The sequence below is a fragment of the Trinickia sp. NRRL B-1857 genome, assembly GCF_050470685.1.
GTDB lineage: Bacteria > Pseudomonadota > Gammaproteobacteria > Burkholderiales > Burkholderiaceae > Trinickia.
On the sequence record NZ_JBFLUK010000001.1, the window covers coordinates 114041 to 170486 of the forward strand.

Below are 56446 nucleotides of genomic sequence, written 5' to 3' on the forward strand. Positions count from 1 at the left end.
GCTAGTCGTTTGGCTGGCCGATATCGGCGCATACTTTGCCGGCAAGGCGTTCGGCAAGCACAAGCTCGCGCCCGCGATCAGCCCGGGCAAGACCTGGGAAGGCGCGGTCGGCGGTTGGCTTGCCGTGGTGGTGGTCGCGCTCGCCGTCATGGCGTCGCATGCATTCGCGCCAACGCTCGTATCGGCGCTTGGCGAACGCATCGGCGTAGCGCGCACGCTACTCGTGTTGACGGTGCTGGTGGCATTCAGCATCGTCGGCGACTTATTCGAATCGATGCTCAAGCGTCAGGCGGGCGTGAAGGATTCCAGCGCGCTGTTGCCGGGACACGGCGGGGTGCTGGACCGAATCGACGCACTGCTGCCGGTGTTGCCGCTGGCCATGCTGCTCATTGGCTAGAGCGCTAAGGATTTTAGATATGAAAAAATGTCTGACACTGCTCGGTTCCACGGGCTCGATCGGCGATAGCACGCTCGACGTCGTCGCCCGTCATCCGGAGCGCTTCTCCGTTTATGCGCTGACCGCGCATCGTAACGGCGAGAAGCTCGTTGCCCAATGCTTGCGCTTCAAGCCCGAAGTCGCGGTCGTCGGCGATGCCGAGACGGCGGCGAGCGTCGAAGCGCAGCTGAAGGCCGCCGGTTGCAAGACGCAAGTTGCGTACGGTCAAGATGCACTCGTGCAAGTGGCGCAAAGCGGGCAGTGCGACACCGTCGTCGCCGCGATCGTCGGGGCGGCCGGCCTCGCTCCCACGTTGGCGGCGGCTCGCGCCGGCAAGCGCATCTTGCTGGCGAACAAGGAGGCGCTCGTGATGTCGGGCGCGATCTTCATGGATGCGGTGCGCGACCATGGCGCGACCCTGTTGCCGGTGGATAGCGAGCACAATGCGATCTTCCAATGCCTGCCGCGTGACGCCGCCGGACACGGCGGTGTGACGAAGATCATCCTGACGGCTTCGGGCGGGCCGTTCCGTACGCGCGAGCCGGCGACGCTCGTCGGCGTGACGCCGGACGAAGCGTGCAAGCATCCGAACTGGGTGATGGGCCGCAAGATTTCGGTCGATTCCGCCACGATGATGAACAAGGGTCTCGAGGTCATCGAGGCCCACTGGCTCTTCGCTTTGCCGGGCGACCGAATCGAAGTCCTGATTCATCCGCAAAGCGTGATTCATTCGCTCGTCTCGTATGCCGACGGCTCGGTCCTCGCGCAACTGGGCAACCCGGACATGCGTACGCCGATCGCGCACGCGCTCGCGTTCCCCGAGCGCGTCGATTCGGGCGTGGCGCAGCTCGATCTGGCTCAGATCGCCATGCTGCAATTCGAAAAGCCCGACTACGAGCGTTTCCCGTGCCTCGCATTGGCGATGCAAGCGTTGGCGGCGGGCGGCGTCGCCAGCGCGGCGTTGAATGCCGCGAACGAGATTGCCGTCGACGCGTTCCTCGAGCGCCGGATCGGCTTCATGGATATCGCGCGCACGGTCGGCACCGTGCTCGACGGATTGTCGAACCGCACGCCGAGCGGACTCGACGACGTACTGAGCGCCGATGCCGACGCCCGTCGCGCAGCGAGCGAATTCATCGCCGGCCGCACGTTCGTGGCACCGGCGGCCACCCGCACGGGCACCGTCGATCGCGCGGTGCAGTGAGACATCGATGAACGTGCTGATCGAAGTCGCCGCATTCGCCGTAGCGATCGGCGTACTCGTGGTCGTACACGAGTACGGGCACTACAGCGTGGCGCGGCTTTGCGGCGTGAAGGTGCTGCGTTTTTCGATCGGCTTCGGACGGCCGCTTTTGAGCTGGGTCGGGCGTAAAACCGGCACCGAATGGACGATTTCGGCGTTGCCGCTCGGCGGCTACGTGAAGATGCTCGATGAGCGCGATCCGGGGCCCGGCATTGCACCGTCGGATTTGCCCTATGCGTTCAACCGCCAGCACGTAGCCAAGCGCATCGCCATCGTTTTGGCGGGACCGCTTGCCAATTTCTTGCTGGCGATCGCGCTGTTTTCGATCGTCTTCGTCACCGGCGTCACCGAGCCCGTGGCAACGCTTGCCACGCCGCCCGCGGGCAGCGTCGCAGCGCGTGCGGGCTTCGAGGGCGGCGAAACGGTCGTGGCGATCGGCGACGAGCACGGCGCCGACATCGAGGCGGTGCGTTCGTGGTCGGATCTTCGCTGGAAGCTGCTCGATGCGGCTTTCGATCATCGCCGGATCGTGCTGCAAGCGCACGACGGACGCGGTACGTACGACTTCCAGGTCGACCTGCGCAATGTGCGCGGACACGATCTCGACGACGATTTCTTGACCAAGCTCGGCTTCGACGAAGGCGGCACGCTGACGGTCGCGGCCGTGGAGGCGGGCAGTGCGGCGCAGCGCGCCGGACTCCAAGCCGGCGATATGCTGCGCACGGCGGGCGGCGCCCCGATCGACGGCGCGCAAGCGTTCATTGCCTATGTCAAGGCACGGGCCGGGCGGGCGATCGCGCTCGGCATCGAGCGAGGTGCGCCGGCTCGGCAGCTGACGCTGACCGTCGTGCCCGATGCGCGCGAGGACGTGCAGACGGGCGCGACCTCGGGCCGCATCGGCGCCGCGCTCGAAACGCACGTGCAAACCCTGCGCGTGCGCTACAGCCTGACCGAGAGCGTCGCACGCAGCGCGCGGCGCACCTGGGACATCGCCGTATACTCGCTGCGCATGTTCGGTCGGATGCTGACCGGGCAGGCGTCGCTGAAGAATTTATCGGGCCCCGTCACGATCGCGGATTACGCAGGCAAGAGCGCGCAGCTCGGCTGGGCGCCGTTTTTGTCGTTTCTTTCGCTGGTGAGCATCAGCCTCGGCGTGTTGAACTTATTGCCGATTCCGGTATTGGACGGGGGGCATCTGTTATATTATTTGGTTGAAGCCGCGACCGGCAAAGCCGTATCGGAACGCTGGCAGCTCGTTTTGCAAAGGGCGGGTCTCGTGTGCATCGTCGTTTTGTCGGCGATAGCGCTCTTCAACGATCTGGCTCGTTTAATCCATTTCTAAAGTGTTCGGCGGTACGCGAGAGCGCGGCCGCGACGGACAGATGTAGCTAAAAACTCTGGGGATGCATGTTGTTCAAACCTCATCGCTTTGTTCCTAAGACGGTTGCCATCGCGGCGGTTGCCGCTCACGGGCTCGTCGCTCATGCGGCGACGGCGCCTTTCGTGGTGAAAGACATCCGGATCGAGGGCTTGCAACGGGTCGAGCCCGGCACGGTGTTCTCTTACCTGCCGATCAAGCGGGGCGATACGTTCACGGACGACAAAGCGTCGGAGGCGATTCGTGCACTCTACGCGACCGGCTTCTTCAGCGACGTGCGCATCGCGACCGAAGGCGACGTCGTTATCGTCAACGTCGCCGAGCGTCCGGCAATCGGTGAAATCGACTTCTCGGGCTTGCACGAGTTCGACAAGGATGCGCTCACCAAGGCGCTGAAGAGCGTCGGTTTGTCGCCGGGCCGCTATTACGACAAGTCGCTCGTCGATCGGTCCGAGCAGGAGCTCAAGCGTCAGTACCTGACGCGCGGCTTCTACGCCGCCGAGGTCACGACCACCGTCACGCCGATCGACAACAGCCGCGTCTCGATCCTGTTCGCCGTGACCGAAGGTCCGAGCGCAAAGATCCGCCAGGTCAACTTCATCGGCAACAAGGCGTTCAGCACGGGCACGCTGCGCGACGAGATGCAGTTGTCCACGCCGAATTGGTTCTCGTGGTACACGAAGAACGATCTGTATTCGAAGGACAAGCTCACGAACGATCTCGAGAACGTCCGCTCGTTCTACTTGAACCGCGGCTATCTCGAATTCAATATCGAATCGACGCAAGTCTCGATTTCGCCCGACAAGAAGGACATGTACCTGACGCTGACGGTGCATGAGGGCGAACCCTATACGATTTCGAGCATCCAGCTCGCCGGTAACCTGCTCGATCGCGAAGCCGAGTTGAAAAAGCTCGTGACGATCAAGCCGGGTCAGCGCTTTTCGGCCGAAAAGCTGCAAGCGACGACTAAGGCGATCGTCAATAAGCTCGGCGAGTACGGCTATGCGTTTGCCACGGTCAACGCACAGCCTGACATCGATCAGGTGCATCACAAGGTCGCGCTGACGCTGCAAGTGGATCCGAGCCGCCGCGTCTATGTCCGCCATATCAACGTCACGGGCAATACGCGCACGCGCGACGAAGTCATTCGCCGTGAAATGCGCCAGCTCGAAAGCTCGTGGTTCGATTCGAGCCGCCTCGCGCTCTCGAAGGACCGGATCAACCGCCTCGGCTACTTCACCGATGTGGACGTGACGACGGTGCCGGTGAGCGGTACGTCCGACCAAGTCGACGTGGATGTCAAGGTCAAGGAAAAGCCGACGGGCGCGATCACGCTCGGCGCCGGTTTCTCCTCGACGGACAAGGTGGTGCTCTCGGCGGGTATCTCGCAAGACAACGTGTTCGGCTCGGGTACGAGCCTTTCCGTGAACGTCAATACGGCGCGTTCGTACCGCACGCTGACCGTGACCCAGGTGGATCCGTACTTCACCGTGGACGGGATCAAGCGGATCACCGATGTCTACTATCGGACGACCCAGCCGCTGTACTACTCGACGAGTTCGAGCTTCCGCATCATCACGGCGGGCGGGGACTTGAAGTTCGGCATTCCGTTCTCGGAAGTCGATACGGTTTATTTCGGCGCAGGCTTCGAGCAAAACCGTCTCGATATCGACGACTCGACGCCGCAGGTCTACAAAGACTACGTCACGAACTTCGGCCGTGTCTCGAACAACGTCCCGTTGACGGTGGGCTGGTCGCGCGATGCGCGTGACAGCGCGCTCGTGCCGAGCCGCGGCTATTTCACGCAAGCGAACGCCGAATACGGTACGCCGGTCGGCGCGGCCCAGTATTACAAGGCCGATTTGCAAGCGCAGTACTACTACTCGTTCTCGCGCGGCTTCGTGCTGGGTCTGAACTTCCAGGGCGGTTACGGCAACGGGATCGGCAACAAACCGTTCCCGATCTTCAAGAACTACTTCGCGGGCGGTATCGGCTCCGTGCGCGGCTATCAGCCGAGCTCGCTCGGTCCGCGCGATTCGACGACGGGCGATCCGATCGGCGGCTCGAAGATGGTCGTCGGCAATATCGAGTTGACGTTCCCGTTGCCGGGCACCGGTTACGATCGAACGCTGCGTGTGTTCACGTTCTTTGACGGCGGTAACGTCTGGGGTACGGAGGGTTCGAGCATTGGCGCGAACGGCTTGCGCTACGGCTACGGTTTGGGTCTCGCGTGGATTTCGCCGATCGGCCCGCTCAAGGTGAGCTTGGGCTTCCCGGTTCAGAAGCACACGGGCGATCAATACCAGAAATTCCAATTCCAGATCGGGACGGCGTTCTAACGACACGTCATACCCTGTCCAGCATCGAGAGGAAGATTTTGCAAACTGGTACGTTTTTCAGACGCGCGATGGGCGTGGCGGCGCTGACGGGGGCGCTCGTGGCGGGCGTCGCGCAAGCGCAAGAGGCCCGCATCGCAGCGGTCAACTCGGATCGCATCCTGCGCGAATCGGCATCGGCCAAGGCCGCCCAGCTCAAGCTCGAGGCCGAATTCGCGAAGCGCGACAAAGATCTGCAAGACATGGCGAGCCGTCTGAAGTCGTTGTCCGACCAACTCGACAAGAACGCGGCGTCGATGTCGTCGGCCGACCGTGCCGCCAAGCAGAGCCAATTGTCGAATCTCGACACCGAATTCCAGCGCAAGCAGCGCGAGTTCCGCGAAGACTTGAATCAGCGTCGTAACGAAGAGCTGGCGGCCGTGCTCGATAAGGCGAACAAGGTGATCAAACAGATCGCCGAGCAGCAGCACTACGACCTGATCGTGCAGGAAGCCGTCTACGTGAGCCCGCGTATCGACATCACCGATCAGGTGTTGAAGGCGCTGGCCGCCTCGAGCGCGAGCGCGACGAACTGAACGACGGAGTGGTACGCGAATGGCATTGACGCTCGAGCAAATCTCGCAGCGCTTCGGCGGTGAAGTCGTCGGCGACGTGGCTTTGACGGTCGCGGGGCTGGCGCCGCTCGATCAGGCGCAGCCGAATCAATTGGCGTTTCTTGCCAATCCCAAATATTTGGCCCAAGTCGAGACGACGCAAGCCGGCGCCGTCTTGATCGCGCCGAGCGATCTGGCGAAGCTTGCATCGCGCGAGGGGCGTAATTTCATCGTCACGCCGAACCCGTACGCTTATTTCGCGCGCGTGGCGCAGTTGTTCATCGACCTGGCTGCGCCGAAAGCGCCGGCCGGCGTGCATCCGAGCGCGGTCATCGATCCGAGCGCGCAGGTCGCGCCGGACGCCGTCGTTGGACCGCACGTCGTAATCGAGGCCGGCGCCGTCGTCGGCGCGCGCGCACGGATCGATGCCAACGTGACGATCGGACGGGGCACGCGCATCGGCGAGGACTCGCATCTGTATCCGAACGTTGCGGTCTACCACGGCTGCGAGATCGGGCCGCGCGCCATCGTGCATGCGGGTGCGGTCATCGGTTCCGACGGTTTCGGCTTCGCGCCCGACTTCGAGGGCGAAGGTGACGCCCGTACGGGCAGCTGGGTCAAGATTCCGCAAGTGGGCGGGGTGACGATCGGCGCGGACGTCGAAATCGGCGCCAATACGACGATCGACCGCGGTGCGATGGCCGACACGATCATCGAGGAGTGCGTGAAGATCGACAACCTCGTGCAGATCGGCCACAACTGCAAGATCGGCGCGTACACCGTGATCGCCGGCTGTGCAGGCATCGCGGGCAGCACGACGATCGGCCGTCATTGCATGATTGGCGGCGCCGTCGGCGTTGCCGGGCACGTGACGCTCGGCGATTTTGTTATCGTGACGGCGAAGTCGGGCGTATCGAAGTCGCTGCTCAAACCGGGCATCTACACGAGCACGTTCCCAGCAGTCGGTCATGCCGAATGGAATAAGAGCGCCGCACTCGTGCGCAATCTGGATAAGATGCGCGAACGCATCAAGACACTCGAAGCAACGCTTGCCGAGCGAGGTGGCAACGCTTGAGCAGGCACTGGGGCAACGCCTGGCAAGGCGGTGCTCCGGCAGGCGGCGCATCGCGCGCCGCGATCAGCATCCGCAGTCAATCACCCGCGCGAGACCTTTGCGTGGAGCAGACACACCATGAGCACTGAAAAAATCAATCTCGACATCCATAAGATCCTCACGCTGCTGCCGCATCGCTATCCGATCCTGCTCGTGGACAGGGTGCTCGAGCTCGAGCCGCACAAGAGCATCAAGGCACTGAAGAACGTCTCGATCAACGAACCGTACTTCATGGGGCACTTTCCCCAACGGCCGGTGATGCCCGGGGTGCTGATTCTCGAGGCGCTCGCGCAGACGGCGGCTTTGCTGACGTTCGCCGAGGAGCCGCACGATCCGGAAACGACGCTGTACTACTTCGTCGGGATCGACGGCGCACGCTTCAAGCGCGTCGTCGAACCGGGCGATCAACTGATTCTCAACGTGACGTTCGAGCGCTATATGCGCGGCATTTGGAAGTTCAAGGCGCGGGCCGAAGTGGACGGCGTCACGGCCGCCGAGGCCGAGCTGATGTGCACGGTCAAGCAAACGAACGAGTGACGAGGCTGCCCCAGCGCAGCCGGTCGCGGGCGCCCATCCGGCCCGAGCCTCAACCGAAGGCGGGCCGCGGCGGCCGATACGTCGCAACTGAGCATAAAGAAGGGCGATAAGCGCATGAGCAGGATTCATCCCACAGCGGTCATCGAGTCGGGCGCGCAGCTCGGCGAGGACGTCGAGATCGGGCCGTATGCGATCGTCGGCGCGAACGTCACGATCGGCGCGCGCACGAGCGTCGGTTCGCACAGCGTGATCGAAGGGCATACGACGATCGGCGCCGACAATCGAATCGGCCACTATGCGAACGTCGGCGGCCGGCCGCAGGATATGAAGTACCAAGGCGAGCCCACGCGGCTCGAGATCGGCGAGCGCAATACGATTCGCGAATTTACGACGATCCACACGGGCACCGTGCAGGACGGCGGCGTGACGACGCTCGGCGACGACAACTGGATCATGGCGTACGTCCATATCGGCCATGATTGCCATGTCGGCAGTCACGTCATTTTGTCGAGCAACGCGCAAATGGCGGGTCACGTCATCATCGGCGATTGGGCGATCGTCGGCGGTATGTCGGGCGTGCATCAGTTCGTCAAAATCGGCGAGCACTCGATGCTCGGCGGCGCATCGGCGCTCGTGCAAGACATCCCGCCTTTCGTCATTGCGGCGGGCAACAAGGCGGAGCCGCACGGCATCAACGTCGAGGGACTGCGCCGGCGCGGTTTTTCGGCGGATGCGATCTCGGCGCTGCGCAGCGCCTACCGGCTGCTGTACAAGAACGGTTTGTCGCTCGAGGAAGCGAAGACGCAACTCGCCGATCTGGCTTCCGCGGGCGGCGACGGCGATGAGCCCGTGCGTAAGCTGATTGCCTTCATCGAAACGTCGCACCGCGGCATCATCCGCTAAGCGATGACGTTGCAATCGAATGCGTTGCGCGTCGCGATGGTGGCGGGCGAGCCGTCGGGCGATCTGCTGGCGGCCTCGCTGCTGGGCGGTCTCACGCGTGTCTTGCCGCCCGCGACGCAGTATTACGGCATCGGCGGGCCGCGTATGGCGGCCCAGGGGTTCGAGGCCCACTGGCCGATGGACAAGCTCGCCGTTCGCGGCTATGTCGAAGCCCTGCGCCATATCCCTGAAATTCTGCGTATTCGCAACGAACTGAAGCATCAATTGTTGGCGGAGCCGCCGCACGTCTTCATCGGCGTGGACGCGCCCGATTTCAATTTCGGGCTCGAGCGGGCGCTGCGCGGGGCCGGCATTCCCACGATCCACTTCGTTTGTCCCTCGATTTGGGCTTGGCGCGGCGGACGCATCAAGACGATCGTGAAGTCCGTGGACCACATGCTCTGCGTGTTTCCGTTCGAGACGGCGCTGCTTGAAAAAGCCGGCGTATCGGCCTCCTACGTGGGCCATCCGCTCGCCGACGAAATCCCGCTCGAGCCCGATGTCGCCGGTGCTCGCGCGGCGCTGGGTCTGCCCGCGACGGGGCCCATCGTCGCCGTGCTGCCGGGGAGCCGCCGCTCGGAAATCGGGCTGATCGGTCCGACGTTCTTTGCGGCGATGGCCATCATGCAGCAGCGCGAGCCGAGCCTGCGGTTCGTGATGCCGGCGGCCACGCCCGCGTTGCGCGAGTTGTTGCAGCCCCTCGTTGCCGCCCATCCCCAGCTCGCGCTTACGCTCACCGACGGCGACGCACAGCGCGCGATGACCGCGGCGGATGCCGTGCTCGTCAAAAGCGGTACCGTCACGCTCGAGGCGGCACTGCTCAAGAAGCCGATGGTGATTTCGTACAAGGTGCCTTGGTTGACGGGCCAGATCATGCGCCGGCAGGGGTACTTGCCGTACGTCGGACTGCCCAATATCTTGGCCGAGCGCTTTGTCGTCCCTGAATTGCTCCAGCATTTCGCGACGCCCGAGGCGTTGGCCGACGCGACGCTCGTCCAGTTGCACGACGACGCGAATCGGCGCACGCTCACGGAGGTGTTCACGCAGATGCATGTGACGCTGCGCAGGAACACGGCCGAGCGCGCGGCCGAGGCGGTTGCGCGCGTCATCGAAGCGAGGAAGCCGCGTCCATGACGAGTTCGCGACCCGCGCGCCGGGGCAGTGCGTCGACACAAGGCGCGCTCGAGTTCAACTCGCCGCTGGACATCGTCTGCGGCGTCGACGAGGCGGGGCGCGGGCCGTTGGCCGGACCCGTCGTCGCGGCCGCCGTCATTTTGGATCCCAAGCGGCGCATTCGCGGGCTCGACGACTCGAAAGCCCTCAGTGCGAAGAAGCGCGAGGAGCTGTACGAGAAGATCGTCGAGCGGTCGCTGAGCTATTGCGTTGCGTCGGCGAGCGTCGAGGAAATCGACCGGCTCAATATCTTGCATGCCACGATGCTCGCCATGAAGCGGGCCGTCGAAGGGCTTTCGCTGCTGCCGACGCTTGCGCGTATCGACGGCAACCGATGCCCCGAGCTTTCCGTTCGCAGCGAAGCGGTGATAGGCGGCGATGCGCTCGTGCCGGCCATCTCGGCGGCTTCGATCCTCGCCAAAGTCACGCGCGACCGGATGCTGCTCGAATTGCACGAGCGGTTTCCCGTCTACGGCTTCAATGCGCATGCCGGCTATGGCACGCCGCAGCATTTGGCGGCGCTGGCCGAGCATGGGCCATGCGAGCATCATCGCCGTTCGTTCGCGCCCGTTCGAGCGGCGTTCGCACGGCTTGGCGCGGGTGCGACGCTGCCTGGTAGTGCATCGGCCACCGTGGTTGAGGTCGAGATCGGCGACGATGCGTTCGGCGAACTCGGTATCCTCGACGACGCTTCCGAGATCGGTACGGCCGGCGCTAGCGCCGGCGCGGATCAATAATCGAGCGTATCGCGGCCAAATCGGCCCAATGCGCTTCCTTGCCGGTCGCTAGGCCGCCATTTTTCAGTCTATTTTCGTGAAAGCGATCACTTCCCGCGACAACCCGCTCTATAAGCGCCTCAAGGCGCTCGCCGCATCCACGCATCAGCAAAAGAAGGGCGGCCAAGCGTTGCTGGAGGGCTTTCACCTGGCGAGCGCCTATCTCGATGTAGCCGGCCAACCCGAGACCTGCGTCGTGACGGAAGGGGCATTGGGGCATGACGAGGCTCAGGCCATCGTCGCGCGGATCGACGCCGAGCGCGTCGTCGTACTGCCCGATGCGCTCTTCGGACAATTGTCGAACGTCGTGCATGGCGTGGGGATGCTGCTGGTCGTGCGCAAGCTGGCCGCTGCGCTACCCGAGCGTATCGAGGCGACCTGCGTCGTGCTCGATGGCGTTCAAGACGCGGGCAACGTGGGATCGATTCTGCGTAGCGCCGCGGCGGCCGGCGTGAGCCAGGTGTTTTGCGCGCCCGGTACGGCGTACGCCTGGTCGTCGAAGGTGCTGCGCTCGGGCATGGGGGCTCATTTCCTGCTCGATATCCATGAAGACGTCGAGGCGGCTACGCTGATCGAGCGCTTGGCGGTGCCCGCTGCCATCACCGATTCGCATGCGCCGCAAGCGCTCTATGACTGCGATCTGGCGGGGCCGATCGCTTGGGTGTTCGGGAACGAAGGCGCGGGCGTATCGGCGCCATGGCGCGCCGCCGTCGAGCATCGTCTGACGATTCCGCAGCCGGGCGGCATGGAATCGCTGAACGTGGCGGCCGCGGCCGCGATCTGCCTGTTCGAGCAATGCCGGCAGCAGCGCGCCGCCGGCTAGCGTCGGTCCGGCTTCAGTAAGTCGGCCGGTCGAGCTTGATTTCCTGGAGGATCGTCGTCGCGATCTCCTCGATCGACTTGTGCGTCGACGACAACCACTTAATCCCTTCCCGGCGCATCAGCGCTTCCGCCTCGTTGATTTCGTAGCGGCAATTCTCCGGGGCGGCATATTTGCTGCCCGGACGCCGCTCGTTGCGGATCTCCGATAGACGCTGCGGATCGATCGACAGCCCGAACAGCTTTTCCCGGTGCGCGATGAGCGGCGTCGGCAACTTGCCGCGCTCGAAATCCTCGGGGATCAACGGGTAGTTCGCTGCTTTCACGCCGTATTGCATGGCGAGATATAGGCTCGTCGGCGTTTTGCCGCTGCGCGAGACGCCGACGAGGATGACGTCCGCATCGGCCAGATTGCGATTCGACTGGCCGTCGTCGTGGGCCAGCGAAAAGTTGATCGCCTCGATCCGCGTCTTGTATTCGTCCGTATCGGCGTTCTGGTGCCCACGGCCGATCGCGTGGGTCGACTTCATTTCCAGTTCTTGCTCTAGCGGTTCGACGAACTGCTGGAAGATGTCGAGCACGAGCGCATTCGAGTTCTTGACGATGGCATTCGAGGCGCTGTCGACCAGCGTCGTGAAGACGATCGGCCGGCGCCCGTCGAGCTCGGCGGATTCGGAGATCTTTTCGATCGTCGCGTAGGCCTTGTCGACCGAATCGACAAACGGGACGCGTACCAGGCGGAATTTTTGGTCGAATTGGGACAGGATCGAGTGCGCGAACGTCTCGGCGGTAATCCCTGTCCCGTCGGAGACGATGAATACGGTAGGCGGCATCGGCAAAGGCGTCTGGTGCGGGACGCTGCGGGGAGAAAAACGCGATTGTCGCGCGTTTTCGCGCGCAACGGTGCCTGACGCGAGTCATTTTGTCGTCGCGGTGGCGCGCGGGGACAAGCGCCGCCGTAGAAGCAGGGTAGAATGGCGATAACCTGTTGGAGAAGCGATTGCGATCGGCTGCGGCCTGCGATCGTTTCTCCAACAGGTTGCACGTGCTGCGCGCAGGGTTCCAATGGCTCGCGCGCACCAAGCCCACACGCGCGACCGAGTATTTTTTTCACACTTAGGGGCTTGTATGACTAACGCAGCAAACGTCACGAAGGATCAGGCGTATGTAATTCCGTTCGAACAACTACGGATGACCGATGTAGAGATCGTGGGCGGCAAGAATGCGTCGCTCGGCGAAATGATCAGCCAACTGGCTGAGGCGGGGGTACGCGTGCCTACGGGTTTCGCCACGACCGCGCTCGCATTCCGCGATTTCCTCAACCACAATAATCTGACCGAACGCATTGCCGCTCGCCTCGAAACGCTGGACGTCGACGACGTCAAGGCGCTCGCGGCCGCCGGTAAGGAGATCCGTTCGTGGATCGTCGATGCGCCGATGCAGCCGCGCCTCGAGTCCGAAATCCGCGCTCAATTCGAGACGCTCCAAAGCAGCTCGCCCGAAGAGTTGTCGTTCGCCGTGCGTTCGTCGGCGACAGCCGAGGACTTGCCCGATGCTTCGTTTGCCGGGCAACAGGAAAGCTATCTCAACGTGGTCGGCATCGAGGACGTCCTCGATCGCATGAAGCACGTCTTCGCGTCGCTCTATAACGATCGCGCGATCTCCTATCGCGTCCATAAAGGCTTCACGCATGCGGAAGTGGCACTCTCCGCCGGCGTTCAGCGCATGGTGCGCTCCGACGTCGGCGCGGCCGGCGTGATGTTCACGCTCGATACGGAATCGGGCTTCAAGGACGCCGTGTTCATCACGTCGAGCTACGGCTTGGGCGAAACCGTCGTTCAGGGCGCCGTGAATCCGGACGAGTTCTACGTCTTCAAGACGACGCTCGAGCAGGGCAAGTACCCGATCATCCGCCGCTCCATCGGTTCGAAGCTCATCAAGATGGAGTTCACGAAGCCGGGCGAGCCGGGCCGCGTGAAGACGATCGACGTGTCGCACGAGCAGCGCAATCGCTTCTCGATCACCGACGAAGACGTGATCGAGCTGGCCAAATACGCCGTCATCATCGAAAAGCACTACCAGCGTCCGATGGACATCGAGTGGGGCAAGGACGGCCGCGACGGCAAGATCTTCATCTTGCAGGCGCGTCCCGAAACGGTGAAGAGCCAAGGCGCCGGTAAGGTCGAGCAGCGTTTCAAGCTGCGCGGGCAATCGCAAGTGCTCGCGACGGGCCGGGCGATCGGTCAAAAGATCGGCGCGGGCCGCGTTCGCGTGATCCACGACCCGTCGGAAATGGAACGCGTGCAACCGGGCGACGTGCTCGTGGCCGATATGACGGACCCGAACTGGGAGCCCGTGATGAAGCGCGCGTCGGCGATCGTCACGAACCGTGGCGGCCGTACCTGCCACGCGGCCATCATCGCCCGTGAACTGGGCGTGCCGGCCGTCGTCGGTTGCGGCGACGCGACCGACGTCCTCAAGGACGCCTCGCTCGTGACGGTGTCGTGCGCCGAAGGCGACGAGGGCAAGATCTACGACGGGCTGCTCGAAACGGAAGTGACGGAAGTCTCGCGCGGCGAATTGCCGCCGATTCCGGTCAAGATCATGATGAACGTCGGCAACCCGCAACTTGCGTTCGACTTTTCGCAATTGCCGAACGCCGGTGTGGGTCTCGCACGGCTCGAGTTCATCATCAACAACAACATCGGCGTCCACCCGAAGGCGATTCTGGAGTACCCGAACGTCGATCAGGACCTGAAGAAAGCCGTCGAAAGCGTGGCGCGCGGGCATGCATCGCCGCGTGCGTTCTACGTCGACAAGCTGACGGAAGGCATTGCAACGATCGCGGCGGCGTTCTATCCGCGTCCCGTGATCGTGCGTCTGTCCGACTTCAAGTCGAACGAGTACAAGAAGCTCATCGGCGGTTCGCGCTACGAGCCGGACGAAGAAAATCCGATGCTCGGCTTCCGTGGCGCGTCGCGTTACATCGCGCAGGATTTCGCGCAAGCGTTCGAGATGGAATGCATGGCGCTCAAGCGCGTGCGCGAGGACATGGGCTTGACGAACGTCGAGATCATGGTGCCGTTCGTGCGGACCGTGAAGCAAGCCGAGCGCGTGGTCGGATTGCTCGAGAAGTTCGGCCTGAAGCGCGGCGAGAAGGGCTTGCGGCTCATCATGATGTGCGAAGTGCCGTCCAACGCGATCTTGGCCGAGCAGTTCTTGCAGCACTTCGACGGCTTCTCGATCGGTTCGAACGACTTGACGCAGCTCACGCTCGGTCTCGATCGCGATTCCGGCATGGAGCTGTTGGCGGTCGATTTCGACGAGCGCGACGAAGCGGTCAAGTTCCTGCTCAAGCGTGCGATCGAAACTTGCCGCCGCATGGACAAGTACGTCGGTATCTGCGGCCAAGGCCCGTCGGATCACCCGGACTTCGCGCAGTGGCTCGCCGACGAAGGGATTGCGTCGATCTCGTTGAATCCCGATACGATCATCGATACTTGGCAAGCGTTGGCTAAATCCACGAAGTAACGGTCTCATGTTGAGGGCCCGCCCACCAAAACGGGCCCCGCTTCGTGCTATAACGCCCCGGTGTGAGCCGGGGCGTTTTTTTTCGAGGAGACCTAAATGGCGCCGAACGATTTTCTTTGGTGGATTGGTGCGGGGGCGCTGATCGTTGCCGAACTGCTGACGGGCACGTTTTACTTGCTGATGGTCGCGCTCGGCTTTCTCGCCGGCGCGCTCGTCAAGCTAAACGGCGGAAGCTTGGCCGCGCAATGCGTCTGGGCGGCGCTCGTCGCCCTGGCCGCCATCGCGGCGCTGCGCCGCTCGCGCTTCGGTCGTCGGCAGCGCCGCGATGCCTCGGCGAACCCCGACGTTCTGCTCGATGTCGGCGCGCCCGTCGAGGTGAGCGTATGGCATAACCGCCGTGCGCGCGTGCCGTATCGCGGCGCCGAGTGGGATGTCGAACTCGCCCCCGGCGAACGCGAGGATGCGCTCGCCTACGAGATTGCGGCCGTACGGGCCAATCGGCTCGTCTTGGTGGAGCGACGTCACGCCTCGCATCATTCGGTATCGACTACAAAGGAGTGAACAATGGATATGACTATTGTCGGGGTTGTGTTGCTCATCATCGTGATTGCGATGGCCGCTCAGACGATCAAGATTGTGCCGCAGCAACACGCTTGGGTGCTCGAGCGCTTCGGCCGTTATCACGCGACGCTCGTGCCCGGTTTGAACATCGTGCTGCCTTTCGTCGATCGCGTCGCCTACCGACACGTGTTGAAAGAGATTCCGCTCGACGTGCCGGGCCAGATTTGCATCACGCGCGACAATACGCAGTTGCAAGTCGACGGCGTTCTCTACTTCCAAGTGACCGATGCGATGAAGGCCTCGTACGGTTCGAGCAACTACGTGCAGGCGATTACGCAGCTTTCCCAGACTACGCTGCGCTCGGTCATCGGCCGGCTCGAACTCGACAAAACGTTCGAGGAGCGCGACCTCATCAACCACAGTGTCGTTTCGGCGCTGGACGAAGCCGCGTCGAGCTGGGGCGTGAAGGTCCTTCGCTATGAAATCAAGGATCTGACGCCGCCCAAGGAGATCTTGCATGCGATGCAGGCCCAGATCACGGCCGAGCGCGAGAAGCGTGCGTTGATCGCCGCGTCCGAGGGGCGTAAGCAAGAGCAGATCAACATCGCCTCGGGCGGGCGCGAAGCGGCGATCCAGAAATCCGAGGGGGAAAAGCAAGCGGCGATCAATCAGGCGCAAGGGCAGGCCGCGGCGATTCTGGCGGTGGCCGAAGCGAACGCGCAAGCCATTCAAAAGATCGCCCAGGCGATTCAATCGACGGGCGGCATGGACGCGGTCAACCTGAAGGTGGCCGAGCAGTACGTCAGTGCCTTCGGCAATCTCGCCAAAGCGGGCAACACGTTGATCGTGCCGGGCAATCTCTCGGATTTGGGTTCGATGGTGGCGTCGGCGCTCGCGATCGTCAATCGCGGCAAAAGCAGCGCGGTGCCGGACGGGCGGTGAGGGGGATAAGCGAACGGGCGCGGCCGATTGACGCAGATCGGCCGCGTGTCCCATCTTTTCTTCAGGTGGAGCGCATGATGCGCGCTTTCTCGCGTTCCCAGTCGCGCTTCTTTTCGGTTTCGCGTTTGTCGTGCAGCTTCTTACCCTTGGCGAGCCCGATTTCGCATTTCACGCGGCCGCCTTTGTAGTGGAAGTTCAGCGGCACGAGCGTGTAGCCGCGCTGCTCGACTTTGCCGATCAGTTTTTTGATTTCGTCGGCGTGCAAGAGCAGCTTGCGCTTGCGCACGGGATCGGGCTTGATGTGCGTCGATGCCTCGGGCAGTGGGCTGATGTGCGCGCCGATCAAGAACAGCTCGCCGTCTCGAATGACGACATAGCCTTCCTTGATCTGGCCGCGCCCGGCGCGAAGCGCCTTGACTTCCCATCCCTCTAGCACGAGCCCCGCTTCGTAGCGTTCCTCGATGAAGTAATCGAAGAAGGCCTTTCTGTTGTCGATGATGCTCATGAATATGGAAGGCGCCCAACTCGTTTAAAATCACGATTTTAGCAAAGCGGCGCCCATCGAGCCCGCCACGCTCGCCCCTTTCGCCGCGCGCAGTGCTTCTTATGGCAGATGTTCAAAAAACCGTCTTGATCCGCCACTCGGCGGAGCGAATGTTCGATCTCGTCACCGACGTGGCCGATTACCCCAATTTCCTGCCCTGGTGCGGCGGTGTCGAAATACGCCGGCAGGACGAGCACGAGATGGAGGCGCGGATCGACATCAACTTCAAGGGCATCAAGCAGCATTTCGCCACGCACAACACGCAGGAAAGGCCGACGCGGATCGACATGGATTTCGCCGACGGCCCTTTTCGCAAGTTCACGGGCTATTGGCGTTTCACCCCGCTGCGTACCGATGCCTGCAAGATCGAATTCGCGCTCCACTACGAGTTTTCGAGCGTGATCCTCGAAAAGATCATCGGCCCCGTGTTCAATCACATCGCGAACACGTTCGTCGAATCGTTCGTCAAGCGCGCCGACGAGCGCTACGGCCGGCCATGAGTGCAACGCTTTCCATCGAGGTTTGCTACGCGCGAGCCGACGCTCAGACGCTGATCGCCGTGACAATGCCGGCCGGCGCTACCGTTCGGGACGCGATCGATGCAAGCGACATTGCCCGCCAGCATCCCGAGATCGACCTTTCGGCTGCGAAGATCGGCGTCTTCGGCAAGCTTGCTTCGCTCGATACGCCGCTTGCCGATCACGATCGCGTGGAGATTTATCGGCCGCTGATCGTCGATCCGAAGCTGGCCCGTCAGCGCCGTGTGGAAAAAACGCGGCGCGCCGGCTCGATCGAAGGCCGCAAGTGGCTGCCTAAGGATTCGCGCTGAGCTGGGCGTCGATCGGTGCCGGGTGGCCGGCGCCGTCGTCGTGCCGCCGGACCGACCACGTGACGCCAGCCAGCAGCAGCGCGATCGCCGCGGCTTCCAAGGGGCGGGGCAGCCGCCAGTCGTAGATGAAGCCGTAGAGTAGGGCGAACAGCGTCTCGAAAACGATCAGTTGGCCCGACAGCGTGAGCGGCACCCGCTTCGATGCGGCGTTCCACAGGCCCGTGCCCAGCCAGGACGGGCCGATGGCAAGTCCCAGATTCAGTATCCAGAACACGGTCCAGCGGGCGTCGACGTGGACGCCCGCGTGCGCCGTGGCCGGCACCAGCATGCAACCGGCCCATCCAACGGCGCCGAAAAGGCCGGTTGCGAGCCCGAGCAATACCGACCACTCGTTGCCGTCGAAATGCGGATTGCGCCGCAGGTAGCGGGTATTTTCGACGGCGAACCAAGTCCAGCTCAGCAGTGCGCCGGCGGCGCACGCCACGCCGATGAGCTTGTCCATCACACCCGCAGCGCCGGACGACGCGCCTTCGGCCGCGAATACGTCGACGTTGATGCAGACAATGCCCGCGGCCACGAGCAGCAGCGGCCAATAAAGGCGGGCGAGCGGCACGGCGCCTGCGTCGCGGCGTCCGGCCAGCGTCACGGTGACGGGCAGTACGCCGACGATTAACGAGGTCGGGCCGATGCCCACACGATGCACGCCGGCGGTCAAGAAGATGTAGTAGATGAGATTGCCGACGAAGGCGAGCCGACCGATGGCGAAGACGTCCTCGCGCGTGAGCTTGGCCGCGAGCCGGCGCATCATGGGCAGCGCCGCCGCGATGGAGACGAGGCCGTACATCATGCAGCGTGCCGCGCCGAGCCAAAGCGGCGCGAAATCGGGCAGCAAGCGCGGCACGAGAAAGACCGTGCCCCAAATCGCGCCCGCCATCACCCCGTACATCACCCCACGCCGCATGCTCGCTCCCCTTCGACATTCATCGGAAGCGCCAAGCTTACGTCCCGTGCGCGGGTGTCGTCTTGTTCGATCCTGCAATCGTCAGCACCTCGTTTGCGGCCGCACGCGTATTCGCTTTTTCTGCGCGGGGACGCGACAGAGGGCTCGAACGCGCACCTGCGGCAAACGAAACTTTTGCGAACATGGCTCGAACCGGAAAGCGAAACACCGCGGCCGCTTCGAACAGAAAAAACGCTAACTTGCTGTTCGCACAGTGAAAAAGCAGGGTGGTATCGCGTATAATTCGCTTTTGCGCCCATAGGATTTGCCATGCGTCTGATCCAAAAAGCACTCACGTTCGATGACGTGCTCCTCGTCCCGGCGTTCTCCGACGTTCTGCCGCGCGACACCAGCCTCAAAACCCGGCTGACCCGCAATATTTCCCTGAATATGCCGCTCGTCTCCGCCGCAATGGATACGGTGACGGAAGCGCGCCTCGCGATCGCCATGGCGCAGCAAGGCGGCGTCGGCATCATCCATAAGAATCTGACGGCCCACGAACAAGCTCGCGAAGTGGCGAAGGTCAAGCGGTTCGAATCGGGGGTCGTGCGCGATCCGATCACGGTCCCGCCGCAAATGAAGGTGCGCGACGTCATCTCGTTGTCGCTGCAACACGGCATTTCGGGCTTCCCGGTGGTTGAGGGCGCGCAGTTGATGGGTATCGTCACGAACCGCGACTTGCGTTTCGAGACGCGGCTCGACGAGCCGGTCCGCACGATCATGACGCCGCGCGAGCGGTTGGTTACGGTGAAGGAAGGCACGGCGCTCGCCGAGGCAAAGGCGCTGATGCACAGTCATCGTCTGGAACGCGTGCTCGTCGTGAACGACGCATTCGAGCTGCGCGGCCTGATGACGGTCAAGGACATCACGAAGCAGACGGAACACCCGGACGCTTGCAAGGACGAGCACGGCAAGCTGCGCGTGGGCGCGGCGGTCGGTGTCGGCGCCGATAACGAAGAGCGCGTCTCGGCGCTGGCCGCGGCCGGCGTGGACGTGATCGTCGTCGATACGGCGCACGGCCACAGCAAGGGCGTGCTCGAGCGCGTGCGCTGGGTTAAGAAGAACTTCCCGCACGTCGAGGTGATCGGCGGCAACATCGCGACGGCCGACGCGGCGCGTGCGCTCGTCGAATACGGCGCGGACGGCGTGAAGGTCGGTATCGGCCCCGGTTCGATCTGCACGACGCGGATCGTGGCGGGTGTCGGCGTGCCGCAAATCACGGCCATCGCCAATGTCGCGCAAGCGCTGAAGGGCACCGGCGTGCCGGTGGTCGCCGACGGCGGCGTGCGTTTCTCGGGCGACGTCAGCAAGGCGCTGGCAGCCGGCGCGAATGCGGTCATGATGGGCAGCATGTTCGCCGGCACCGAAGAGGCGCCGGGCGACGTGTTCTTGTTCCAAGGCCGGCAGTACAAGTCGTATCGCGGCATGGGTTCGGTCGGTGCGATGAAGGACGGCGCGGCCGATCGCTACTTCCAGGACAACTCGGCGAATATCGACAAGCTCGTCCCTGAAGGTATCGAAGGGCGTGTGGCCTATAAGGGCTCGGTTGGCGCGATCCTGTTCCAACTGGTCGGCGGCGTGCGTGCGAGTATGGGGTATTGCGGCTGCCGTACGATCGACGAGCTCCATGAGAAAGCTCAGTTCGTGCAGATCACGGCTGCGGGCATGCGCGAGTCCCACGTGCATGACGTGCAGATCACGAAGGAAGCACCGAACTATCACATCGACTAACCGCCGATGAAGCCGCTGCTGCGAGCCGTTCTGATCGTCGATGCGGGGCTCTATTTGAGCTCCGGCGCGGCGTTGCTGCTGTCGCCGCTTGCCGGCGTGCAGCGCGCGCTGCAATTGACCCCGATCGAGCCTGCGATGGTCGGGCAAATGCTCGGCCTCGCATTGCTCGGGTTGGCTTGGCTCTCGCTGCGTGGCGCGCTGGACGGCGCTATGACAGTGGGCGTTGCCAAGATCGTCGGCCATGTGACTTGGCTGGCCGGTGCTCTGGTGCTGGCGTGGACGATCGGTCCGCATAAGCTGTGGTTGCCGGCGCTCGGCATCGTGCCGAATCTATTGATCGGTGGATTGCTGGTCGTCGTTGGCTTGGGCGGTGCGCGCTTCGCCGGGGCGGTGCGTCGGCGCGAAATCGGCAAAGCCGCAAAGGCTTCGAACGAGGTCGCGAAGACCAAGGAGCGGGGCAAGCCGGTACCGGCTACCGCCGTGCCGGTCGAGCCGGTGTTGCAGCCTTCGCAGCCGGTCGGCATGGCTGAGACAGGGCCTAGGACCGAGCGGGTGTTTTCGGCGTCGCCGGCTTCGGGCGTCGGCTCGGAGGATACCTCGGCTGCCGCAAGCGGTAGCGGCGATGTGCGCGCGGCGCAGCCCGCGTCCGCGCCGCGGCCACCGTTTCATGGTTGAGCGCGTTCGTTTCGCGCCTTCACCTCGACGTTGTTTTGCGCTCGCGCGCCGGTCGCGCGACGCTTCGCATTTGATCATTTATTCGCAGCGCTGTAAGTGCTGCGTCCGTCTTCATTCACTATCGATCCGTGCTCGCCATGCATGACAAGATTCTGATCCTCGACATGGGTTCGCAAGTCACTCAACTGATTGCGCGCCGTATTCGGGAAGCCCACGTTTATTCCGAGATCCATCCGTACGACGTCGACGACGCGTTTATCCGTGAATTCGCCCCGAAAGGCATCATCCTTTCCGGCGGCCCGAGTTCCGTGACCGAGGCGGATGCGCCTCGCGCGCCGCAAGCCGTATTCGAACTCGGCGTGCCGGTGCTGGGCATTTGCTACGGCATGCAAACGATGGCCGAGCAGCTTGGCGGCAAGGTCGACTTGGGGCACGTCCGGGAATTCGGCTATGCCGAGGTTCGCGCGCGCAACCATACGAGCCTGCTCGAAGGCATCGAGGATTTCAGCACGCCTGAAGGCCACGGCATGCTGAAGGTGTGGATGAGCCACGGCGATAAGGTCACGCAGATGCCGGAAGGCTTCGTGCTGATGGCATCGACCGAATCGTGCCCGATCGCGGCGATGGCCGACGAGGCACGGCACTTCTACGGGCTGCAATGGCACCCTGAGGTCACGCATACGGTGAAGGGCCGGGCCATGCTCGAGCGCTTTGTGCTACAGATCTGCGGCGCGAAGGCCGATTGGGAGATGGGGCATTACATCGACGAAGCCGTCGAGAAGATTCGCGAGCAAGTGGGTAGCGAGCACGTCATTCTCGGGTTGTCGGGCGGTGTCGATTCGTCGGTGGCTGCTGCGCTGTTGCATCGTGCGATCGGCGATCAATTGACTTGCGTGTTCGTCGATCACGGTTTGCTGCGTTTGAACGAAGCCGAGCAAGTGATGGCGACGTTCGCCGATCACCTCGGCGTGCGTGTGATTCACGTCGATGCGAGCGAGGCGTTCCTGTCGAAGCTGGCTGGGGTCACCGATCCGGAGCAAAAGCGCAAGATCATCGGCGCCGAGTTCGTGGAAGTGTTCCAGACGGAAGCGGGCAAGCTGACCGATGCGAAGTGGCTCGCACAGGGCACGATCTACCCGGACGTCATCGAATCGGCGGGCAAGGGTAAGAAGGCGACGCACACGATCAAGAGCCACCACAACGTTGGCGGCCTGCCCGATACGCTGAATCTGAAGCTGCTCGAGCCGCTGCGCGAACTGTTCAAGGATGAAGTTCGCGAGTTGGGTGTGAAGCTTGGTTTGCCGCACGAGATGGTGTATCGCCATCCGTTCCCGGGACCGGGGCTTGGCGTGCGGATTCTCGGCGAAGTGCGCCGCGATTTCGCCGACCTGTTGCGTCGCGCCGATGCGATTTTTATCGAGACGCTGCGCAATACGATCGACAAGGAAACGGGTAAGTCGTGGTACGACCTGACGAGTCAGGCGTTTGCCGTTTTCCTGCCGGTTAAGAGCGTTGGCGTGATGGGCGATGGGCGTACGTATGAGTATGTCGTGGCGCTGCGCGCCGTGCAGACGCTGGACTTCATGACCGCGCATTGGGCCCATCTGCCGCATGAACTGCTCGGGCAGGTGTCGAATCGGATCATCAATGAAGTGCGGGGGATTAACCGGGTTGTTTATGACATCTCGGGGAAACCGCCGGCGACGATTGAGTGGGAGTAGGGGGTTTTTAAAATTCCTTTTTGAATCAATAGGTTGAGGGGGGCGATAGATAACGCGCGACCGATTCTAAATTGCCGGACGCAGGTCTGTAAGCCCTTGATTAGTATGGGAATCCTTAACCTGCGTCCGCGCCTGCGGGGAGGCCGAGCAACCGCAATTTGACGGTATTTCTGACGGGATACGCGAGCAGTATGTACGGATGCTCGCTTAATACCGTCAGCGGCGTTGACGGTATTCGAGCGCTACAGCAGACGCTTGGCTTGCTGGCTTGCGAATACGGCAGGGAGCCAGGATTGCCGCGGTGTTCGGCATCCGATCCAGTCGTCGTGCGCTCTCCGCGTCCCACACATAGCGTAGTCATTACCGTATGCACGCTCGGTCGTTTGAACGGGGGAGGCTACTTTCAGCGGACTTGAAGTCGCGGGAGCTCATTGCGCAGCAGTCCCGCGACCTGGGTTGCTTCGGGCATGGCCAGCCTTCGCCGGGCGAACGTGGCTTGGGCTGCGCGATGCAGCTCGGCAGGGTCCAAGATCTCCTCGGTCAGCAATACCCCGAGATCGAAGTAATCCTTCATGCGGGTGTTGGCCATGCCCAGTTGGCACACTGCGTGAAACTTCTCGGCCACCACGGTGTACTTCGGATAGGCCCGCAGTTGTGGAGCCGGCAGATCCGTTGAGCAGCACGGGATAGTTCACGGGTTCAGGTCCTGGCGTGCCGGCATCCCCGAAACCGATATGCGCGTGAGGCGAGCGTCGTGGACACCGACCTCGCTGATGCCGGAGAGCGCCCTCAAGCTTCGACCGTCAATACAGCGCAACGAGGCGCGTCCTTCGAACGGTGGTCAGGGTTGCTTCAGTTCGGCGCGTTGCTGGCGTCGGCGTTGAGTGGGCCGGGCGATGGCGCGCTTGCCGCACACCGTGGGTCGAGCGCGATGGCGTGACGGGTGAGGAAGTCTCAGATTGCCGCTGCCATCTCCCGAGACGGCAAGACGACTGGCTGATGTGCTGTCGACCATCTCGGATGCTCTGCTGCGCAACGGCAGCGCAAACCGAAGTCGCCGAACCTGGGAGTCGGGGCAGGCTTCTTCGAGTCGCATTCGAGTTGTGCCTGGCGCTGAGATGGGTAAGTTCTAGGCGCAAGCACGCTCTTCGAGCGCAGCCCTGACCCAACCGAATCCCACGCGCTCCTGCTCCAGCCGCAAGCCGTGGCGAATCCGGTTGTCGCGGAGGTCGTCGAAGAGTTCCCGCTCTTTAGCCGTGAGTCGCGGCAGATCGCGTACAAGCTGATCGCCTTCATCTCCCCAGAACGCTTCATGTGCCATCAGCGTTGCGCGGTCCATCAAGAACGAGCCAACGTGTGGGAATCGGCAACGCAATTGATCGAGAATGGCAAAACCGTGCGTGTCGATATCGCCCCAGTAGTGGAGCGGGCAGTCCGTGAGCCATCGCGCCTGCTCTAGGGTTTCCCAACCGTAGCCCGCTCCGAAGAGCACGATCGACTGCGAAACGTCGGGAAACGCCAAAAAATTTGTTTCGTTCTCCGTAATGAACACGTGGCGGCACCGCAGCGCCAGGCGCGCGAAGCTCTCCGCGTCGAGTGCGATGTCGGGTCGCTTTAAACCGGGTAGAACGGCGAGTGCGTCATCGAGCACGCGAAATCGAATCCGAGGTGGCTTGTCGCGGAACCCGTAGCGCGCAGCGAATTGGGCGGCGCCTGTCCGGCTGCTGTCGATTGCCTCGGGGGGCAGCACGAGATCGAGCCATTGAGCGAGGATGCCGCGCCGCGCCTCGATGAATTTCGTGTCGACGCCGGCGATTTCGGCTTGGCGAAGATATACGTCCGGCTGCGGATGTGCTTGCAGCCAATCGACGACGGCCAGCAGTCGTTCCCAATCGTCGGCGAATTCGAGCGCTTGCAACGGGCGCTGCGTAAGCCAAGTGATGAGCTTTGGTTGGCGAGAACGTGTGATCTCGAGCAGTCGCTCGAACTGCGTTGCATCGCGGCGCTTGCCGGAGATAGCGAGCGCATCGTCCAGACTGTCGACCCAAGCAGCTAGTGGCAAACGCTGCGGGCCGAGAATTCGATGATTGATTTCTCGCCATTCGATGCGCACGCGCGGCGTCGCTGCAATCTCGGCGATCCATGAGCGTACCGCGTCGAAGCGTTCGGCTAGCTCTGCCGAACTCGGGCCCTTTATCACCAAACGTAGCGGGAATAGCCCCTCAGTGCCGTCCACTAGGCTTCGCAGCCATTCGCCGCGTTCCCATAGGCGCTGGAGCCGCGAGCGCAAATCGGCCGCCGTTGTCCAACTCATTGCTTGAACTCCGCCTTGCGCGCTCGGTACTCCTCGATCGACAGATTGCGCAGCTTCGACGCGCGTCCACCATCGTTCTGAACAAATCCGACGCTGGAAACGAACGGCTCGATGATGTGAATCTTCTGTAGCGGCGTGACGATCAGCAGTTGCAGGTTCATTTTCTGAAACAACGTGAGGCCGTACTGCGCCGATTCGTCGGAGCCTCGGCCAAACGCTTCGTCGATGACGACGAAGCGAAACGATCGGGAACGCACGGCGCCCCATTCGAGGCCGAACTGATAGGCGAGGCTCGCGGCAAGGATCGTATAGGCGAGCTTTTCCTTCTGGCCGCCCGATTTGCCGCCCGAGTCCGAGTAGTGCTCGTATTCGCTGTCGTCCTCGCGCCAACGCTCGCTTGCAGCGAACATGAACCAGTTGCGCACGTCCGTCACTTTGGCACCCCAGCGCCGGTCCTGCTCGGTCAACCCTTCACGGCCGCGGAAGCGGTCGATGATGCGTTTGACTTGCAGGAACTTCGCCTCCGAGTATTGACTATCGTCCGAGCCGGTGAGTTCGCCCTCGGTGCAAGCGCGCAGGTCGCCCTGAAATTCGCGGATCTCCATGTCCGGGCTGGGCTGACTTTCGAGGACGATATATCGTCCGGCGTTGTAGTCGATTTGTCGCAACGATTCGTTGATACGTTCGATGCGTTCCTTGATCGTCTCTCGTTCTCGCGCGAGCTGGGCGTGGAAGTTGGCGATCTCGTTGATCGTGTTGACGTTGAGCAGCTCTTTGAAACGGGCTTCGAAACGCGGAAGATCGTCCGCTTGCAGCCGCGCGAGCATGTCGCGGTACTCTGAGCTCGCGTCGAGACTTGCATCGAAGTCGGCCGTTTCGAGCTTGTAGGCATCCTTGAAGGCCGCCATGGCCCTCACGATTCTTTCGGCAAGTCGGCCGAGCGACTTCGTTTCATTGTCGATGCGGGCGGTCAACGCTTCCCGCACATCCCGCTCGCGGTTGTCGCACGATTCGACGGAAAGCTGGTGTTCGCCGAGGATCTCTGCTCGCAGGGCCTCGATCCGTTCGGCAAGCGCGGCAGCCACTTGCGCCGCGAGCGCGCATGTCTCGTCGCGCAACGCTTGCGCTGCCTCCCGCTTGGCCAGGATGCCGCCCAGTTCGGCGTCGGTTGCCGAGATCGCCGTTTCGTTTTCTTTCAACGCTGCTTGTGCCGTCTCCAATTGAGCCGTCAGCTCCGCGAGCGCGTCGCTTGCCGATTGCAGGCGTGTCTTTTCGTCTACCAGACGCGCGATCGCGACGGCGCAACTCGCCCAATCGATTTCTCGAAACTCGACGAACTCGCCGACTCGCGCCAGTGCTTCGAGTTGCTCTCGCACTTTGGCGTGCTCGTTGTGGGCTTTCCCGAGCTTTTCCCCGATTTCGCTCAGTCGGCCCTCGATCAGTCGGCATTGCCCCTCGAGTGCGGCTACTTTGGCGGTGTTGCTCCAACCGAGCACGTAGCGGCTGCGATCGTCAAGCGCGTGGCGGTCGTCTTTTTCGTGACGCTCGCCAGGCGCTTTCGTTTGGCCCGCACGCGTGATCGCGCGAGTTTCGCGCCGAAACTGCTCCTGGGTATCGCAGCACGCATAGTCGAAACGGCGGCCGAGTTCGCGCTCGAGCCAGTCATAGAATAGCGAATCGGGCTTGATCGCCAGCTTGCGCGCGAGCGAGTCGCGGTGCAGCTCGATAGTCTCGGCTGCACGCGAGGCACGCTCGGAGCGCACGCGGAAATAGACCAGTCGCCCCCGGAGATGAGTGCGATCGACCCACGTTGCGACGTTCGCATAATGCTCGTCGGGCACGAGCAGCGACAGGCCGAAGTTGCGTAGGACGCGCTCGGCGGCGCCTTCCCAGTCGCGCGCATCCTCGCGCACCTGAATGAGTTCGCCCGCGAACGGCAAAGCGTCTTCCTCGAGACCTAGCGCCGAACATAGACTGGAGCGCATCGCAACCTGCTCCTTCGGGATGTTGTTGCGTCGCGCTTTCAGGCTGGCGATTTCGCCCTCTAACAGGTCGCGCCGCGTTTTGCCTTCACGAAATGCCACGCTCCATTCGGTAATGGTATTTTGCTTTTGCGCTTCGTCGTCGACTACCGAACTGCGCCGCTCGGCCAGACGTTGCCGTTGGGAAACGAACGCGGCCTCATCCGTAGCGCCGGTTTCGCCAAGCAGCATAACGATGGCGGCATAGCGTTGCGCGCGTTCCTGGCGGCGCGAGCTTTCTCGCTCGTGCTCGCGGATCTCGACTTCGAGCCGGGCGATGCGATCGCCGCCTTGCTCGGCCACGGCGCGGCGTAAATCGTCCACGCGCTGGCGTGATTGGTCGCGCGTTTCTTCATGCCGCGTCTTTCGCGAGGCTGCGCGCGCGTGGTCTTCATCTAGCAATTGAAGGCGGCGCTCGATGAGGCCGAGCTTGAGCCCGGCGAAGTAGGGCTTCAAGGATTCACGGCACGCTCGCCAGCCTTCGAGCACATGTCCTTGCTCGCGGTGGCTGTCGCAGTCGTCGACAAGTGGAGATAGCAGTTCCACCTGGCGCTTGGCTTTCAGTACCGCCTCGTGCGCGCGATTCAGATCGTCGAAGTGAGCGATCAGCGCGTCGACGCGCGGTGCGACGTCGAACGGCTCGAGCATATGGCTGCGCACGAAATCGGTGAGATTGCCCACCGATTTCATCGATACCGTTTGATGAAAGAGTTCGAGCGCTTGATCGTTTTCGATCCCGAACCGCCGCCGGAACCAGGCGCTGTATTTCGGAAACGTGTCCTCGATTTCGGCACCGAGCCCGCGTAGCTTTTTGCGCAACTGTGCGATGTCGGTGCCGAAGCTCGAGAAGTCAGCTGCGATGGAGAGATCGCGTTCGGCACAGACGAAAAATCGGGCGGGTTGCGCCTGCGCGTCCTTCATCCAGAACACCTGCGCGAGCGTGACGGTGGAGTCGTATCCCGTGTTGCGGAATACACCCAAGATCACCGAATAGTTGTTATGGTCGCGCAGGCTGACGGGCTTGGCTGTCCCCGTGACCTCGTTGCGCTCTGACTTGTAGTAGCCGAGAACATACGAGCGCAGCGTACGTTCCTTGCTGTCCGCGCCTGCCGCTTTGTTGTAGGCAATGCGCTGCGCGGGGACGAGGAGGGTAGTGACGGCATCGACGAGCGTCGACTTGCCGGAACCGATGTTGCCTGTCAGCAGGCCGTTGCGGCCATCTACGCGTAGCAACCAGACCCGTTCGTCGAAGGTTCCCCAGTTGAACACTTCTAGCCGTTCGAGGCGAAAGCCCGTCAGGGTGTCGTCGGCGGCGAAATCGAGACCGAGTGTGCGCGGCTCATTCATCGCGGCTCTCCTGTTGGTCTGAGGCCGTCGAATCATGCAGATGCGTTCGATAGCCCGCGAGCCGCGCGTCGAAATCGAGCAGCCATTGAGCATCGACAAACGCCTTGAGAATCCGGCGCACCTCGAACGTCGGCGGTCCGCTCGTGGTCTTCATCCTGCGTAAAAATCCGAGTTCGACGATCTTGTTCACATGAGTATCGATTTGGTCGACCAGGCGCGCCTCGTTGGTGCTTGCGGGAAGGAAGACGCGCACAAGCTCGACGATATCCTCGCGCGCGAGGACGAGCCGTGTGTCGCCACCGCCGGCGTCCCATTCCGCTAGCTTCTTCCGTAGTAGCGCGAGTAGTAGGCTCACGGGGAATGAGAGTGGGCGCCGCACGACGAGCCGGGGGAGCTTCGCCTGGTCTCCGTCGCCGTTGGTGTCGTGTTCGGCGCGGCTCTTCACGAAGGCATAGCCTTCTGCCTCGTCCACGACGAGCTCGAGCCCAAGCACGGCGACGTAGTCACGCGCCTGCGCCTGCAATTCGAGCAGTGCGGCCCAGAGGCGCTCGTTTAAATCCCGATAAATCACGCCCTTCAGAAGCGCAATCGCAACTGTCGGCAAGTCGCTCCGGCCGAGCGATGAGGCTTGCTGTTCTTCCGTCATCTCTATCTTGTGAAAATCACGCGCGGCATCGTCGCGCGCTTGATGATTGGTGTTCCGTCGGCGTCGTTCGCCTGCCATTCGATGGTATCGGAGAGGGTCTCGTCGACAGTCGCGCGAAACGATCCGGCTTCGGCGCTCAATTGCAAATAGGCAACGAGTTCGGCGAGCCCATGCTCAAGCGGCTGCGAAGTGGTCAGTTCGGCCAGCGTCACTTGCAGCCGGTCTTGGAGGCACCGGCGGATGTGGCCTGCGAGGCGCGCGCGATCGACGACGACTTGATTGTAGAGTGCCGAGGCATCGAGGTCCGCCTCACCGGTCTCGAGGGCAATGTTGGCGATGATCGGGCGCAGCACCGGCGCGTAAAGGGGGCGCTCCATCGGCAACTCGATATCCGCGGAAGCGGTCTCGATCTCCATCACGGCGCCCGGCGGGGGCGCTTCCCTCAGCGCGAGCACTTTCGCTTCAATACCGCGCAAGATGCCCATGATACGGCGGTTTTCGAGCCATGCTTGATCGTCGAGGAAGCGCCGAAGCTGCTGCGAAAGCTGAGCGACCGTGCGCTGGGTATGCTCGCCTGCTTCGAGCCAGTCGTAATGGACCCGCCGCATGCGCGCGTCCGGACTCATTTCCGTGATCGCCGGCAGCGCTAGGACGCGTTTGAGCCGTTCGGAGAGTTCCTCTTGACGGCGGCGAGACATCAGGAAGTCCCAAAATGCCCGGAAGCTGCTGCCCTGGTCGGAATCGGCGATCGCGTCGCGTTCGCCCATGATTTCCTCGAGCAGCGCGCCTTTCGATCCTTCCCAGAGCGCGATTCGTTCGCGTACGTGCCGGTCCAATAGCCGAAAATTTTGTTCGACTTCGCGGAAGTCCGAGAGTAGATCTCGCGCCATCTGCGTGAATTGCTGAAAGCGGTCCTTGAGCCCGGCATCATCGAGCAACCGAACGTCACCGGCCTGAACGCGCGCGATTTCTTCGTCGATCTGGTTGCGCCGCGCGTGGAGCTCGGCAAGACGCTTGTTGGGGTCTGCCTCGCTACCTTCACCCATCTGCCGCAGCAGTTCGAAAAGCGTCAAGAGCCGTGATTCCGTGCCGACGAAGCTACGTTCCGTCAGTGTGCCGAGCCACGCGATCGCTTTCTCCGCGGCGGGGGTTAGGTCGAACTGTGGTTCATCGGAACCCTGGCGATAGAACTTGCGCAACCATCCTTTGTCGGGGCCGGCCCAGTCGTTCAAATACTCCAGTGCAGGCTTCGGGAAGGCGCCGTCGCCGAGTAGTTCGCGCAACGCGTAAAGTTCGTCCTCGAGTGCTTCGGCAAGGAGCGGAGCCGCCACCTCGCGCACGTTCGGCGCAACAAACACGCGGTGCAGAAAGCTGACAGCGAGCGGCGCGTGGTCGGAGCGTAAGAGGCGCCAAGCGGGATGACGCGTGCGCAGTGTGTCGAGGGTAGGGTAGTCGAGGGGCATCGGTGCAAGAAGACGGGGCGGCACCCTTGAGGAGATCGCCGGCTGTGGCTCGAAAGACGATTATCCTACCCGACTGTCGTCCCAATTTTGCGAGGCTCCGCTCTGGAACGATTCACAGGGTGTTTCTGGCAGTGTACGCACGCCTGTTGCAAGATTTTGTGCGGCATGCGGTGCGAATCGCGAAGTTTGATTTCGGCAGAGACGGCCAAACCTCGGAGTTTCGCGAAGGGTTCGTTTCGAAGCAGGCTAATGAGTCGACGGTACAGGTTCGCGGCAAGCGCGAATCGGCTTGCGTAAATCAGTTCTCGTTTTCCGGCCCACGAACCGGGTGCTCGGTCAGGATCTCGCGGCACTGCAAGATGATCGCCGGCAAGAACGTTTGGTCAAACGATTGTTTGAACTCGTGCCTCTCGAACATGTGGTCGGGCGTGATGTGAATCTCCGCGTCGATGTGCCCACTTGTCTTGGCGGTCAACGTAACAGCAAGGTTTGGCTCGATGCAATCAAGCTTCGCAACCCCGGATAGGGATTTGTAAAGGCGCTCGCATTCGTCAAGTAGCCTCGCCACCTCACCTAAGTGGAGGATGGGGCCGACTGTCGAAACAGACGAGCTTGCAGAGTCGCATCGCGCGGTTGCGTGCAACCAATTTCCATCCCAGTAATCTTGCGCCAACGGCAATTGACGATGATGGACCCAGAGTTTCAAGCCCGCGATTTGCAAGCTGGGTTGGCCCAGATTCACGTAAGGCTGCTCGGATTGTGAGTACAGTGACGACGAAGCCTGTGAGGCCGTTCGGCGGACCGTGAGGAGGGTCGACGGATTGGGCGTCAGGCGTGTGTTGCGCCGCTGGCTCGGGTACGGCTCTTCGAGGTCGTGCTGCCCCCTCGCTTCGCGACCCGCCGTGCTTTCTTTGCAGCTACGGCCTTCCTCGCCGTTTTGGCTTTGGCGGCCGCCTTGGGCACTGCTTCGGGCTTTGCTAGCGTGAGGTGCAGCCCCATCGCCCCGATCACCTTCATGATCGTCGCGAACTCGGCATTTCCCTTGTTGGAGAGCGCGCGGTACAACGCTTCGCGCGCGATGCCCGACTCGCGTGCAAGTGCCGTCATACCACGTGCCTTGGCAACATCGCCAAGTGCCGCCTGGATCTCGACCGGATCTCCGCCTTCAAACGCTTGCGCGAGATACAGACGGTAGTCGTTTTCATCCTTCAGGTACTTCGACGCATCGAACTCCATCAATTCGCTAACTTTCATATCAAAACTCCAACACTTTCGCGATGGCCTTGGCGCGCTTGATATCTGCGGCCTGCGTGGATTTGTCGCCACCGCATAAGATGATCACCAGCACGTTGCCACGCTGCGTGAAATAGACACGGTAGCCTTTGCCTATATCGATTTTCATCTCCGAGACACCGTCGCCGACCGCACGCCAGTGCCCAAGATTACCTAACCGTGCCCGGCTGAGCCTACCGGCGATCGCCGTCGCCACCTGGCGGTCCCGCACGCGGGAGAGCCAAGTGTCAAATTCGGGCGTAATGATCAGCTTCGTCACGTCCTGGATTGTAACTTATGGGTTACGGCATATCAAACGCCCGCATCGACCCAAGATTGCGGCACCGACAGGCTCAGAAAGGATCGCCTTGGAAGGAGCCTGACGGTATCGCCATTGCAGCGGTCTTGCAGTGGTCTAATCGATCCGGGACACTGAATTGGGCGAGAATGCTCGCCATGGAGAGGTGTCTGATGACCAAGCAACGCCGTACGTTTTCCGCGGAGTTCAAACAGCAGGCCGCATGTCCGGTGCTCGACCAGGGTTATAGCTATATGGAGGCGGGTCGCTCGGTTGGCGTCGGCGAGACGGTGCTGCGCCGCTGGGTACAACTGGTCGTGCAGGCGTTGGAAATGGCCTATGAACAGCGTGGCCGACCGCAAGGGTTGCTGTTCCACTCAGATCAAGGCGGCCAGTATACGAGCCGGAAATTCCGTCAGTGCCTATGGCGCTATGGGATGCGGCAGAGCATGAGTCGCCGTGGAAATCGTTGGGATAACTCCCCCGATGGAGAGGCTGTTTCGCAGTTTCAAGACGGAATGGCAGCCGTCCCTGGGTTACATGTCGGCGCAGGAAGCGCATCGGGATATCAGCTACTACCTGCGCCGGTACAACTTGATACGGCCGCATCAGTTCAATGACGGACTGGCTCCGGCCGTCGCGGAAGAAAATTTAACGCAGTGTCCGGGATGAGTTGATCACTGCAATCCGCGGGGCTCGGGGGCATCAGATGGTCGCTTGCGGTGACTTGCTGTCCCCATGCATACGACGTCGAGCCGTTGAGCTAGTTCTCGTTCACTGCGTGGAAATGTCATCTTCGCTTTACATTAACGCATATAGCGACTTATGAAGATAGCAAAATGCCAACCCCTCACGTTCCTTCAGCCGGCGTCCGACGGGCGCTGCGCAAATTGGGTGCCGATATTCACGACGCGCGTCGCCGCCGCCGGCTGACCATGGCGGTGGTGGCCGATCGAGCTTTCACATCGAGAGCGACTTTGCAGCGCGTTGAGGCTGGAGATCCGGGCGTGAGCATTGGCATCTATGCAGCCGTGCTGCTGGCGCTTGGCCTTCTAAGCGGCCTACAGGATGTTGCGGACGCTACTCATGATACGGTGGGACAGTCGTTGGCTACGGCGGCATTGCCGCAGCGTGTCCGACTCCCACGCGCCAGAGGGAAGGGCGATCATGGCTGATGTCGAGGTATATATCGATCTCGATGGCACGTCCCGACCAGTAGGGTTGCTCCTGCGCCATGCATCGCGCCGGGAAGAAACGGTCACGTTCGAATATGACGAGACCTGGCTGGCCGACGACGAGCGCTTCTCGATCGAGCCAGCGCTGGCGTTGACGCGAGGCCTTTTCCCACCGCCGGCTGACCAACCCATTTTGGGTTCGATCGGCGATTCGGCGCCGGACAGCTGGGGGCGCCGCCTCATGCAGCGTGCGGAGCGTAGGCAAGCCGAACGGGAAGGGAGACGCGTCCGTAATCGCACGGATGGCGAGCGCCTTCGAGCACGACGATCTTAGCGCTGCATTGCGGTTGTGACCGTATCGAGGACCCGCAAACTTAACCGGTTGAACTGGCTCGCCCCACGACAGGCGGCTTGCCAAAATGGCAAAGAATATCGACGAGCCTATCGCGATAAACGTTCTTCTCACTCGGCTGCTTAGGAATGCAGACGCGCAGATCGCGCTGTGCCCACTGCTCGACCAATTCGACGATGGCTAACCGACCACGGTCGGACCTTTCGATCGCGGTGCGAGGAACAATCCCGATTCCCGCACCCGATGCGACGAGGCGCGCGATAGCGCGATAGCCCGAGACCTGCACGCGAACATCGAGGCGGCCGTCGAGCGCGTTCGCATGATTCATCAGAAATGTGTGCAACGCCGCACCGGATTGCAGACTGATGAATGGTTGACCAAGGCAACTCGCAAAACTGGTTGCACCCTTTCCCGCAAGCGGATGATCGATCGGTGTGAGCAGCACCAATTGATCTTTTCGATACGGCAAAAATTCGAGCGCCGGATGTTCGCTTTCGAGTGCGACGACGCCGATCTCCGCGCGACCGTCGACGACTGCTCCGACGATATCGTGGCTCAAGCGTTCTTCCAGCGTAATTCGTACGCCCGGATAAGCTTTGAAAAAGCGCGCTAGGTCGTCCGGCAGATGCGTGCTGATCGCGTTGTTGTTCGCGAACACAGTGACATGTCCGGTCATTCCCTGACCGTAGGGAACGAGATCCGCGCGCATCTGCTCCAGTTGCGCGAGGCAGCGCTTCGCATGCTCGAGGAGCACATGGCCAGCCGCGGTCAGCGTCACGCCTCTTGCTTGGCGCTTGAAAAGCGTGACGCCGACCGCCTCCTCGAGATTCTTCATCCGCAAGCTTGCTGACGATGCCGCGAGGTGGCATCGCTCGGCACCCCGCGACACATTCCCTTCGTCAGCGATGGCGATAAACACCTGTAGGTCCGTCAGGTCGTACAGCATAGCGTTCGATAAATCCGAATATATGAACGGATATCGTACCCTGGTGGCTGGATGTCTGCCATTTTCTGCATCCTGCGACCCGTGTTTTTGTCTTTTTCGAACACTACGTTTGAAAAATCCCGCTGTATTCGCGCCGGCCGATTCTCGATACTCGACGTCATTGATTCAGGACGAAGAGGAGCGTTGGATGAACAGTCAGGCGAATGGCCCATCGCGGGCGAAGCCGCTGGAAGGTTTGCTTATCGTCTCGATCGAGCAGGCGCTCGCCGCGCCGCTCTGCACGGGGCGTCTCGCGGAAATGGGAGCGCGCGTCATCAAGATCGAGCGCGCCGAAGGCGACTTCGCGCGTGGCTACGACGACGCCGCGAACGGCGCGTCGTCGTATTTCGTCTGGACCAACCGCGGCAAGGAGTCGCTCGTCCTCGACTTCAAGAACCCGGAGGACGCGGCGCTTTTATACGCGATGCTGGCCGAAGCCGATGTGTTCGTTCAAAACCTCGCGCCCGGCGCACTCGCGCGCTCGGGTTTTGGCAGCGAGGCGCTGCGTGGGCGTTATCCGCGTCTGATTACCTGCGACATCACCGGTTACGGCACGGATAACGCAGCGAGTGGGCTCAAAGCATACGACCTGCTCGTGCAGTGCGAAAGCGGTCTTGCCGGCATCAGCGGGGCGCCGGAGGCTTGTGGCCGAATCGGCGTGTCGATTTGCGATATCGGCGCAGGCATGAATGCAACGATTGCCGTGCTTTCCGCCCTCGCGCTGCGCGAGCGAACGGGCTGCGGCTCGGGTGTATCGGTATCGCTGTTCGACGGAGTGGCGGACTGGATGTCGACTCCTTACCTTCATCACATGTACGGAAGGGGTGCACCCCAACGACTGGGCCTCAAACATCCGTCGATTGCACCGTACGGCGTGTTCGCCACGCGCGATGCGAACGAGATCGTGATCAGCATCCAGAACGAGCGCGAATGGCAGCAATTCTGCGACCGGTTCTTGCGCCGGAGAGATCTCGGTATGGACCCGCGCTTTGCCTCGAATTCCGACCGCGTGCGCAACCGTGAAGTGCTCGAAAGTCTCATTGCCGAAGCGTTCGCGGCGCTCGAGGTAGATGAAGCGCTAGCCCGTCTAACCGACGCGAACACCGCATACGGCCTGGTGCGTTCAGTTGCTCAGATGGCACAACACCCGGCATTGCGGACCTGGCCGATGACCGTCGGTGGCAAGACGTTGCAGATGATTGCACCCGCTGTCCGTGCCCCGTGGGATACAGGCCAGTTCGCGTCAGCGCCCGCGCTCGGCGAACACAGCGATCGCCTTCGGGCGGAGTTCTTTACACAACCGGCTGGAGTATCGGCATGAGTACGATCGATCTTGCGCATCTTCGCGAATGGGTAGGTAAATCGCAAACGGATCGCGACGTCCTTGCGTCGCGTCACGCGCGGCTGATGGCGGCAACGCTTGGGCTGCCGCAATCGGATTATGTTGAAGGTGCGGCGCTGCCGCCGCTTTGGCACTGGTTGTACTTTCTGGCAGGCGAGGCACCGTCCGCGCTCGGGCGTGACGGCCATCCCGCACGCGGGGGTTTTTTGCCGCCGGTCACGTTGCCGAACCGGATGTGGGCAGGAGGCCAGCTTGAATTCCACGCTCCCGCGCGTCTTGATGCGGTAGTGGAAAAGCGTTCGACCGTTATGGCGGTCGATCATAAGCGGGGACGTAGCGGCGATCTGGTGTTCGTCAAAGTGCAGCATGAGTTGCTGCATGACGGCGCAACGATCATCACCGAATACCACGACATCGTATACAAGGGCGCGACCGCGACCGGGTCCGCAGCGGCCGTTGTCGAGATGCCGGTCGCCCAGCAGAGTCGTCGGACCAAACCGGACTCGACGATGTTGTTCCGCTACTCGGCATTGACGTTCAACGGCCATCGAATCCATTACGACGCCGATTACTGTCGCGACGTCGAAGGCTATCCGAATCTCGTCATTCACGGTCCGCTAAACGCGACGCTGCTTGCCGGCTTTGCCGAGCAAGTGAGCGGACGCCCGCTCAAGCAGTTCCGATACCGCGGCTTGAAACCATCGGTTCTCGGCGACGAATTGACGATCAATGCCGCGCAAGACGGCGATCAGCTCCTACTGTGGATCGCGCTACCGGACGGCAACGTATCGATGCGCGCGGAAGCGGGGTTCTAGTTCGCGCTTGGTTGGCAACATGATTCGATTCCAATATTCAGGAGACAAACAGTGCACCCGAGTTACTCATCAAATTCAGTCACCGCGCATCATGCCGCCGATGCGCGCCGTATCGAACGCCGTGCCGCCGTTGCAAGCATCATCGGCACGACGATCGAGTGGTACGACTTCTTCATCTATGGGACCGCTGCCGCGCTCGTCTTCCCGAAGCTGTTCTTTGCGCACGGCAATGCCGAGGGCTTGATGGCATCGTTCGCGACGGTCTTCGTCGGTTTCGTGTCGCGTCCTTTGGGTGGCGCGCTGTTCGCCCACATGGGCGATCGGGTGGGGCGGAAGTCCACACTCGTCGCGACGCTGACGCTGATGGGCGTCGCGACATTGTGCGTTGGCTTGTTGCCCACTGCCGAGACCCTCGGGCCGCTCGCGGGATGGCTGCTCGTCGGGCTTCGGTTCTTGCAAGGCATCGGCGTGGGCGGGGAGTGGGGCGGGGCCGTTCTCTTGTCGATGGAGTCGCATACGGGCAATCGGCGCGGGTTGATGGCCTCGCTGCCGAACGTTGGTGTCCCGCTCGGGCTGGTGATCTCGGTCATCGTCTGGAGCGCGTGCAGCCATTGGGCTGGCGACGCGCTGCTGAATGACGCATGGCGCATTCCGTTTCTGGCGAGCGGCGTAATGCTGGCGGTCGGACTGCTCATTCGTTTCGGCGTGCCGGAGACGCGCGACTTCATCGAGGCCAATAAGGTCGCGAAACGGACGAAGGGACCGATCGCGGAGGCGATCCGAACAGAATGGCGGGCGATTCTTCTCTGTGCGCTCATTCGTCCGAGCGAGCAAACCGCGTTCTATACGCTCACGACGTTTGCCGTACTCTATGGCGCGAAGTACCTCGGACTGGGGAAGGAATTCATTCTCAATGCCGTGCTGATTGCCGCCATCGTCGCTTGCTTCGCACTGCCTTGCTTCGGTTATATCGCTGATCGAATCGGACGTTGCAAGACCTATTCGACCGGCGCGGTCTGTATGATGCTGTTCGCGTTTCCATACTTTGCGTTGCTGAACACGCGGCTTCCCGCTGCGGTGATCGTGGGGACTGTCGTCATCATGGTCATTCACGCATCGATGTACGGCTCTCAGGCGTCGTTCATCGCCGAGTCCTTTCCTGCGCATATCCGCTACAGCGGAGCTTCGCTCGGCTATCAGGGAGCGTCGATTATCGCCGGGGGACCCGCGCCGATGATCTCGCTCTGGCTATTCGAGACGTTCCATACCGTCTATGCCGTTGCTGCGTATCTCTCCTTCGTATCCTTCGTCAGTGCCGTTGCCTCGCTTTATCTCGGGCGTAGCAAGAGTGCGATGCAAGCCCGCGACTTGTCAGCACGGTAAGGGAAATGATTCAGGAACCGGTTATGTCATCCCCAGTTGCATGCTCGCCTCAGTCTTATCTTTTCGTGCCGGGAAATCGACCGGAACGCTTCTCGACTGCGCTTTCGAGCGGTGCCGATGCCGTTATCGTCGATCTCGAAGATGCGGTCGAGCCGGATGGAAAGGATGCCGCGCGCGAAACCGTCGCCGCTTGGGTATCGCGGGATCATCCGGTGCTGGTCAGGATCAATGCTCGCGGAACGCGATGGTTCGAGCGAGACGTGCGAATCGCGGCGCTCAACGGCGTGGCAGGTATCGTCGTGCCGAAGGCGGAAGGGGGGCGGGACGTCGTCGACGTTGTTGCGGCGGCGAAACGCAGAGTGCCGATATTTCCGCTAATCGAAACCGCCCAAGGGATGTGGTCGGCGATGGAGATCGCAAAGGCGCCTTGCGTATCGCGCTTGATGTTCGGCACGCTCGATTTCATTGCGGAGATGGGAACGGACGATCACGGCGAGGCTTTGAATTATTACCGTACGCAACTTGCTCTCGTTTCACGCGTGGCGGGAATTGATTCGCCTGTCGACGGCGTCACGCCGGACATTCACGACCCCGACCGCTTAGCTGCGGACGCACAAAACGGCAAGCGGCTCGGTTTCGGCGCGAAGCTGTGTATTCACCCTAAGCAGGTTGCGACGGTTCATGCGTGTTATGCCCCCAGCGAGCACGAGATAGAGTGGGCCCAGCGAGTGGTGGCTTCGGCGTCGCGAGGGGAGACAGGCGTGTCAATGCTTGACGGCAAGATGATCGACCGTCCCGTAGTCTTGCGTGCACAACGATTGCTTGCTACGGCATCGCATCGCCACGGTTAGGTTCAGCGATCCTCGCCTGCGTCGGATGACCAGGTTGATCGGGCGCTTGCCTGCTATCTTCAGTCATATTCCATATTGGCTAAGCGCGCCTCATTCGATCTCCACCACGATTTTCCCGCGTGCGGTGGCGTTCGTTATCGCGTCATAGGCGAGCTCTGCGGATCCTAGATCGAACCGGCGAGGATCGAGATTCGGCGTGAGCTTGCCGGCTTCCGCAAGGCGCGTCGCTTCGCGCAGGATCGCGCCGTGGTGCGCGCGATGCAGGCCCGTCAGAAGGGGATAAAGGGTGAACACGCCCGAGTACGTCGCTTCGCGAAACGACAGCGGAGCCAGCGAATGCGTACCCCAACCCAATGCGCTGACCACATGGCCGAAATGCTTGACGGCGGCGAACGAAGCATCGAGCGTTGGACCGCCAACGGTATCTACCACCAGGTCGAAGCCTTCACCCTGCGTCGACGATACGACGTATTGCTCGACCGACTGCACCCGGTAGTCGATCGGCGTAGCGCCGAGACGCGCAACGAGATCCTGGTCCCGTGAACTCGCTGTCGCGAACACCTGCGCACCGAGTGCGCGCGCCAGTTGTACCGAGACATGGCCGACACCGCCTGCTCCTCCTTGTATCAGCACGGTTTGCCCAGGTTGAAGATGCGCCCGGTCGACGATGCCGGAATACGATGTGATAAAGGCGAGAGGCAGGGCTGCGGCTTCGCGCATCGAAAGATTGGCAGGCTGGATCGCGAGTAGGTCGGTATCAACGACCGCGTACTGAGCTAGTGAGCCCTGAATGCCGCCGACGCCGCCTGTCATCCCGTACACTTTGTCTCCGACTTTGAATGCTGTGACGCCGGATCCAACGGCGTCGACTACGCCGGCCATATCGATGCCTAACACCAGAGGCAGCGGATGTTTTGCGTGCGCTGCGCTTCCGGCGCGTATCTTGGCGTCGAGCGGATTGAGGCCGCTCGCGGCGATGCGCACCCGCACCTGGCCATGCGCTGGCTGTGGCATTGCCATCTTCGTCAATTCGAGCGGACCGTTGTAGCGACTGAGGACTAGCGCGTGCATGGACATGATCCTTTCCTTTTCGATGGGAAAAACAAGTAGATGCGTGCAGAATGGCGCATGCTTTGGTGCATGTAAATCAACGTTATTGCACGGGATCCAAACAAAAATGAATGAGGTGGCGCTGGACTGGAGCGATGTCCGCATCTTTTTGGCGATTGCCCGCTGCGGCACGCTCGGGGCGGCCGCAAAGCACGTGGGGCAGACCCAGCCAACCATGGGCCGGCGGTTGCGCGCACTGGAGGAAGCATTAGGGCACACGCTCTTTCAGCGCACCACCGAGGGCTTCGTTCTGACGGACGAAGGCGCGGCCGTGCTGTCCTATGCCGAGAGAATGGAGGAGGAAGCGCTTGGCTTCACGCGTGCGCTGACCGGCAAGGAAACGCAGCTAACGGGGCAGTTGCGAGTTTCTTCGTCGGACTGGTTCGGCATACACATCCTGACGCCGGTGTTCGCGCGATTTCTGGCGAAACATCCCGGTATCTCGCTTGAACTCGTCACGGATTCGCGCCTCTACAACCTCGCTCGGCGCGAAGCGGATTTAGTGTTCCGTATTACCCCTTTCGACGAGCCCGACATCATCCAGCGCAAGCTCATGCGCATGGACTATGCGTTGTACGGGCATGTCGATCTCGTCCCGCCTTCGCGCGGGGATGGCGACGGCTATGGATTGATCAGCATGGACAGCGCGTTCGGCTCGCTGCCCGATGTCGAGTGGGTCAAGCGCATGCTGCCCAACGCGAAGATTGTGTTCGGCAGCAACAATCGTGGCGTACAGGCGCGCATGTGTGCCGAAGGAAGCGGCTTTGCCGTGCTGCCTTGCCCGCTTGGCGACGCCACGCCTGAACTTCGACGAATCGATCTGGGCGAAGCGCCGCCGGGGCGTGATGTCTGGCTTGGCTATCACCGTGATCTGCGTCGCGTCGCGCGGCTTCGTGCACTTCTGGATGCGACGATCGAGGCATTAGCCAATGTTTGAGTGCGGCGCGGAACCCGGCATCGGATCCGTTACAGGCCGCACTCGGTTTCCGGTCTCGCCTATCCCTCGTTCGGGTACAAGATCGCCGCGCATACAGTTGCGAAGTCTTGAGCCATAGACATCATATTGATCTACAGTAGACGGTCTTCGACTTTCGAGTGGGCGCTACAGTGACCATGAGCCAACCGGTTTCGGATCTTCAGCAATTGTTGGCGACGATGCAGCCGTCGCTGAACGATGGTGTCTATGTTTTTTCGTCCGTTCACCCGAATACGGATGTTTCGCAATTCTCACCCCTAGCGACTTTTCGCGAGCATGAAGGGCTGACTGTGATCATCGATGAACCGACGGCGGTGCTCCACGGGCTGCCGGTCCTGTTCCGTGCGGCTTGGATTACGCTGACTGTCCATTCCGATTTGCAGGCCGTGGGATTGACCGCAGCGGTGGCGGAGGCACTGACGAAGGCCGGTATCAGTTGCAACGTCGTAGCCGCAGCTTTTCACGATCACATTTTTGTACCCGTGGAGCGCGCAGCGGACGCAATTGCTGAATTGACGAATCTGCAAGCACGGGCGGCCCGGAGCATCCCGAGTTAATTAAGCACGCGCCGGGAAGCGTTATTGCGATTGATCGACTACGTTTGCATTTTTCGCGACCGTCTCGTCTGACGTCAGGCCCGTGCCTAAAGACGTCGATTTGCCCTATAGAGCGGCTGGCGTCGAGCCGATCGGTCAGCTCCTGCGCGGTTAGTGAAATGTCATCATCGTGAGACATTACGCCTCATAGCGATTCGCGAACATGACAAACACCAACCCTCTGCGCGCCTTCCTCAGGTCCGTAACGCCGCTTGAATCGCGTCAGAAAACGGCGTCGTATTTCGGCCGATCAGCAGCGACAAGTCTTTCGAAGAACTATCCAGTTCCCCTGAAGCGGCTTTCAAATCCGCGTCGATAATCACGTCGACGATCATCTTCGGCAGCCCGGCTTGAAGCAGTGCGGTCTCGTACTCCGCCGGCGGCAAGTTGTTATAGACGATGGATCGACCCGCTTGCTTCGAGACCTCCGCGGCAAATTCGGTCATCGAAAAAGCGTGGTCGCCTGCGAGTTCGTAGGTCTTGTTCGCATGACCGGGCTGCGTCAGAACGGCGACTGCGGCTGCTGCGTAATCGGCGCGCGTAGCGGACGCAAAACGCCCTTGGCCCGAACTGCCGACGATGACGCCTCTTTCGAGCGCCGAAGGCAGGGCCGCCGTCGTATTTTCCAGATACCACCCATTGCGCAGCAGTACGTACTCGAGGCCCGACGCTTTCAGATAGTCTTCGGTTGCCTTATGTTCGCCCGCGAGCGTCAGCGTAGACGTGTCGGCGCGCAACATGCTCGTATAGGCAACGGACTTCACACCGGCCTTCTTCGCGGCATCGATCACCGCCTTATGTTGTCGGAAGCGCTCGCCGGGCACGACCGCCGAAATAAGCAGCAGCTTTTCGACACCCTCGAGCGCTTGCAAAAGCGTTTCCGGACGATCGTAATCCATCGTGCGCACCTGAACCCCTAAAGCGCGCAAATCGTCGACCCGATCGGGATTTCTTACGCCGGCGACAATCCCGGTCGGCGGGACGATGTCTAGAAGCGCCTTGATCGAAAGGCGCCCGAGGTTTCCATTTGCACCGGTGACTGCAAACATCTTTTCTCCTTTGCGCTCTCAAGCGAGCAGCAAGTGAATGCGTTGAGAAACCCCGTGTGCCTCAATTCTTCGGCCTATGACGGGGTGTCCAGGCAAGCATGGTAATTCCGGCATAGATCGTCCACAATGCGGTAAATCGAGCGATCACTTATGAAGAAAAGAGAATAATTGTGGACAAGATTCTCAGCTTGAGGGCCTATGTCGCAACTGCACGGCACGGTTCGTTTTCCGCCGCCGCGCGCGAACTGAACGTCGTTCCATCGGTGGTAACAAAACGGATCAACGAACTCGAGGCGAGTATCGGTGCGCCGCTATTCGAGCGTACGACCCGATCGGTCGCTCCGACATCGCTCGCTGCGGGTCACACCTCGCGGGCGGCACAGTTGCTGGGCCAACTCGACGAACTGATCGGAGGTCCCGCTGCGCGCCCCGAGGACATCGTTGGCCGTCTGAAGGTGAAGGCGCCTACAGCGCTCGCGGCCACCCGGCTCAGGCCGGCGTTCGCGCGGTTCCAGCATATGTTCCCAAAGGTCGACCTCGAGATCGCGTTGCTCGATCGTCAGATCGATCCGGTCGAGGACGGCTACGACCTGGCGATCGGTGTCGTTCAACTGCACCCGGGCGGCGTGATCGAAGATGTGCTGTGCCCGCTTCGCCTTGTGCTGTGCGCTGCCCCCGACTATGTCGCGCGCAAGGGCATGCCGGTTCACCCGAATGAGTTGCCAAACCACGACTGCATGACGTTTTCTTCTACGCAGCCTGAATGGCGATTCGAGAAGAAGGGGACTTCGGTCCGCATGATGCTTCGCCCGAAATTCTCGTCGAACGACCTACTGCTGTTGCTGACTGCCGCGGTGCAGGGGAACGGGCTTAGCCTGCTGCCGGACTATGTCGTTAGCCGCGCATTGAAAGAGCGAGAACTCGTGCGAGTGCTGCCGGACTGGAATGTCCCGCCGAGTGAGATTCGAGCCGTTGTCCCAACCCATCGGGCGGCCGACTTCGCGCTGCGATCGCTGCTCGAGATCCTAAAGGAGGAGCTGTCGAACATCGGCCGATGAGTTTCGCGACAGTCGTAAAGCCTGCTCACGCGTCGATGCCACGTGGCGTTGGGTGGCTCCGCAGCCAGTCGATTAGGCTTTGGATCCTACTTGTGTTCAGTTTCGAATCCGGGACGAGAGCCGTCGCCCAGGTTTCTACCGGCGGGTATGCGCTCATCACAGGCAATAGCTGTTCGGCCGCTAGCGCCTGTTCGACGAGGTAGGACGGCAGCAATGCAATCCCGCTGCCGTCGATTGCGGCGCCGAGAATGCTGTAGGCGTCCGCGCTGAGGAGTCGAGGGGAAACGTCAACGGTCAGTCTTCGGTTACGGCCGCTGAAGGCCCATTTCCTTCCTGAGGATTCTAGGGCGAGCGTCCGATGCTGCTGTAGTTCGCGTGGATGCGCGGGCGGCTCGTGGGAAGATAGGTAGGACGGTGCCGCGCAAAGCACGAATTCAAGGTTGAACAGCGGGATTTCGGTGACGTTCGGAAATGTAAGGGACTGAATATCGATGGCAACGTCGAAGCCTTCCGTTTCCGGATTCACGGCTCGGTTCAACCGGGCAATTTCCATGCTGACGCCGTTGTGCTCCCGCAGAAACTGACTGAGCATCGAACCGAACGTATCGGAGAGTTCGGACGGTACTTTGACTCGAACGAATCCGGTCGTTTCCGGGTTTTCTTGTCGAAGAGACACAAGCAGGGCGTCGAAATCTTGAACGAGTGTCTGGAGCCGCGGCATGAGCTGCTGCCCGGCGTCCGTTAGCGTCACATTGCGCGTGGTTCGCTTCAATACTTGAACCTTGAGGCGCCATTCCGCGGCGTTTGCCCGCTTGATCATCACGGAGGGCGATGTACCGATGCGCCTCGCGGCCAGCGAAAAGCTCTTGTGTTCTGCGACCAAAACGAGTGCCCGGAGATCTTCGAGTAAATCCATCTTGTTCGTTGCTTTAGACGGGGCAGTGCCCGGGCCGATGACATCCGGGTAGTGTGTCGCGAGATTGCCGCCGCAGCAAGTGGGTTGCCTGGCCACGCGTGCCGGTGGATAAGACCCAGCCCATGCAGGCCTTTTGCACGAACAGCTCGAGGATGGGACGAGTGCGGACGCCGATCGGCTGCCCGCACAGCCGGCGAGGCAGGGCGGTAGTGAACGGGCCGGCACGGTCCGCTCACGGGTGGCTTATGACCTCGAGACGGATCTAAAACTTGAACGAAACCGAAGCGTGAAAGAACGACACGTCGATGTCGTTGCGCGTCTTGATGTTTTGCAGGTACCTGAGCGTGACTTGCGCACGGCCGAAGTTGTAGCCCAACAAGGGACCGACTAAGACGTGCTCGAATCGGTTGCCGTTGCCGACCACCTGACCGTACTGGTAGTCGTCGGTAAACTGTCGCGAATAATTGCCGATGACGCCGACGCTCCAGTGGCCTATCGTTTTCGTTGCCGTCAAATCCATGTAGTACGCGCTGCCCGAGCGGTAATCGGTGGTTGCATTGGTCCGGTTGAAATCGAACACGTTGTTGACGGTGAAATTCCAGCCGTTCGACAAATAGCTGACCGCGAAGCTCGGCTCGGCCGTCCAGTAGTCGTTGGCATAGCTGGTCTGCGCCGGCGCACCGTTCACGTATTGGTGATGTCCGTTGGGAAGGTAGACGCTCATCGCCGCGGAAGTGAAGAAGCCGTGACCGAGATCCCACGACAGGATCGCAGGCGTCAGAATGGTGTTGAAGAATCCCGATGTCTTCGTGGACTTGCCGCCTAGCGCGGTCGTGTCGACGTCGTGCTCCGCATACACCTGCACCAGGCCTATTCCGTATTGCGCACCAAACAGTTTCCAGCCCGGAACCCATAGCAAAGAGGGGGAGATCGCCGTGTTTTGCACTCTGAGCGGCGAGCCGTGTCCGGCACCGTCGACCAGCGTACCGCCTCGCGCGATATAGAAGTCCTGGGTCGTGTAAAAGCCGGCAGGCGGTAGGGCGCCGGCAGGCGAGCCGGTCGTGACGCCCGGTTGATAAGGACTCGCGTTTTCGGACGCCGGCGCCTCACCCGACCAGCAAGCAGCCGCGATCGCGGCGGTAATGACAACCTTGGAATGCAAACTGATGGACATGGGATGTCTCCTCCAATGCTTTAGCGGATTGCTTCTTGTAAATCTGCGTGCGCACTGACGGGCTGGGCGGGCGCGATCGATGCAATACAGCCGGCAAGGCGTGATTTATAATCGATTAGGATAACTAAGCTTTATGCGGCCAAATTCTCGCAGCCGAAGCCCACACCGCCTCAGCGCGCGCCTACTTGAAAATGACGTCGGTCTGCTGACGGCCGGCAACGTGTGCCGACTCGGGCTTGCGCACTGCGAGGCAAGCACACGTCGCAACGAGTGTGGCGAGGCCGAGGAAAGTCCATGCGTGCAGGTACCCGAACGCCTCCACCAGTTTTCCGTATAAGGTAGGCACCACGACGCCGCCGATTGCAACGATGGTCAGCATGAGCCCAGCCGCGGTAGGAATATCGGCGACTTCGATTTCGCTACGGTAGAGCCCGGGAAACCCGATCCATACGACAAAGCCCAAGATCGCCGACGCCCCGATCACAGCGGCTGCGACCATCAGGCCGGCCAGTCCGAGATGCGGAACGAGAAGAAGGGCGATGCTCTCCACGATAAAGGCGCCGGTCATCGTCGTTGTCGGACCGAAGACCTTATCGGCAAGCCAGCCGCCCAGGATGCCGCCCACCATGCCGCTGACCAGCAGCAGGGCCGCGATCGTGGCGGCGATGTCGGGCGTAAGCTGAAGATGTTCGGCTGCGAAGGCGGGTAAAAGCTGCGCGGCGGTGAAGTAACTGCCGTAGCCGCCTGAAAACGTGATGCCGAGCATCCACAGGTTCCGGTTTCCGAAAGTCCGCTTGAGCGAGGCGAGATTCAAATGATGCGCGCCGATTTGCTCGCGCTCGGCGGGCGGCGGCTCGGGAAACAGGAATAGCAGCACGATGAAGGTGGCCACACCGAAGGCCGCGCCCAGCGACAGTGCGGTGCGCCATCCGTAGTCGGCCACCAGTGGACTCCAGCCGTGCAGGCCCAACACGGCGCCGACTGTAAACGCAACACCCGTGATCAGCCCGTTGGCGGTCGCCAGTTCGTTGTTGCGGAACCAAGCCGCGGTCAGTCCGATTGCACTGCCGAGATAAATCGATCCCCCGATGCCGCATAGGAATCTGCCTACGAGCAAAACCTCATACCCGCCGGCCTGCGCCGACACCACGGCGCCGCCCGTTTCTATGGCGATGCCGAGCAACATCGCGAAACGCAGACCGAAGGCTTCCGCAATCATGCCGCCGGGAATGTGGGCGACGCCGTATCCGGCGATGAAGAGTCCAACGATCATGCCGATCTGGGCGGGCGTCAGATGCATTTCCGTCGCGACGCCCGAAAACGTGGGCACGACGTCGAACCAGTTCAACGTGAATTGAACGAACGAAAAGAAGATGACGGCAAGGGCCGTCCAGCGGCTATTCACGATTTGTCTCCTTCATTGTCTTTCCTGCTTTTTGCCGATCTACCGACCGCGGATACATTCGGCGCACGGCGTCGACGGCCGGCATCCGACAATTTCTTTCGGTATTTACTTAGCATTCCTAAATTAATGGAATGAGCCGCGGGACGACGGAACAAGCCTTCGATGCAAAGCGGTCTTGGCACCGGCACCCCGGGGAAGCGAGGCGCGCCGCGTCGAACCGATCTAGACGGGATGCGCGTTGATCAAGATGGCCGCCAACAGGCAAGGCTCGTCTGTCCGCACGCTCCAGCTGTGTACGGTTCCGCGCTGCACGAAGACGTCGCCGGGCTTGAGCAGCACCTCGCCGGTATCCAAGATCGCGTAGATCTCGCCTTTCACCACGATCAGATAATCGATGGTGTCGGTCTTATGCATCAACGGATCCCCGGACGCTTTCCGATGCGCGGTCGGCGCGCCGATCGATCCGAAGGCTTTCTCCACATCCGTGGTGCCGCGCCAGGCGCCGTCAGGGGGGAACTCGACCATCCGAAAGATCGAGCCGTTCGCGGGCGGCTCCAGCCGCACGGGGCGGGCGGCGGCGTCGTCGTCCGAACGATTGTCGACAGGAGACGTATCGGTTTCCCATAGGTCGGTCAGCGCAAGACCGGGCATCGATTCCATCTCCTTGACGCTGGTCGCGTAACCGTCGAACAGCACTGTGGAACGGCCTTGAGCATCGTGTCCGCTGACCACGCGGCGAATTTTTAGAACCATGTGTTTATCCTCGTTTGGCTGATTAGCCGGCCGTGCGCGGCCGAACTTCGATTGAGCAGGACGGACAAGCTCACCGTCGGACTCAATGAGGCTGATTCTGCGCCGTTTGAACAAGTGTTCAATTAGGTTTACCACTTAACATATATAATTGGTCAATCGACATGATGCGCGCTAAAGTGCATCGGTCTGCATCGAACACAGATCAGGAGCAAGACATGCAGAAACCAGGCAACGCGGAAGTCCCGGCAACCGAGCGCGGCAGTACGCGTGAGCGCATCGTTGCGGCGGCCGAGGCGCTCTTCGCGCGGCTCAGTTTTGATGGGGTGTCGTTGCGCAACATCGCCCAGCAATCGGGCGTGCCCGTCGGTCTGGTCAGCTATCACTTCGGCGGCAAGCTGGGGGTGTATCAGGCGATCTTCGAAGCGCGCGTGCCGGCGATTGTCGAGCAGCGCAAGGCGGGCCTCGCGCTGGCCGTGATGGAAGAGGACCCCGACCGCCGGCTCGAATTGATTCTGAAGGCGCTGCTGCTGCCCATGCTGAAGCTGCGATCCACCGAGGGTGGCGAACACTTCGGGATCATCATGGCGCGCGAGGTCAACGATCCCTGCTCGTCCGAGCGCGGGATCATCCAGCAGATGTTCGATCCGATCGCCAAGGCGTTCATCGATCAACTGCGCATCACGTTGCCCGAGCGCACCGAGGCGGAAATCCACTGGGCCTATCAATCCGTGATCGGAATCATGGTCTATGTGATGGTGGACGTGGGCCGCATCAGTCGCTTGAGCGAAGGGAAAGCCGATCCTGACGATGTAGACGGAACCCTGCGTCACCTGTTGGCGATTTTGCTCGACGGGTTACGCAGGCGATAAACGCTATTTACTTAGGGAAACGGAATGAAGCTGGTGACATACCGCCGCGGCGAACGCGGCTTCAGAGCCGGTGCGCTGGTTGACGATGGCGCAAGCATTATCGATTTGAGCGCGGCCAGCGCGCACGCCGACGCTCGCGGCGTCGCCGATCCCCGCTTCGACAGCGTCCTTGCGATGATAGGCGGCGCCGATGCGGCGCTTGAGCGGGCCTATGAGCTTGTCCGGAGCGCGCCGGCCAGCGCCCGGGTGCCGCGTGCCGAAGCGATATTGGACGCCCCGGTTCAACCGCCGGTACAGATGCGCGATTGCCTATGCTTCGAAGGCCATTTGATTCAGGCTTTCCGTAATGCCAGGAAGTTGCGTGCGCAACAATTTCCCGATCCCGAAGCGAAGTTCGCCGAGATGGAGCGCGAGGGTGTGTTGGCCGTCCCCAAGACGTTCTACGAGCAGCCGATCTACTACAAGGCGAACCGGTTGGCCGTCATCGGCACCGATCACGACGTTCGCTGGCCCTCCTACAGCAACTTTTTGGACTTCGAGCTGGAGTTCGGGTTTTTCGTCGGCAAGCGCGCCACGGACGTGTCCAAAGAACAAGCGCGCAACTATATCTACGGCTATACGATCTTCAACGACGTGACGGCCCGCGACGCGCAGACCGCCGAAATGGGCGGACAACTCGGGCCCGCGAAGGGCAAGGATTTCGATACCGCGAATCCGATGGGCCCGTGCCTCGTCACTGCCGACGAACTCACCGACCCCTATAACCTTTCCATGATCGCGCGCGTGAACGGCGAGGAGTGGACGCGCGCCAGATCGAGCACGATGTACTGGTCGTTCGAGGACGTCATCGCTCATATCTCGCGCAGCGAGACGTTGTATCCCGGCGAATTCATCGGCTCCGGCACGGTCGAGGGCGGGTGCGGGCTGGAACTGATGCGCTTCCTCGCACCCGGCGATACGGTGGAATTGGAGGTCGAGGGAATCGGCGTATTGCGCAATCGCATCGTGCGTTAGGCGAGCTGCGCGTGCGCGGCCGCATGGGCCGCGCACGCGCATCACTTTCTGCGTTCGAGAACGCTGACGTAATTGGCGACGGCCGAGCCGCCCATATTGAACACGCCGGCGAGTTCGGCTTTCGCGAGCTGCATGTCGCCGGCTTCACCGCAAAGCTGCATCGCCGACAACACGTGCATCGAAACCCCCGTGGCGCCGATCGGATGGCCCTTTGCTTTGAGGCCGCCGGAGACGTTGACGGGGAGTGCGCCGTCCCTCGCGACGAGGCCTTCGTCGATAACCGAAGCGCCTTGGCCCGGGAGTGCGAGGCCCATCGCTTCGTAGCTCAGCAACTCGGCAATCGTGAAGCAGTCGTGCACCTCCGCAAACGATAGATCGTCGAGCTCGACTCCGGCGCGCTGAAGCGCAAGCGTCCAAGCTCGCCGCGGTCCTTCGAACGCCACGGGATCGCGCCGCGACATGGGCAGAAAATCGTTGACGTGCGCAGTGCCGCGAAAACCGACTCCGCGCGCGAATTCCGCCAGCAGGGAATCGTCCGCAAGCACCAATGCGGCCGCGCCGTCCGATACAAGCGAGCAATCGGTCTTGCGCAACGGCCCCGCAATTAGCGGGTTTTTGTCCGACACGGTGTTGCAGAACTCGAAGCCGAGATCCTTGCGCATATGCGCCCAAGGGTTCAAGGTTCCGTTGGCGTGGTTCTTGGCCGCGATCCTCGCCAGCGCTGCGCGCTTATCGCCGTATCGTTCGAAGTACGCCGTGGCGATTCGGCCGAAGATGCCCGCAAAACCTTGATCGATTGCGGATTCCTCTTTGACGTACGAACAGTTGCCGAGTATTCGTGTGGCCTCTTTGCCGGGCACCGACGACATCTTTTCCGCGCCGACCACGAGCGCGATCTTTGCCGCGCCTGAGCGGATTGCGTCGATCGCGCCATATATCGCCGCCGAGCCCGACGCACAGGCATTTTCGACGCGGACGGCGGGCTTCCATCGCAGCGCGTCGTCGGCTTGCAGCGTCAGCGACGCACAGAATACGTCCGGAATAAAGCCGCCGTTCAAATTGCCTAGCCAAATACCGTCGACCCGCTCCGCCGAAATTGAGGCATGATCGATTGCTTGTCGCACCACGCTCGTGATCAGCGACTCGAGATCGAGTCCGTCGAATTTGCCGAACGGAGCGTGTGCCCAGCCCACGATAGAAACGCCCATTTTTCATTCGTCCATGGATGATGAAATCCGTTCAAACTTACCTGCGCGCGTCTATGACGGACAGTCGCAAAATTACGCTAGGTGCAAACCCTAACGAGTCGACGATGGATATAGGCAATCCCGACGCTTTACACGACCTGACGCTCGCTTTTCGGATGGCGCCGGTGGGGCTTATGTTGTCTCGGCAACGCATCATCCATCGGTACAACACCGCGTTCTCGGCGATGTTCGGTTACGACGAGCAAGAACTCGCCGGTCAGTCGTTAGAGCAGCTATATCCCTCGCACGAGGAGTTCGAGCACGTGGGCGATCGCGCATCGCGGATCATGCGCGAGCAGGGCAATTACGGCGACGAGCGCATCATGCGCCACAAGTCGGGACGGCCATTCTGGTGTCATGTTTCGGGCCGGGCCTTGAACAAGGAAGCGCCGTTCGCGGAGGCGGTCTGGGTGTTCGAAGACCTCTCTGCGCGCTGGCCGGTCACGACAGAACTCACGCCGCGTGAGCGGGAAATCGCACAGTTGCTCGTGGCCGGAAAGTCGAGCAAGACGATGGGGCGCGAACTCGGGATCAGCCCAAGGACGGTCGAGGCGCATCGCGCCCGGTTGATGAAAAAGATGAATGTGACTTCCGTCAGCCACCTCGTTGCGCGGCTTATCGGGCGGACGTAGCGGAGTCTTTCGCAGCATCGTGCGCACTCTGCGCGTCTTGGGTTTGTCTGCGGCCGTACCGGCGAGGCGAACAATTCATGACCCGTTTGAACGCGGTGCTGAAAGACTTTTCCGATTCATACCCGAGCTCGAGCCCGATCTCGGCGACGGAGTCGCGCGACTGCGTCAATCTATTCGCGGCGAGCGTCATTCGCCAGCGCGTCAGATAGTCCATCGGCGAAAGCCCAACGAGCTCCTTGAACCTGAGCGCGAAAGTCGTGCGCGACATAGCGGCTTGTTCGGCTAGGGTTTGCAGAGTCCATTTCGCGCCGGGCGTTTCGTGCATCGCGCTGATCGCTGCGCGCATACGTTTGTCCGCCAGAGCGAAAAGCCAGCCGACGCCCTCGCTACGCTCGCCGGAAAGCTGGAGCCGCAGCGCTTGCACCAACACCATGGTGGCGAGCTGTTGTGCGACGATGCGCCCGCCCGGCTGCGGATCGCGCAACTCGTCGCCCATGCGCTCGATGCACCATCGCAGCGTGGACGAGCCCGCTTCGTCGCGGACGTGAATCACGGGCGGCAGCATGTTCAAGAGCAGATCGGCCTGACCGTCGGCCAGCGTGAAATATCCGCCCATGCTGAGGAATTCGCCGCCGCCGTTGTAGGTCACGATGCGGCCGTCCTTGACCTGTGAAACGAGCGATCGAAAATCGATCGGCTCCACCGACGGATCGCTCGCCATGCGAAAGGGCTTTCCGCGCGCCAGCAGGAAGCACTCGCCTGCGGAGACTTTAAGGGGCGCCGGCTCGCCGTCGACGCAGACCCAGCACTGGCCCCGCGAAATCGCATGAAATTTGATGCCCTCGAACGGCCCGAATTGCACCGCCCAATCCCCACTCACATCGAAGCCGCCGGAGACATAGCTGCTGAGCTTCAGCAATGACAAGACATCCGATAGCGTGTCCATTTACGGAATCTCGAACGATTGAATACTAAAGGCGGACTATAAGTCATAGATCGTCCTGGTTCAACGCCTTAACCTGTCCAGCACACGGAACAGGAGTCTAGGGATGCGGATTTTCATCACAGGCGCGACGGGGTTCATCGGGTCCGCCATCGTTCGCGAACTCGTCGAGGCGGGCCATGACGTGACAGGCCTCGCGCGTTCGGCGGCCGGCGTCGCGTCGCTCGGGGCGCTTGGCGCGAAGGCCTCGCGCGGGACGATCGAAGATCGCGAGGTTTTGAAACGGGAGGCTGCTGCGGCGGACGGCGTTATCCATACCGCTTTTTTCCACGCGTTATCCCATGCCAGCCTCGGCACGCGAGCTCGGATATTGTTTGGCGGCCCACCGGCTCGTATCGTCGCGCGATTCGCGGCAGCGGCCGTCGACGCGGACCGGCGCGCCATCGAGACGTTCGGCGATGCGCTTGGCGCAAGGCGCGGCAAGCTCGTCATCGCCTTCCCGACGATGGCGATGGCGGCGGGGCGACCGGCGCAGGAAACCGACAACGCAGATCGCACCGCGGTGGGCGGTGCGAGAGCGCTGTCCGAGCAGACGGCGCTGTCTCTCGTCCGGACCGGCGTGAACGCCGAGGTCGTTCGGCTACCGCCGTCGGTGCATGACGAGACGAAGCTTGGGCTCGTTGCCCGGTTGATCGAGATCGCACGGAAAAAGCGGATGTCCGCCTATCTCGGCGAGGGGCACAACAGATGGGCGGCCGTTCACCGGCTCGATGCATCGCGGCTCTTTCGACTGGCGCTCGAAAACGGCGAAGCGGGTGCCCGGTATCACGCCGTAGCCGAGGAAGGCATGGCGTTCCGCCATATTGCCGAGGCGATTGGGCGCGATCTCGACGTCCCTGTCGTGTCTTTGTCGGCCAAAGATGCCGCGAAGCATTTCGGGTGGCTTGCGCCTTTTGTCGGGGCGGACAATCCTGCCTCCAGCCAGATCACGCGGGAGCGCTTGGCTTGGCTGCCGCGGCACCCGTCATTGATGACGGACATTGCGGCTTTCTTGCGCGATCGACATCGCTAAAACGTCGATCGCGCCACGCGTGAGGCAAAAATCGCAAACGGTGACGCGTGCGTTCAGTGTCAATCGATTAGGAGTGCTTATTGACGTGCTCTATGGTGGAATGAATGCGGTTGCGACGGGTGGGGACCACGCGTCGTACTCATTGCTGCCGCGTATCGCGCAACGATGACGACGTGGCTATCCTCTGCGGCCGTTGTTCTCGCCGTGCTCGCAGCGCTGTCTCTCGTGATTTTTACGGTGCTCACGGGCGTGCCCACGCTTTCGTCGAGACGCGATGAAATAGACGAAGTCATCGCGTTGCTCAAACGGGCGAACCTTCCCGGGCGCGCGGTGATTGTCGATTTAGGAAGCGGGTGGGGCGCGCTAGTTGTTGCGTTGGCGCGAGCGTTTCCCGAAGCGAGTGTCGAAGGCATCGAAATATCGCTGCTTGCGCATCTGATATCTCGTCTGAGAACGTATGGCTTGCCTAATGTATCGCTGAGATGGGGCAATTTTTATCGTTGCGATTTTCGGCGCGCGGACGCGATCGTCTGTTATCTGATCACGTCCGTGATGCCGGCGGTAAGCGATCTGCTCGATAGAAGCTTGAGGCCGGGCGCTGTCGTCGTTTCGAACACATTCCTGTTCAGGGAGCGCGCGATTGCGTCACTGCGTCGAGCAGGCCGGCGCGGGGTGGCCGCTCTTTACGTCTGGCCTGCCCGCCACTGGGTGGTCGACGACGAGGAGTAAGCGGCTACGCGTTGCCCCGCATTGTTATGCGTGAGGCCAGCCGGCCTTCTGTGCCTGACGGAGCGAGGCTCGCACGACCATGCGGTGGAATGGCGCAATCAGGGCAATATAGGCGCGACCCAGCAGGCGATTGTAGAAGACGAGCGTCGTGAGGGTCAGCTGGCGGGGAGCCGTTCCTGAGGGCGGGCGCACGAGGACCGACAGCCGAAAGTCCAAATGCGCGTCGTCCTCCCCGAGAATGACCTCGTCAGGATAACGTCCAAATACGCGAAAAATGCTTATGCGGTCGCCGCCCTTGGCGAGGAGATCTGCGGCGCGCTTGAGACCGAACGGCCGAACGAGAACATCCCGCAATCTCAGCATCAGCGCGATCCATTCGGGCTGATGAGCGAAGATATGTCGTGCGAGCGACTCCACGTCATCCGATGCAGTCTCCGACAGGTCCACCGAAAATGCGTCGGCAAAATCGGCGCGACCGTAGGATGACATCAGCCTCGAGGCAGGCGGTAAGTTGGCCTGTTCGACTTTCCCGTCGTTACGCATATCCGATCACTCCCGATGGCATGACTACTGGCTTAGCGACGCGAAGCCGATCGCCGGTTATTCGCGCGCCGAATAGGTTGCGGAGCCAACTTACGCATTTTGACACGGAACGCTATGACCGCGTCGTCCAGCCAGATAGCGCCCGGGTGAGGACCCCAGCGCTTTGCGAAACATCGTCACGAAATTTCCCGCGCTCTCGTAGCCGAGATCGACGGCGACTTGTTGGACCGAAGCGCCGGTTTCAAGCCACTTCACAGCGAGCATGAGATGCAGTTGCTGGCGCCAGCGGCCGAAGCTCATGCCTGTCTCCCGGTCGAGCAGGCGCGCGAGGGACCGTTCGCTCATGCCGATGCGCCGGGCCCAGGTTTGCATCGTTCCCCGATCGGCGGGATCGCGCATGATCATGTCGACGATTTTTCGAAGCCGCGTGTCGGCCGGGATCGGCAAATGAAGATTGCCTATGGGGGTGATCGCGATTTCACTCAGGAGCAACGCGACTAGATGAGTTTCCGTGCCGCCTTCTTCATAGAGCACGGGCATGCTTGCCGAGCGAATGAGCAATTCCCTGAGCAATGGACTCGCCGTGAGCGTGCAGCAAATGGAAGGAAGGTGCGCGGCGGCGCGTGGATCGATATGCGATACGTAACACTCTACGGTACCGCTCGCCTCGAGCCTATGACGCAGGCCGCCGGGCACCCAGATGGCGCTTTGAGGCGGCACGAGCCACAGTCCATGTTCGACCTCGCAGGTGATAACGCCCCGCAACGACAGCACAAGTTGATGTTTCTCGTGCCGATGGAAGTCGACTTCTTGCCGCTTCAGGCTAGCGATGACCTCTTTATCGACCTTCTCCCACAAGGCGCTATCGGCGCCGATCGTCACGAGCGGGCGAGGTACCGTATCGGCATCGGGCCATCGGGCGGGGTCGAGATCGGAGAGGTCGCGCAAAATGGGCATGGTGAGGAATTCGAACCTGGCTGGGAGCGCAACGCCGCCTTCGCATAGGCGAGGCGCCAGATCAGCGTGTGTTACCTGCTAGGCAGGAATACTCGGGAAGCACGAACGCGTCCGGGCCGGACCTCTCGCTTCGCTGCGCGATCGGACGAATCAATCTTTGTATCGCACGGCTGGCGAAAATCCTTTGTATGACACGCAAAACGGAAATGCCCAGCGTTGACCGCACATGGATGAGCCGGATCATACCGGGACTCAGTT

The 56446-nt window shown here is 61.6% G+C and carries 54 protein-coding genes and 3 pseudogenes (2 of these 57 cut by a window edge); 34 read left to right on the forward strand and 23 right to left on the reverse strand.

The window, feature by feature from the left end:
- From AB1286_RS00555 to AB1286_RS00605, 11 genes are all read left to right on the forward strand, one after another.
- Positions 1-397 carry the 3' end of a phosphatidate cytidylyltransferase gene (locus tag AB1286_RS00555; RefSeq protein ID WP_430361426.1) on the forward strand. The gene continues 425 nt to the left of window position 1, outside the view, so the window shows 397 of its 822 coding nt (coding positions 426-822); the start codon falls outside the window, past its left edge; it ends in the stop codon at positions 395-397.
- 19 nt (positions 398-416) lie between these two features.
- Entirely contained in the window at positions 417-1640 is a 1224-nt protein-coding gene (locus tag AB1286_RS00560; RefSeq protein WP_430361427.1) for a 1-deoxy-D-xylulose-5-phosphate reductoisomerase, read from the forward strand.
- 7 nt (positions 1641-1647) lie between these two features.
- A complete protein-coding gene (gene rseP, locus AB1286_RS00565) occupies positions 1648-3021 on the forward strand; it encodes an RIP metalloprotease RseP (RefSeq protein WP_430361428.1) in 1374 nt (457 codons plus the stop codon).
- Between the two features lie 65 nt (positions 3022-3086).
- Positions 3087-5396 (forward strand): outer membrane protein assembly factor BamA, encoded by a 2310-nt coding sequence (gene bamA / locus AB1286_RS00570; RefSeq protein ID WP_430361429.1) that lies wholly within the window; start codon positions 3087-3089, stop codon positions 5394-5396.
- Positions 5397-5464: 68 nt separating this feature from the next.
- Positions 5465-5968: an OmpH family outer membrane protein gene (locus AB1286_RS00575; RefSeq protein WP_430364946.1), complete on the forward strand. Its 504-nt coding sequence runs from the start codon at positions 5465-5467 to the stop codon at positions 5966-5968.
- 19 nt (positions 5969-5987) lie between these two features.
- Complete coding sequence (gene lpxD / locus AB1286_RS00580) at positions 5988-7061, forward strand: UDP-3-O-(3-hydroxymyristoyl)glucosamine N-acyltransferase (protein ID WP_430361430.1); 1074 nt, start codon at positions 5988-5990, stop codon at positions 7059-7061.
- 117 nt (positions 7062-7178) lie between these two features.
- Positions 7179-7637, forward strand: a complete 459-nt coding sequence (gene fabZ / locus AB1286_RS00585; RefSeq protein WP_430361431.1) for a 3-hydroxyacyl-ACP dehydratase FabZ — start codon at positions 7179-7181, stop codon at positions 7635-7637.
- Positions 7638-7751: 114 nt separating this feature from the next.
- On the forward strand, positions 7752-8540 hold the full coding sequence (gene lpxA / locus AB1286_RS00590) for an acyl-ACP--UDP-N-acetylglucosamine O-acyltransferase (protein ID WP_430361432.1): 789 nt from the start codon (positions 7752-7754) through the stop codon (positions 8538-8540).
- 3 nt (positions 8541-8543) lie between these two features.
- The gene (gene lpxB, locus AB1286_RS00595; RefSeq protein ID WP_430361433.1) at positions 8544-9713 is read left to right on the forward strand and encodes a lipid-A-disaccharide synthase; all 1170 of its coding nucleotides are present in this window, start codon (positions 8544-8546) and stop codon (positions 9711-9713) included.
- Positions 9710-10489, forward strand: coding sequence for a ribonuclease HII (rnhB, locus tag AB1286_RS00600; protein ID WP_430361434.1), 780 nt, complete (start codon positions 9710-9712; stop codon positions 10487-10489). The genes lpxB and rnhB overlap by 4 nt, the downstream gene beginning before the upstream one ends.
- 76 nt (positions 10490-10565) lie before the next feature.
- On the forward strand, positions 10566-11351 hold the full coding sequence (locus AB1286_RS00605) for a TrmH family RNA methyltransferase (RefSeq protein WP_430361435.1): 786 nt from the start codon (positions 10566-10568) through the stop codon (positions 11349-11351).
- A gap of 13 nt (positions 11352-11364) precedes the next feature.
- Here the strand turns inward: AB1286_RS00605 and ppsR are convergent, their stop codons facing one another.
- Positions 11365-12180 (reverse strand): posphoenolpyruvate synthetase regulatory kinase/phosphorylase PpsR, encoded by an 816-nt coding sequence (gene ppsR / locus AB1286_RS00610; protein ID WP_430361436.1) that lies wholly within the window; start codon positions 12178-12180, stop codon positions 11365-11367.
- A 295-nt stretch (positions 12181-12475) separates the two neighbouring features.
- On the opposite strand from ppsR, the gene ppsA reads away from it, so the two are divergent.
- From ppsA to AB1286_RS00625, 3 genes are all read left to right on the forward strand, one after another.
- The gene (gene ppsA, locus AB1286_RS00615) at positions 12476-14878 is read left to right on the forward strand and encodes a phosphoenolpyruvate synthase (RefSeq protein WP_430361437.1); all 2403 of its coding nucleotides are present in this window, start codon (positions 12476-12478) and stop codon (positions 14876-14878) included.
- Positions 14879-14974: 96 nt separating this feature from the next.
- Positions 14975-15439, forward strand: a complete 465-nt coding sequence (locus AB1286_RS00620) for an NfeD family protein (protein ID WP_430361438.1) — start codon at positions 14975-14977, stop codon at positions 15437-15439.
- 3 nt (positions 15440-15442) lie between these two features.
- Positions 15443-16381 carry an SPFH domain-containing protein gene (locus AB1286_RS00625; protein WP_430361439.1) on the forward strand — a complete coding sequence of 313 codons (939 nt, stop codon included), beginning with the start codon at positions 15443-15445 and terminating at the stop codon, positions 16379-16381.
- A 61-nt stretch (positions 16382-16442) separates the two neighbouring features.
- On the opposite strand, the gene smpB is transcribed toward AB1286_RS00625, so the two are convergent.
- Positions 16443-16886 carry an SsrA-binding protein SmpB gene (gene smpB / locus AB1286_RS00630; protein ID WP_430361440.1) on the reverse strand — a complete coding sequence of 148 codons (444 nt, stop codon included), beginning with the start codon at positions 16884-16886 and terminating at the stop codon, positions 16443-16445.
- Positions 16887-16987: 101 nt separating this feature from the next.
- On the opposite strand from smpB, the gene AB1286_RS00635 reads away from it, so the two are divergent.
- Both AB1286_RS00635 and AB1286_RS00640 read left to right on the forward strand, forming a co-directional pair.
- Entirely contained in the window at positions 16988-17425 is a 438-nt protein-coding gene (locus tag AB1286_RS00635) for a type II toxin-antitoxin system RatA family toxin (RefSeq protein WP_430361441.1), read from the forward strand.
- Positions 17422-17754: an RnfH family protein gene (locus AB1286_RS00640; protein WP_430361442.1), complete on the forward strand. Its 333-nt coding sequence runs from the start codon at positions 17422-17424 to the stop codon at positions 17752-17754. The genes AB1286_RS00635 and AB1286_RS00640 overlap by 4 nt, the downstream gene beginning before the upstream one ends.
- Here AB1286_RS00640 and AB1286_RS00645 read toward each other — a convergent pair.
- Positions 17738-18715, reverse strand: a complete 978-nt coding sequence (locus tag AB1286_RS00645; RefSeq protein ID WP_430361443.1) for a DMT family transporter — start codon at positions 18713-18715, stop codon at positions 17738-17740. The genes AB1286_RS00640 and AB1286_RS00645 overlap by 17 nt on opposite strands.
- A 309-nt stretch (positions 18716-19024) precedes the next feature.
- On the opposite strand from AB1286_RS00645, the gene guaB reads away from it, so the two are divergent.
- The 3 genes from guaB to guaA all read left to right on the forward strand — a co-directional run bounded on the left by guaB (position 19025) and on the right by guaA (position 22881).
- Positions 19025-20485 carry an IMP dehydrogenase gene (gene guaB / locus AB1286_RS00650; RefSeq protein WP_430361444.1) on the forward strand — a complete coding sequence of 487 codons (1461 nt, stop codon included), beginning with the start codon at positions 19025-19027 and terminating at the stop codon, positions 20483-20485.
- A 6-nt stretch (positions 20486-20491) separates the two neighbouring features.
- Positions 20492-21160 (forward strand): hypothetical protein, encoded by a 669-nt coding sequence (locus AB1286_RS00655; RefSeq protein ID WP_430361445.1) that lies wholly within the window; start codon positions 20492-20494, stop codon positions 21158-21160.
- Between the two features lie 137 nt (positions 21161-21297).
- On the forward strand, positions 21298-22881 hold the full coding sequence (guaA, locus tag AB1286_RS00660; RefSeq protein ID WP_430361446.1) for a glutamine-hydrolyzing GMP synthase: 1584 nt from the start codon (positions 21298-21300) through the stop codon (positions 22879-22881).
- Positions 22882-23284: 403 nt separating this feature from the next.
- Here guaA and AB1286_RS00665 read toward each other — a convergent pair whose 3' ends face one another.
- The 8 genes and pseudogenes from AB1286_RS00665 to AB1286_RS00700 all read right to left on the reverse strand — a co-directional run bounded on the left by AB1286_RS00665 (position 23285) and on the right by AB1286_RS00700 (position 32224).
- Entirely contained in the window at positions 23285-23509 is a 225-nt protein-coding gene (locus AB1286_RS00665; RefSeq protein WP_430361447.1) for a nucleotidyl transferase AbiEii/AbiGii toxin family protein, read from the reverse strand.
- A gap of 501 nt (positions 23510-24010) precedes the next feature.
- Positions 24011-25195 carry a Wadjet anti-phage system protein JetD domain-containing protein gene (locus AB1286_RS00670; protein ID WP_430361448.1) on the reverse strand — a complete coding sequence of 395 codons (1185 nt, stop codon included), beginning with the start codon at positions 25193-25195 and terminating at the stop codon, positions 24011-24013.
- The gene (locus tag AB1286_RS00675; RefSeq protein WP_430361449.1) at positions 25192-28563 is read right to left on the reverse strand and encodes an ATP-binding protein; all 3372 of its coding nucleotides are present in this window, start codon (positions 28561-28563) and stop codon (positions 25192-25194) included. Before AB1286_RS00675 ends, AB1286_RS00670 begins: the two co-directional genes overlap by 4 nt.
- Positions 28556-29209, reverse strand: coding sequence for a DUF4194 domain-containing protein (locus AB1286_RS00680; RefSeq protein ID WP_430361450.1), 654 nt, complete (start codon positions 29207-29209; stop codon positions 28556-28558). Before AB1286_RS00680 ends, AB1286_RS00675 begins: the two co-directional genes overlap by 8 nt.
- A gap of 2 nt (positions 29210-29211) precedes the next feature.
- The gene (locus AB1286_RS00685) at positions 29212-30672 is read right to left on the reverse strand and encodes a DUF3375 domain-containing protein (protein ID WP_430361451.1); all 1461 of its coding nucleotides are present in this window, start codon (positions 30670-30672) and stop codon (positions 29212-29214) included.
- A gap of 298 nt (positions 30673-30970) precedes the next feature.
- The gene (locus AB1286_RS00690; protein ID WP_430361452.1) at positions 30971-31414 is read right to left on the reverse strand and encodes a WapI family immunity protein; all 444 of its coding nucleotides are present in this window, start codon (positions 31412-31414) and stop codon (positions 30971-30973) included.
- Between the two features lie 176 nt (positions 31415-31590).
- Positions 31591-31926 (reverse strand): annotated as a pseudogene (locus AB1286_RS00695) (addiction module antidote protein); the annotation flags it as partial.
- Between the two features lies 1 nt (position 31927).
- Positions 31928-32224, reverse strand: coding sequence for a type II toxin-antitoxin system RelE/ParE family toxin (locus AB1286_RS00700; RefSeq protein WP_430361453.1), 297 nt, complete (start codon positions 32222-32224; stop codon positions 31928-31930).
- Between the two features lie 191 nt (positions 32225-32415).
- Here AB1286_RS00700 and AB1286_RS00705 point away from each other — a divergent pair.
- The 3 genes and pseudogenes from AB1286_RS00705 to AB1286_RS00715 form a co-directional block, all read left to right on the forward strand.
- Positions 32416-32499, forward strand: a pseudogene (locus tag AB1286_RS00705) (hypothetical protein); the annotation flags it as partial.
- A 51-nt stretch (positions 32500-32550) separates the two neighbouring features.
- A pseudogene (locus AB1286_RS00710) lies at positions 32551-32914 on the forward strand (DDE-type integrase/transposase/recombinase); the annotation flags it as partial.
- Positions 32915-33409: 495 nt separating this feature from the next.
- The gene (locus AB1286_RS00715) at positions 33410-33751 is read left to right on the forward strand and encodes a HipA N-terminal domain-containing protein (RefSeq protein WP_430361454.1); all 342 of its coding nucleotides are present in this window, start codon (positions 33410-33412) and stop codon (positions 33749-33751) included.
- Between the two features lie 40 nt (positions 33752-33791).
- Here AB1286_RS00715 and AB1286_RS00720 read toward each other — a convergent pair whose 3' ends face one another.
- Entirely contained in the window at positions 33792-34715 is a 924-nt protein-coding gene (locus tag AB1286_RS00720; protein WP_430361455.1) for a LysR family transcriptional regulator, read from the reverse strand.
- Between the two features lie 109 nt (positions 34716-34824).
- Between AB1286_RS00720 and AB1286_RS00725 the strand changes: the two genes are divergently transcribed.
- The 4 genes from AB1286_RS00725 to AB1286_RS00740 are packed head-to-tail and all read left to right on the forward strand — an operon-like array spanning position 34825 to position 39145.
- Positions 34825-36075 carry a CaiB/BaiF CoA transferase family protein gene (locus tag AB1286_RS00725; RefSeq protein ID WP_430361456.1) on the forward strand — a complete coding sequence of 417 codons (1251 nt, stop codon included), beginning with the start codon at positions 34825-34827 and terminating at the stop codon, positions 36073-36075.
- Positions 36072-36911 (forward strand): FAS1-like dehydratase domain-containing protein, encoded by an 840-nt coding sequence (locus AB1286_RS00730; protein WP_430361457.1) that lies wholly within the window; start codon positions 36072-36074, stop codon positions 36909-36911. Before AB1286_RS00725 ends, AB1286_RS00730 begins: the two co-directional genes overlap by 4 nt.
- Positions 36912-36962: 51 nt before the next feature.
- Entirely contained in the window at positions 36963-38294 is a 1332-nt protein-coding gene (locus tag AB1286_RS00735) for an MFS transporter (protein ID WP_430361458.1), read from the forward strand.
- 23 nt (positions 38295-38317) lie between these two features.
- Positions 38318-39145, forward strand: a complete 828-nt coding sequence (locus AB1286_RS00740) for an HpcH/HpaI aldolase/citrate lyase family protein (protein ID WP_430361459.1) — start codon at positions 38318-38320, stop codon at positions 39143-39145.
- A 90-nt stretch (positions 39146-39235) separates the two neighbouring features.
- Here the strand turns inward: AB1286_RS00740 and AB1286_RS00745 are convergent, their stop codons facing one another.
- Positions 39236-40222 carry a zinc-dependent alcohol dehydrogenase family protein gene (locus AB1286_RS00745; RefSeq protein ID WP_430364947.1) on the reverse strand — a complete coding sequence of 329 codons (987 nt, stop codon included), beginning with the start codon at positions 40220-40222 and terminating at the stop codon, positions 39236-39238.
- Positions 40223-40322: 100 nt separating this feature from the next.
- Between AB1286_RS00745 and AB1286_RS00750 the strand changes: the two genes are divergently transcribed.
- Positions 40323-41192 (forward strand): LysR family transcriptional regulator, encoded by an 870-nt coding sequence (locus AB1286_RS00750; RefSeq protein WP_430361460.1) that lies wholly within the window; start codon positions 40323-40325, stop codon positions 41190-41192.
- 176 nt (positions 41193-41368) lie between these two features.
- Positions 41369-41788 carry an ACT domain-containing protein gene (locus AB1286_RS00755; RefSeq protein ID WP_430361461.1) on the forward strand — a complete coding sequence of 140 codons (420 nt, stop codon included), beginning with the start codon at positions 41369-41371 and terminating at the stop codon, positions 41786-41788.
- A 233-nt stretch (positions 41789-42021) separates the two neighbouring features.
- Here the strand turns inward: AB1286_RS00755 and AB1286_RS00760 are convergent, their stop codons facing one another.
- The gene (locus AB1286_RS00760) at positions 42022-42876 is read right to left on the reverse strand and encodes an SDR family oxidoreductase (protein WP_430361462.1); all 855 of its coding nucleotides are present in this window, start codon (positions 42874-42876) and stop codon (positions 42022-42024) included.
- Between the two features lie 170 nt (positions 42877-43046).
- Here AB1286_RS00760 and AB1286_RS00765 point away from each other — a divergent pair, with 170 nt between their 5' ends.
- Positions 43047-43934 carry a LysR family transcriptional regulator gene (locus AB1286_RS00765; protein WP_430361463.1) on the forward strand — a complete coding sequence of 296 codons (888 nt, stop codon included), beginning with the start codon at positions 43047-43049 and terminating at the stop codon, positions 43932-43934.
- Between the two features lie 25 nt (positions 43935-43959).
- On the opposite strand, the gene AB1286_RS00770 is transcribed toward AB1286_RS00765, so the two are convergent.
- The 4 genes from AB1286_RS00770 to AB1286_RS00785 form a co-directional block, all read right to left on the reverse strand.
- On the reverse strand, positions 43960-44850 hold the full coding sequence (locus AB1286_RS00770; protein WP_430361464.1) for a LysR family transcriptional regulator: 891 nt from the start codon (positions 44848-44850) through the stop codon (positions 43960-43962).
- A 262-nt stretch (positions 44851-45112) separates the two neighbouring features.
- Entirely contained in the window at positions 45113-46024 is a 912-nt protein-coding gene (locus AB1286_RS00775; protein WP_430361465.1) for a SphA family protein, read from the reverse strand.
- Positions 46025-46205: 181 nt separating this feature from the next.
- A complete protein-coding gene (locus AB1286_RS00780; protein WP_430361466.1) occupies positions 46206-47429 on the reverse strand; it encodes an MFS transporter in 1224 nt (407 codons plus the stop codon).
- Between the two features lie 222 nt (positions 47430-47651).
- Positions 47652-48182 (reverse strand): cupin domain-containing protein, encoded by a 531-nt coding sequence (locus AB1286_RS00785; protein WP_430361467.1) that lies wholly within the window; start codon positions 48180-48182, stop codon positions 47652-47654.
- Positions 48183-48397: 215 nt separating this feature from the next.
- On the opposite strand from AB1286_RS00785, the gene AB1286_RS00790 reads away from it, so the two are divergent.
- Together AB1286_RS00790 and AB1286_RS00795 are read left to right on the forward strand one after the other, a co-directional pair.
- Positions 48398-49051, forward strand: a complete 654-nt coding sequence (locus AB1286_RS00790) for a TetR/AcrR family transcriptional regulator (protein WP_430361468.1) — start codon at positions 48398-48400, stop codon at positions 49049-49051.
- A gap of 24 nt (positions 49052-49075) precedes the next feature.
- Positions 49076-50065: a fumarylacetoacetate hydrolase family protein gene (locus AB1286_RS00795; RefSeq protein WP_430361469.1), complete on the forward strand. Its 990-nt coding sequence runs from the start codon at positions 49076-49078 to the stop codon at positions 50063-50065.
- Positions 50066-50106: 41 nt separating this feature from the next.
- On the opposite strand, the gene AB1286_RS00800 is transcribed toward AB1286_RS00795, so the two are convergent.
- Positions 50107-51273 carry an acetyl-CoA acetyltransferase gene (locus AB1286_RS00800; protein WP_430361470.1) on the reverse strand — a complete coding sequence of 389 codons (1167 nt, stop codon included), beginning with the start codon at positions 51271-51273 and terminating at the stop codon, positions 50107-50109.
- Positions 51274-51377: 104 nt separating this feature from the next.
- Between AB1286_RS00800 and AB1286_RS00805 the strand changes: the two genes are divergently transcribed.
- On the forward strand, positions 51378-51944 hold the full coding sequence (locus AB1286_RS00805) for a LuxR C-terminal-related transcriptional regulator (RefSeq protein WP_430361471.1): 567 nt from the start codon (positions 51378-51380) through the stop codon (positions 51942-51944).
- Here the strand turns inward: AB1286_RS00805 and AB1286_RS00810 are convergent.
- Positions 51928-52890: a cupin domain-containing protein gene (locus AB1286_RS00810; protein ID WP_430361472.1), complete on the reverse strand. Its 963-nt coding sequence runs from the start codon at positions 52888-52890 to the stop codon at positions 51928-51930. The genes AB1286_RS00805 and AB1286_RS00810 overlap by 17 nt on opposite strands.
- Before the next feature lie 103 nt (positions 52891-52993).
- Here AB1286_RS00810 and AB1286_RS00815 point away from each other — a divergent pair, with 103 nt between their 5' ends.
- Positions 52994-53959 (forward strand): SDR family oxidoreductase, encoded by a 966-nt coding sequence (locus AB1286_RS00815; RefSeq protein ID WP_430361473.1) that lies wholly within the window; start codon positions 52994-52996, stop codon positions 53957-53959.
- A gap of 165 nt (positions 53960-54124) precedes the next feature.
- Positions 54125-54688 carry a methyltransferase domain-containing protein gene (locus tag AB1286_RS00820; protein ID WP_430361474.1) on the forward strand — a complete coding sequence of 188 codons (564 nt, stop codon included), beginning with the start codon at positions 54125-54127 and terminating at the stop codon, positions 54686-54688.
- A 24-nt stretch (positions 54689-54712) separates the two neighbouring features.
- Here the strand turns inward: AB1286_RS00820 and AB1286_RS00825 are convergent, their stop codons facing one another.
- From AB1286_RS00825 to AB1286_RS00835, 3 genes are all read right to left on the reverse strand, one after another.
- A complete protein-coding gene (locus tag AB1286_RS00825) occupies positions 54713-55177 on the reverse strand; it encodes a DUF2867 domain-containing protein (RefSeq protein ID WP_430361475.1) in 465 nt (154 codons plus the stop codon).
- A gap of 144 nt (positions 55178-55321) precedes the next feature.
- The gene (locus tag AB1286_RS00830) at positions 55322-56188 is read right to left on the reverse strand and encodes an AraC family transcriptional regulator (protein WP_430361476.1); all 867 of its coding nucleotides are present in this window, start codon (positions 56186-56188) and stop codon (positions 55322-55324) included.
- A gap of 61 nt (positions 56189-56249) precedes the next feature.
- Positions 56250-56446 carry the end of an FAD-dependent monooxygenase gene (locus tag AB1286_RS00835; RefSeq protein WP_430361477.1) on the reverse strand. It continues 1138 nt past the right edge of the window, so only the last 197 of its 1335 coding nucleotides appear in the window; the start codon falls outside the window, past its right edge; the stop codon is at positions 56250-56252.

Excerpts from the sequence above, each read along its gene's own strand:
- lpxB (WP_430361433.1), top strand. The coding sequence starts at position 8,544 with ATGACGTTGCAATCGAATGCGTTGCGCGTCGCGATGGTGGCGGGCGAG.
- lpxA (WP_430361432.1), top strand. The coding sequence starts at position 7,752 with ATGAGCAGGATTCATCCCACAGCGGTCATCGAGTCGGGCGCGCAGCTC.
- rseP (WP_430361428.1), top strand. The coding sequence starts at position 1,648 with ATGAACGTGCTGATCGAAGTCGCCGCATTCGCCGTAGCGATCGGCGTA.
- AB1286_RS00675 (WP_430361449.1), bottom strand. The coding sequence starts at position 28,563 with ATGAATGAGCCGCGCACACTCGGTCTCGATTTCGCCGCCGACGACACC.
- AB1286_RS00745 (WP_430364947.1), bottom strand. The coding sequence starts at position 40,222 with ATGTCCATGCACGCGCTAGTCCTCAGTCGCTACAACGGTCCGCTCGAA.
- AB1286_RS00640 (WP_430361442.1), top strand. The coding sequence starts at position 17,422 with ATGAGTGCAACGCTTTCCATCGAGGTTTGCTACGCGCGAGCCGACGCT.
- AB1286_RS00805 (WP_430361471.1), top strand. The coding sequence starts at position 51,378 with ATGGATATAGGCAATCCCGACGCTTTACACGACCTGACGCTCGCTTTT.
- AB1286_RS00785 (WP_430361467.1), bottom strand. The coding sequence starts at position 48,182 with ATGGTTCTAAAAATTCGCCGCGTGGTCAGCGGACACGATGCTCAAGGC.
- AB1286_RS00685 (WP_430361451.1), bottom strand. The coding sequence starts at position 30,672 with ATGCCCCTCGACTACCCTACCCTCGACACACTGCGCACGCGTCATCCC.
- AB1286_RS00810 (WP_430361472.1), bottom strand. The coding sequence starts at position 52,890 with ATGGACACGCTATCGGATGTCTTGTCATTGCTGAAGCTCAGCAGCTAT.
- AB1286_RS00790 (WP_430361468.1), top strand. The coding sequence starts at position 48,398 with ATGCAGAAACCAGGCAACGCGGAAGTCCCGGCAACCGAGCGCGGCAGT.
- AB1286_RS00680 (WP_430361450.1), bottom strand. The coding sequence starts at position 29,209 with ATGACGGAAGAACAGCAAGCCTCATCGCTCGGCCGGAGCGACTTGCCG.
- AB1286_RS00625 (WP_430361439.1), top strand. The coding sequence starts at position 15,443 with ATGGATATGACTATTGTCGGGGTTGTGTTGCTCATCATCGTGATTGCG.
- bamA (WP_430361429.1), top strand. The coding sequence starts at position 3,087 with ATGTTGTTCAAACCTCATCGCTTTGTTCCTAAGACGGTTGCCATCGCG.
- AB1286_RS00560 (WP_430361427.1), top strand. The coding sequence starts at position 417 with ATGAAAAAATGTCTGACACTGCTCGGTTCCACGGGCTCGATCGGCGAT.
- lpxD (WP_430361430.1), top strand. The coding sequence starts at position 5,988 with ATGGCATTGACGCTCGAGCAAATCTCGCAGCGCTTCGGCGGTGAAGTC.
- AB1286_RS00620 (WP_430361438.1), top strand. The coding sequence starts at position 14,975 with ATGGCGCCGAACGATTTTCTTTGGTGGATTGGTGCGGGGGCGCTGATC.
- fabZ (WP_430361431.1), top strand. The coding sequence starts at position 7,179 with ATGAGCACTGAAAAAATCAATCTCGACATCCATAAGATCCTCACGCTG.
- AB1286_RS00750 (WP_430361460.1), top strand. The coding sequence starts at position 40,323 with ATGAATGAGGTGGCGCTGGACTGGAGCGATGTCCGCATCTTTTTGGCG.
- AB1286_RS00830 (WP_430361476.1), bottom strand. The coding sequence starts at position 56,188 with ATGCCCATTTTGCGCGACCTCTCCGATCTCGACCCCGCCCGATGGCCC.
- AB1286_RS00645 (WP_430361443.1), bottom strand. The coding sequence starts at position 18,715 with ATGCGGCGTGGGGTGATGTACGGGGTGATGGCGGGCGCGATTTGGGGC.
- AB1286_RS00755 (WP_430361461.1), top strand. The coding sequence starts at position 41,369 with ATGAGCCAACCGGTTTCGGATCTTCAGCAATTGTTGGCGACGATGCAG.
- AB1286_RS00795 (WP_430361469.1), top strand. The coding sequence starts at position 49,076 with ATGAAGCTGGTGACATACCGCCGCGGCGAACGCGGCTTCAGAGCCGGT.
- rnhB (WP_430361434.1), top strand. The coding sequence starts at position 9,710 with ATGACGAGTTCGCGACCCGCGCGCCGGGGCAGTGCGTCGACACAAGGC.
- AB1286_RS00720 (WP_430361455.1), bottom strand. The coding sequence starts at position 34,715 with ATGCTGTACGACCTGACGGACCTACAGGTGTTTATCGCCATCGCTGAC.
- AB1286_RS00770 (WP_430361464.1), bottom strand. The coding sequence starts at position 44,850 with ATGGATTTACTCGAAGATCTCCGGGCACTCGTTTTGGTCGCAGAACAC.
- smpB (WP_430361440.1), bottom strand. The coding sequence starts at position 16,886 with ATGAGCATCATCGACAACAGAAAGGCCTTCTTCGATTACTTCATCGAG.
- AB1286_RS00775 (WP_430361465.1), bottom strand. The coding sequence starts at position 46,024 with ATGTCCATCAGTTTGCATTCCAAGGTTGTCATTACCGCCGCGATCGCG.
- ppsA (WP_430361437.1), top strand. The coding sequence starts at position 12,476 with ATGACTAACGCAGCAAACGTCACGAAGGATCAGGCGTATGTAATTCCG.
- AB1286_RS00575 (WP_430364946.1), top strand. The coding sequence starts at position 5,465 with ATGGGCGTGGCGGCGCTGACGGGGGCGCTCGTGGCGGGCGTCGCGCAA.
- AB1286_RS00820 (WP_430361474.1), top strand. The coding sequence starts at position 54,125 with ATGACGACGTGGCTATCCTCTGCGGCCGTTGTTCTCGCCGTGCTCGCA.
- AB1286_RS00800 (WP_430361470.1), bottom strand. The coding sequence starts at position 51,273 with ATGGGCGTTTCTATCGTGGGCTGGGCACACGCTCCGTTCGGCAAATTC.
- AB1286_RS00670 (WP_430361448.1), bottom strand. The coding sequence starts at position 25,195 with ATGAGTTGGACAACGGCGGCCGATTTGCGCTCGCGGCTCCAGCGCCTA.
- AB1286_RS00815 (WP_430361473.1), top strand. The coding sequence starts at position 52,994 with ATGCGGATTTTCATCACAGGCGCGACGGGGTTCATCGGGTCCGCCATC.
- ppsR (WP_430361436.1), bottom strand. The coding sequence starts at position 12,180 with ATGCCGCCTACCGTATTCATCGTCTCCGACGGGACAGGGATTACCGCC.
- AB1286_RS00715 (WP_430361454.1), top strand. The coding sequence starts at position 33,410 with ATGGCTGATGTCGAGGTATATATCGATCTCGATGGCACGTCCCGACCA.
- AB1286_RS00655 (WP_430361445.1), top strand. The coding sequence starts at position 20,492 with ATGAAGCCGCTGCTGCGAGCCGTTCTGATCGTCGATGCGGGGCTCTAT.
- guaB (WP_430361444.1), top strand. The coding sequence starts at position 19,025 with ATGCGTCTGATCCAAAAAGCACTCACGTTCGATGACGTGCTCCTCGTC.
- guaA (WP_430361446.1), top strand. The coding sequence starts at position 21,298 with ATGCATGACAAGATTCTGATCCTCGACATGGGTTCGCAAGTCACTCAA.
- AB1286_RS00760 (WP_430361462.1), bottom strand. The coding sequence starts at position 42,876 with ATGTTTGCAGTCACCGGTGCAAATGGAAACCTCGGGCGCCTTTCGATC.
- AB1286_RS00730 (WP_430361457.1), top strand. The coding sequence starts at position 36,072 with ATGAGTACGATCGATCTTGCGCATCTTCGCGAATGGGTAGGTAAATCG.
- AB1286_RS00635 (WP_430361441.1), top strand. The coding sequence starts at position 16,988 with ATGGCAGATGTTCAAAAAACCGTCTTGATCCGCCACTCGGCGGAGCGA.
- AB1286_RS00825 (WP_430361475.1), bottom strand. The coding sequence starts at position 55,177 with ATGTCATCCTACGGTCGCGCCGATTTTGCCGACGCATTTTCGGTGGAC.
- AB1286_RS00740 (WP_430361459.1), top strand. The coding sequence starts at position 38,318 with ATGTCATCCCCAGTTGCATGCTCGCCTCAGTCTTATCTTTTCGTGCCG.